Genomic DNA, 40,574 nt, shown 5'->3' on the forward strand with positions numbered 1-40,574 from the left:
AAACTGCTCCAGGGCTTTTTTCTTGATCTCCTCTAAATTGAATTCCTCTTGCTTTTTCTTTTTCATATTCTGTATCAAAGTTGGTGTTTTTTCACGCTTTGACACAGTTCACTTTACAGCCTCTTTCAAATTGGAAGTCATCGATAGGCAGGCTTTCGCTAAGCTCGCCCAGTGCTTCAGAAATTTTAGATTTAACAAGGGCGAAGTCGCGCTCCTCTACTAAAATACGCTTCTTCATTATTCCAAATTGAATAAACCTTTTCCGATCTGTTTTATAGCCGTTGATGCGTTCGCCGTCTTTCCCCGTAATCCATCTATACAACACAATAGGAATTCTGAAGATAACTTCGACCACCATTTCAGCAGCTATTTCTGCGATGAATTCAAACATAAAGATTGATAGGATTAAGCATGGGGCTTATTCAATCAGCGCGTTTTATCTGCCCAGCACGCTCTAGTAAATATCCTCATTTAGTCCACTCAACTTAATAAGATAAACGCCCGCTTCCTTATAACGATCTTCTGGCGACCATCGGTCTACAACGTGGTATTTGTTTCGAAAATGGGCCTCTATGATCCATTCAGAACCATCCAAACCCAAGACGTCCTGTGTAGGTGCCATTGTCCAGTAACCCGCGCGGCGCAATCGGCTCTCAAATTCATTCCATTCACTCATCGATAGCACCTTTGTCTGATTTACCTTAAGGTTAGCATGCCGGTCTGGGGGTTGAATTGGATAACTGTTAAGCTCCTCGATTTTTCTAGTGGTATCGTATGGTTCACCAACTTTCGGTAGCGCAAATTGTGGTATGATCCTCGTTGGCATAAAGTCCGGTTGCCTGTCGAGCTGCTTAACCGTCATCCACACCTTTCCGCCGTTTTTATACAATGTCAAAAAGACTGGCTCATGAAATGAACGTAACCAACTAAGTCTATAAATATCCCGCCCCAGATAGTAATTAAAAAGAACTGGTTCCATGGATGGGAATAGCTGACTGGAATACCATTGCAATCTGAATGTATCGAGGCCAGTTTCCAATGTACTGTCACTAAAAACTAGTTTAATAGGAAAGAAAAAGCTTAAGGAGTCGATCGGTTCTCCGTTTGATTTGGAGATTTTTTCATTATTCGGATAGCTATACTGTCCACGCTGTTTGTCGCAACAAGTAAATATCGATCCAATCGCTACCGATGTTAATAACAAAACAATTTTTCGCATAAAACCCATTTCTAAAACACCCTACTCTAAATCTCCAGTGCGTTTACTTCTTGTTTCGACTCTATTCACATACTTTACTTTAATATCGCAAATTTTTCATCAAACATCTTGCTCAACTTCATCGTCTCCTTACTCATTGTCCTCCAATCACACATTGAACTATATTCGCAAGACTGCTTCACGCTCCCACCGTATTCAATCGTCACCTTTAAATGTCCAACATAGTCAGTACAGAATTTCTCAGGTAGGAACACGTCGTTTGTCAATTTTTTCGTCCACTTATAGACACTATCAGCTTCTTCCTTCCGGATCTTTACACTTTCCGTACGGATATTAATTGGAATCCAGATTTGTCCGGTTTGCGTCACAGAATCTTTGTAGTCCCAGCGTTTTAAAACGATCGAATCCTTTTCCCCATAGATTGTGAATTGTTGTCCATCCGTTTCCAAAAGTATAACACCCCAAAATTGAGAATACCGATCGGGTAATCTATTCACTTGACAACTTATGAGAACGACGATGATAATTGCGATTAACAGAAAGATTTTTTTATCAGAAGCCATGGGGTAGTTGTCAACAATACTTAAGTAGATATTCCAAGAACGCGCGTGATTATCAAAAGTCACAAGAATTTCAGGACCTAGCGAACCGAATTTTTTTCATCCAACCAGCAGTGGTACAGCAGCCATCGAAATTTCGCGCAAAAAGTTATCTGTCAGATAACAGATATTCTACCTTATTTGAAAGTTTTCTAATTTTTGACACTGAAGATTTTCAGCGCCCTTCCAGAAATTTGTAGTCCCGACAGGAATCGAACCTGCATCAAAAGTTTAGGAAACTCCTATTCTATCCATTGAACTACGGGACCCAAAAGGAAAACATGGGAAAAATCAATGGTCGCAAAGATATAAATAATGAATAAACGGAGGCTGCCTTTTGGTTCTTTTTACGAGGCCTGGGCGGTTTTCACGGGTTCGCGGTGGCCCACCCAGGTGAATCGTTTGGTCACATAGTCGGGGTTGGTGAACGAGGCGTTGCCGGCCGGGTTGCCGCCCGTGACGTGGAAATCGGAGAAGGCGGCGTGCTGGTTCATGTAGATGCCGCCCGTGAGGTTGAACGACACGGGGGTGGCGGCCAGCGACATTTCGTCGGCAATTTTTTCGCGCACCGTTTCACTGGTGGTGTAGGCGCCGCACGAGATGGCGCCGTGCTGCAGGGCCATTTCCTGCGCCAGCGCTATAGACTGATCTGTGTTTTTGGTTTTGATGAGGAGCACAATGGGACCAAAAAGTTCTTTACCAAAAACCTCTTTCTTGCTGGCGTCCACCTCCACCACAACGGGTGTGGCCACACGCGCATTTTTGAACATGGGGTTTTCGAAGGCGCGGCTCTTCAGCCACACTTTGCCGTCGATGTTTTCGGCTTCGGTCACGCGCTCGCACGTTTTTTTGTTTTGCACGGCGCCCAGCACATACGGCCCTGCCTTGGGGTTGTCGATGAGGCCGTTGATGTTGTCGGCCAGCTTTTGCGCAAAGGCGTCGAACGAGACGGTTCCGGCCGGAGTTTGAATGCCGGATTCGGGGATGTAGAAGTTTTGGGGGGCGGTGCACATCTGGCCGCTATAAAGGTTCACGGAGAACGCGAGGTTCGCGGCCACTTTGTCGGCGTCGTCAACCGAATCGAGTATGACGGAGTTGACGCCCGTCTTTTCGGTGAACACGGTCTTGCCTGGCAGTGTTTCGAGATAACTTCCAAACACAGAGTTGCCCGTGAAATCCACCAGCTTCACCAGCGGATGTTCGGCGAGTGTTTTGGCAATCGGGTTCTCCACAGTGTCCACCGCCAGCTGGCAGCTGTTTGGGTCGATGTTGTTTTCCTGTAGCACGCGTTGAATCTCTGCCACAAAAATCGCGATGGGCAAAATGGCTCCGGGATGTGGCTTCACAATGACGGGGTTGCCCGTCATGAGGCTTGCATAGATGCCCGTCACCGAATTCCAGGTGGGAAATGTGGAGCATCCAATCACCACCGAAATTCCTTTCGGCACGGCGCGCCACTCTTTGTTCAGCTGTATGTTGAACTTGCCCATGGGCTTGTCCCACACGGCGCGCGATGGAAAGCGTTGCAGTTCTTCATAGCCTGCGGCAATGGCTTCCAGGGCGCGGTCGGCGGCGTGTGGCCCAGAGGCTTGAAAGGCCATCATGTAGCCCTGGCCGGTGGTGTGCATGGTGGCGTAGGCGATTTCAAAAAAACGCGTCTTGATCCGGGCAAGCGATTCCAGCAACACGCCGGCGCGATCGTTCACACTCACCTTGCGCCACGCGTTGAAGGCGGCCGCAGCGCGCGTGGTCAGCACATCGGGTGTGAATGCAGGATATGAAACGCCGAGGGCGTCTTGTGTGTAGGGCGATTCTTCCTGCCCTATCCATTGCGTTGGATTGGGTTGAAGCAGTTCTCCAAATTTTTTGCCCAGGGCTTGTTGAAACTTCTCTTTGCCTTCGCTGTCGGCCGATTCGCCATAGATTGCCGGTGCCGGTGTTTCGGGAAAGGCTGCATAAAAGGTGCGCGCATGCAAGGCGTCGATGGCCTGGTCGAGCATGGGCTTGTGCGTATCAAAAAGACTCATGGGCAGAAAGGGTTTTAGTTCGAACAGTGCGGGGTTACTAAAGAGAACCGGCGTGCGCAGTGTTATTGCTGCGCCGCGCCGAATACTTTCTTCAACAACTCGGTGGTACGGGCCACGGGATCCTGACGGATATTCTTTTCTTCTTTCGCAATCATGGTGAACAGGCCTTCGATGGCGCGGTCGGTTGCGTAGTCGTCGAGGTTCGGGTTCACGTCTTCGGTGAATGGAATCTTGTTGTAGGAGTTCACAATGTCGCCATAGTATTTGGTGGCGTTCACCTTGTTCAACGAGTTTTGAATGACGGGTTTAAATTTTTCTTTCAGCTGTGCCGAGGTGGTGCGCTTCAGGTATTGTGTGGCGGCGTCGGGCTGGCCTTTCAAAATGCTCCAGGCGTCCTGGATGGTCATCGACTTGATGGCCGTAATGAAAATCGGTTTTGCTTCTTTCGCGGCATCTTCGGCGCCGCGATTTAATGTCAACACAAATTTGTCGACCTCGTTGCCCAATCCCACCTGGCGAAGTTTGTCTTCCACCTTTTTCACTTCGGGCGGAAATGGAATTTTGATTTCAGGATTTTTGAAATAGCCATCCAATTGCGACACGATGTCGGAGCCGTTGGAAATGCCTTTAACAAGTGCTTCTTTCAAACCCTCGGCAACTTCGGCGGTGGTGAGTGGCTGTTGTGTTCCGATGGCTTTGTTCACTTCGCCAAGCGTTTGGCTGATCTGTGCCGAGGTGCAAGCGCCGGCGCCTACGATGATGGCTACTGCAAAAAATAATCGTTTCATACGTTCGTTAAAAAATTACATGACAAGTGATGGAAACCGCGGCCTTGTGGCTCGTCATTTTCCTGGTCTTGCAAGGTAGAAAAGTCTCTCGCTAATCAGCAAGACCGGCTGTCGCTTAAAATGCAACGACATGAGTTCCAAGGGGGTAGTTTAGGATGGGCCACCGGCCAGGCACGCCGGCGTGATCTCCGCAATGGATTTGAATCCCGACAACCCAAGGGTCAGGTCGAAGTCGGTCATGAAATTGCGCAGCACCTCGGTCACACCGCCTTCCCCGGCAAGGGCCAGGCCATACACATAGGGCCTGCCGATGCACACCGCCGTTGCGCCCAGGGCCAACGCTTTAAACACATCGGCGCCGCCGCGCACACCGCTGTCGAGCAGGATGGGAATCTTTTTGTTGACCACATTTGCGATCCCCGGCAACGCATCGAGTGTGGCGATGGCACCATCCACCTGGCGTCCGCCGTGATTGGAAACAACAACGCCGTCCACGCCATGGTCCAACGCCTTGCGCGCGTCGTCGGGATGAAGTATGCCTTTCAACAAAATCGGCAAACTGGTGATGCTGCGCAGGAATTTCAGATCATCCCATGTGGTGCACGGGTTGGAATAGGTCGACACAAATGTGCGCACGGCCTTGATGGGTTTGCCCGACAGCAGCTTGCTGAAAAAACTTCCGCCGGGATAGTGCTTCACCATCGACACCAGTCCGCGCAGGGATTGATAGGTGACACGCCGCTTCATGTCCGGCGCATCGTCGGGAAGGTCGAGCATTTTTTGAAACACGGGGTCCGATGTGTATTGCGCGATGCCTTTGCCTTCCAGAAAGGGCAAGTAGGCAATATCGAGGTCGCGCGTGCGCCAGCCGAGCAGCGTGGTGTCGAGTGTCACCACCAGGGCCGAACACCCGCAGCGTTCGGCACGCTGCACAAAACTTGCCACAAGGTCGTTCGATTTGCTCCAGTACAGCTGAAACCAACGGTGCCCCTGGTGCATGGCTGCCGCGCATTCTTCCATAGGGCGCGATGCCTGGTTCGAAAAAATATATGGCACATCCAACTTCGATGCCGCCCGTGCCACAGCCACGTCGGCTTCGGGATGCACCATTTCCAAGACGCCCACCGGCGCCAACAGAAAAGGCGAAGGAAGTTTTTTACCAAACAATTCTACGGAGGTGTCGCGCTGACCCACATCGCGAAGCATGCGGGGAACGATCTTGTGTTTTTCGAACGCCTGGCGGTTGCCACGCAGCGTATCTTCATTGCCGGCACCGCCCGCAATGTAGGCAAACGCCTTTGACGACATCGCCTGTTGTGCGGCCATTTCAAGTTTGTTGAGGTCGATGTTCACCTTCGGCAACACGCCGGCAAAACCATTCAGGTAAATTTCTTTTTGCCACATATTAACAAATCAGAAGATTAAAAACAGGAAGACACGTCTTCACGATCTTTAGTCACGCTGCAGCATGACCGTTCTGAAAAGTTAATCAATTTCTGTGGTTAGAACCTTCTACTTTCGCCGCCGCTCCCACACATAAATCAACCCGATGCCAATGCCCGGCCGGTATTGTTTTAGGGTGAAGGGCGCATCGAGCGACCCGTTTGCTTTGAGCGTGCGCCCCAGACTGGGTTGGAGCACAAACGTCAGACGCGGGCCGATTTCCAACTCCACACGGTAGAGCAGCTGATAGTTGAGGTAGTTCGAAGCTGCGTTGTTGTAGGCTTCGCCGTCGCGTTCTTTGGAAAGTCCCTGCTGGAATTGCAGCATCACGCCTACTTTGTGTGTGAGGCGATGTTCTTTGAGGGTATACAACAGGCCGGCCTGCACCCCAATGTTTTGCATGGAATAGCGAACCGATTTTTGCGCAGTCTCCGGCGTTGCCACAAAGCTGAGGTCGTCGTCTCCGCTTTCAACAATGACGTTGCCGGTTTGATAGGTATACTGCAACGTCTGCGACTGATGATAGAACGAAAGACCACCCACATATTCAAACTTCTCCGTCAACCTTCCTTGAATGCCGGCCTCAAACGAAAATCCCAACCGATCGCCCGAGAACATCGGCGGGTTCGAAAATTTCTGGATCACCACTTCATCCTGCGACAGCGGCGATACGGTTTGGAACGACACACTGGGGGTGAGCAAGGCATACACACTGATCGGCGTTCTCTTCTTTTTCTTTTTATTGTAAGGTTCTTTGTTAAGTTCTGCCGGAGCGGCGGCAGAGTCGGCCTTGCGCAGCGGCTCCACAAATTGAACACTGTCGTGCGGCGTGTCGCGAGGTGTAACTTCCGTATTAATTTTGGAAGCATTCACAACAGCGTTAGCATTTGCCGACAGAGATTCGTCTGTCGTTGAAACGAGAGCCTTTTCTTCAGCACCAGTTTGTGTCACTTCATTTTCTTTGGATGATTTCACAGGCGATGAAGACTCCGAGTATTGCCCGGAAGCAGAGGTGGCAAGCAAAGCGCCTTCCGAAGGTTTCGCACCAATCTTACCAGATGATCCAACGGAAACAGGTTCATTCCCGCGACGTCGGCTATTACCTGATGCATAATTGTCCGACACAGGCGGCGCAACCCCCGAAGCACCCGCACGTTCAGAGCTCGCGTCGGTCAACTCCTTTTGTTGCTGAGCTGAGGATGCGAATTGATCCATGTCTTTCCCCAATGTCGACGCCTTGTCTTCGGCAGCAGCATGCTTCTCTATCGCAAGTTCCTTCGCAGCATGGCCAGCACCTTGTTGTTGTGCCTCGCCCGCAAGATCATTTTCTGGCGACACACGTGCACCTTCCGGCGTAGGCATCGTCACTGCCCACCCTAAAGCCACCAGCACGGCCACTGCCGAGGCGCGGTTGAGCCACGGTGCCCATACCGGTTTTCGTGACGGCGTTTCGCCTGCAATTTTTTGCCACAGGTCGTCGTCCGGTTCTTCCGTGTAGTTGGCCAGGCGTTTCTCGAGCGCCCGGAACGCTTCGTGTTCAGGCAAATTTTTCATAGTAGTGTGTCAAGTCCTGACATTTTAATCTTTTTTTTAGCAGGTGCTTTGCGTGATGCAATTGTGATCGCGAGGTGCCCTCGGTCACGTTCATCATCGCGGCAATTTCGGCGTGGCTATAGCCCTCCACAGCATAGAGGTTAAACACCACGCGACAGCCATCGGGCAATTCATTCACGATGGCCACCAGGTATTCGTCGGAGAAATTTTGCAGATCGGTGTAGGGCTCGTTGCTTTCCTGTTCTTCGTTTTCGAAGGCCGGCGCAAAGAGCATTTCGTGTTTCCGGGTGCGGTGGTAGTGGTTGATGGCCGTGTGCACCACCGTCGACTTCATCCACGATTCCAGTTTTTCGGGCGACTCCAATTGGTTGAGGTTGGTGAATATTTTTATGAAGGCATCCTGCAGCACGTCTTGCGCCTGTTCGCGGTCGCGTGTGTAGCGACGGCACAACCCCATCAGCTTGGCGCGGAAGATGTCGTAGAGCATCTTTTGCGCCTTGGGTTCGCCGCGTTTGCAACGTTCAAAGAGATCGTAGGTTCGAATCATTCAGAATGGAGAAAGCCTCCTCTTGTGACAGAGGAGGCAGGGTGTCTTTTTTATTTTCTATCTTCTAATGGTTCACGTTCACCGTAACCTTCGCTTGCCGACACGTATTGACCAAACACAACTCATAGCGAAGGCTGTCTATTCTCGACGATCCCACCGGCAGATCCTGATCGGGCACATAGACAATGCCCGAACTCAGTATTCGTGTTGTGCCATGCGCGGGTGCTTTTGTTACGTGCACCGTATACGCTCTCCGGAGCGAATCGCAGAACTGATCGTTCAGAAACACGCGGAGCAATACCGTGTCGCCTTTCAGGGTATCAAGCTTGATGTTGAACGTGTCGGCGAAGGGCGTGAACTGACACGGCACGGGTTCCTCCGGCGCAAAACTAGCTTTGATGTATACATAGGCGTAGCTGACCTGACCTGCGCTTTGACGGGGCTGTACCTTATAGATAAGCGTGTCGCTGTCGGTATAGGTTGGTCCGGCCGTGTAGCGAATGCGATTGTTCACCACGGTGGCCGTGCCCCGGTGTGGTGCCGAATACACCGATACTTCATAGTCAAGCGTGTCGAAGCCGCAGATGTGGTCGTTGGCCAGCACATTGATGTTGACGGTTGCTCCCTTTTCAACGCCGCGCACATAGTCGTCGGCCGCATAGATGCCACAGGGCAGTTGCGTGGAGTCGGGTTCCACGATGATGATCACCGTGTCGCGTTGCAGAATCTGGTTGTTGCTCGAAAAGACGGTGAACTCAAAGGCATCGCGGCTTTTCACTTTCCGGTTGCCCGGTGTGTATTGCAACAGGCCTTTGCCCAGCGACGACAGCTTTCCTTTGGTGGGTTGCGCCGTGACCGTGAGTGTGACCGGCACGTTGCTCTGCACTTTTGAATTGAGGTCTATGATGGATGCTGTATTGCCGTTCACGACGATTTCCGTTCCTTTCACTTCGGTCACCGGGTCAATCACGTCGGGGTCTTGCTTCAGGGTGTCGCAGGCGGCAAACAGGATGGCAACGGTGATGGCGAATAAAATCCTGAAAAGAATTTCTGAGTTCAGGAATATTTTGCTTGTTTTCATGTTTGTAGGGGATTAGGGCTTTCAACGGGTAAGACCAGTGACGGGGAAATAACGTTGGACGCCGCAGAAAATTTTTTTACTAAAGATAATGAGCCAGACCACGATCACAGCAGAGCTGTTAACCATCGGAGATGAACTTCTCTATGGACAAATTACCGATACCAACGCACAATGGATGAGCGCCGAACTCAGCCTCGCCGGCATCAAAGTAGTGCGCAAAACCACAGTAGGCGACCTGGAGGACGAAATTATTGGCGCCTTTGCCGAAGCCGAGAAGCGCGTCGACATCGTGCTCATCACGGGCGGCCTGGGTCCCACCAACGACGACCTGACCAAGCCCTGTCTCGCCAAGTATTTCAACTGCGGCCTCAAGATGCACAACGAAGCCCTGGCCGAAGTGACAGCCTTCTTTACCAGCCGAGGCCGCGAGCTTACCGAAGTGAACCGCCAGCAAGCGGCCTTGCCCGAGTGCTGCGAAAAGATCACCAACAAAATGGGCACCGCCCCCGGCATGTGGTTTCAACGCAACGGAAAAGTGTTTGTGTCCATGCCCGGCGTGCCCCATGAAATGAAACGGATGATGACCGACATTGTCATTCCCAAGCTGAAGCAGTCGTTCAAAACACCCGTCATCGTGCACAAGGTGATCCGCACGGTGGGCATCGGCGAATCGTTTCTTGCCGAAAAAATTGCGGCCTGGGAAAACGCGCTTCCACCACACATCCGCCTTGCCTATCTGCCCAGCCTGGGAGAAGTGAAACTGCGACTCACGGCCATTGGCGACTCGAAAGAAAACCTGGAAAAAGAAACCGACGCCCTGGCCGAACAACTGCAGCCGCGCGTGGGAAGCTTTATCTTTGGCTATGGCGAAACACCGCTGGAGGTGGTGGTGGGTCAAATGCTGCGCGAACGCAACCTCACCCTGTCTGTGGCCGAAAGCTGCACCGGCGGTTATCTCTCACACCTCATCACCAGCGTGGCCGGTTGCTCCGACTATTACCTGGGCACCATGATTCCCTATTCCTATGAAGTGAAGATGCGGCAGCTTGGCGTGAAACCCGAAGTGCTTGAAAAATATGGTGCCGTGAGCGAGCCCACCATCATTGAAATGGCCAACATTGTGCGCGCCAAATTCAACACCAACATCGGCGTGGCCACCAGCGGCATTGCTGGCCCGGGCGGTGCAACACCCGAGAAACCCGTGGGCACCGTGTGGATTGCGTTCTCCGACAAAGACAAAACCGTGACCCGCAAACTTCAGCTTTCGCCCGACCGCGGCATCAACATCAAGATGGCCTCGGTGGCGGTGTTGAACCTGATCCGTCAGAATCTGAATCCACTTTAGGTATATACATTGACATTATTCTACGCATCTGCTCATTCGGATAGATTCGAATAGCAGATGCGTTCTTTTTTATATCACCGGTTTGTTACTCCGTTTCATGGCACCGTGTTTGCTCCCACACCACTTCATAAGGTTGTGAGCGGTGTTGCTTATTGGTCAATCCATCCGTGATTGATTTCCTGTTGAATTCAACTTTAGTCTTGTCTGTCTGCTTGCCGCGCCTCCACGTATATCGCATAGTGAAGCGTTATGGCCGACCGAATCGAACAACGTACGGGTTATTATCAATTCTGCTATTCGCATGAAGAAAAAAGAACAACGCCACGTCATTTCGTTACACAACAACTTATCTTGTGTGTTGCAAACATTCCCAACCATGCTCGAGCAGGCCAAACGAAATTCCGCCGTACTCATCCGCTGCTTCACGAGCCGTTGTGCGGCCTTGTTGTTTGTTATCGTTATTGCAGCGGCTGGGGCCCGGGCACAAAGCGTGGTGTCTGGCAAAGTGATTGATAGTCTGAGTGCGCAGCCTATCGCCTTTGTAAGTGTGACGTTGGAAGACGGACGACACGGAACCAATTCGGACATCGAGGGGAATTTCAAACTGCATGTGCCTGCGGGATATTCGGGATGGGTCTATTTCTCGCATGTGAGCTATCGAAAGATCAGGCTGCCGTTGTCGGCCCTTCACGCGCGGCAAACCATCCGGCTCAAGCAATCGTCCACGGTGCTCACGGAACTGACGTTTCTGTCGGGTGAAAACCCGGCGCACAAAATCATACGCAAAGCCATCGAACATAAAAAAGAAAACGACCCCGACGAACTGAAGTCTTACTCCTACACATCATACTCGAAGTTCCTGGTCTCTCCCACCGAGCCCGATGCCAAAACCGATTCGATCGTTAATAGTCTTCAGCACAAACCCGACTCGATCAAGCTGAACAAAGACCAGAAGTCGTTGCTGCAATTTGACAGCCTGGCAAAAAAATCGAACCTGTTCATCAGCGAGTCGGTGAGCGAACGAAAGGTGCTGAACCCCGGGCAGGTGAAAGAGAAACTGCTCGCCTTTCAAATCTCGGGCTATAAAAGTCCCATGTTCAGCAGCGCCGCCATGGACAACCAACCGTTCTCGTTCTATGACGACAACATCAAACTGTTTGGCAAGGAATATCTCAACCCGCTCACACCCGGCACCTTCAAACACTATGACTTTTATTTGATGGACACCACGTTCTATCAGGCCGACACGGTGTATGTTATTCAATTCTCGCCCCGCAACAAAAAATTCTTCAACGGCCTCGAAGGCATGCTCTCCATCGCGGTTGACGGATACGCCGTCAAAAACATCATCGCCACCTCGGCCGACTCCATTGCCCAGGTGGGCCTGCGCATTCAACAAGACTATGAAAAAATTGACAACCACTGGTTTCCCGTACAACAAAACACCGACCTCGATTTTCACGAACTGATCTTTGCGGGACGTTCGCTGAAAGCACAACAAAGCAGTTTTCTGAAAGACATCAAGATCAATCCTCCGCTAAACCCGAAAGATTTTGGCGACATCACGCTTGAGCTTGCCAACATCACCAAAGACCTGAACACACTCACGCTCGATCGCTACCGCATTCGTCCGCTGGATGAAAAGGAGCTGAACACCTACACCTTTCTCGACTCGGCGATGCGCAAAATCCGCTGGATCGATGGCGCCTTCGAAGCGCTGGTGACGGGCTATGTGCCGGTTGGTTTTGTTGACGTGGACCTCAGCAAAGTGGCATCCTTTAATCAATATGAAAACACACGACTGGGTCTGGGGCTGTACACCAACGACCGCTTTTCGAAACTGGTGCGCGTGGGAGGTTATTATGGCTATGGACTGCGCGATCGTCAATCGAAGTATGGTGGCGAGGTGAAGTTCACGTTCAACCGGAACCGGGATTTATTTTTCCGGCTTGCCTACGCACACGACATTTATGAAACAGGATCGCTGCACGAAAACAACGAGGGCCAGTACCTGAGCAATGCATCGTTTCGAAAATGGGTAGCCTCGCGGTTTGATGCCTACACATCATACCGGACGGAGGTTGGCTACCGCATTCTGCCCAGTGTGCACGCGCGCCTGTCGTTGCAGCGTCAGGAAATTCGTCCAACCTATGCCTACACCTTGGAACAAAATGGGGAACCCGTTAGCGTGTTCAACCTGACGGAAGCTCAATTGGCCGTGCGCTATGTGCGTCGCGAGAGCTACACGTTGCTTCGGGGGAAGAAGATTTTTCTTTCGCACAAGTATCCCATCATCACTGCGTCTGTCACCAAAGCCCTGAATCTTTTTGATGCACAGCATTTCAGGTATACGATTTATGATTTCACCCTGAAGTATCAGACCAACTACTGGGCCATCGGCAAAAGCATGATCACCTTCAGCGGTGGTCTTGTGGACGGTGTTGCTCCCTATGGGCGACTGCTGAACGGGCGCGGCGCACAAACGGCATCGTTCTATGTGGAAAACTATTTTCAGACCATGGGGCTCTACGAATTCACGGCGTCGAAATATGCCGCCGTTTTTTTTCGTCACAATTTTGGAAACGTGTTGCTGAACAAAAAATATTCGAAGCCCGACCTCATCCTGTTTCAACATGCCGGCATCGGCACACTCGACCACCGCGAGCTGCATGACGGTGTAGAGCTAGCGAGCCTCGACAAGGGCTATCTTGAATCGGGCATCGCGCTCGACAACCTGGTGCGCGTGCCCTACATCGGGTTGGGCTATTTCAATTTTGGTGGCTCCGTGTTCTATCGCTATGGGCCCTATGGCCTGCCCGACACACGCGACAACCTGGTGTTCCGTTTCAGCTTCACCTTCACATTCTGAACGGTCGTTCTGTAGCCTGACCAATCGTTCGTTCATGCGCGTGCCGCGCTGTGAAAACATGCTTCCAAAAGTTCGTGTGGCCCCTCGTGTTGGGTGAAGGCAAAACGCTGGCCCGGGCCGACGGTTTCAGGGTGCTGGCGGGTGTTTCCGGATGCGTGGCATGGCTTCCACTTTGTTTCTCGTTTCATTCGGAACGCCAAATAAAAATTTGATTTTCAAGTGCCGAAAACGATCTCATGGCACGTCATACTTTTAAAATACAAAAGTGCTAACTTGCGCCAAAACCACGGAAACACTCATGGCGCAAGTAGAACTCATCATGCCTAAAATGGGCGAAAGCATTATGGAGGCCACTATTTTATCCTGGCTTAAAAAGCCCGGCGATAAAATTGAACAGGACGAATCGGTGCTGGAAGTGGCCACAGACAAAGTGGACACCGAAGTGCCCTCGACGCATGCCGGCATTCTGAAAGAAATTCTTGCCAAACAAGGCGATGTGGTGAAGGTGGGAAGTCCCATTGCCATCATCGACAGCAACGGCGAATCGGTTACGGTCACCGCATCACCCGCTGGCGAATCCAAATCGGCCGCTATACCTACCGTTGCAGCGCAGGCTTCGGCTGGCGTGCACACCAATGGCAACGGAGCGCACAGTTCGCATGCCCCCGCCGATTTCAAAAGCAGCTCACGTTTCTATTCTCCGCTTGTTAAAAATATAGCCAAAGAAGAAAGCATCACCGTTGCCGAACTGGAAACCATTGCCGGCTCGGGTGCCGAAGGTCGCGTCACGAAAAAAGATGTGCTCGACTATGTGCAACACCGCAAGCTCGGCGCCACCGTGCAGGCCGTGCAACATTCCGTGAGTGTGAACACAGCGCCCACCAGAGTTCCCGTCTCCATCAGCGGTGCCGACGAGATTATCGAGATGGACCGCATGCGCAAGATGATCGCCGAACGCATGGTCGATTCAAAACGCATCGCTCCCCACGTGACATCGTTTGTGGAAGCCGATGTGACAACCGTTGTGTTCTGGAGAAACAAGATGAAGAACGAATTCCAGAAACGCGATGGCGACACGCTCACGTTCACCCCGATCTTCATCGAAGCCGTGGCCAGCGCCATCAAAGACTACCCGATGATGAACATCCAGGTAGACGGCGACAAGATCATCAAGAAAAAAGAAATCAACATCGGCATGGCCGTGGCATTGCCCAGTGGCAACCTCATCGTGCCCGTGATCCGCAATGCCGACACCTATAACATCAGCGGTCTGGCCAAGATCGTGAACGACCTGGCCAAGCGCGCACGCGACAACAAACTCAAACCCGACGAGCTCTCCGGTGGCACGTTCACCATCTCGAACGTGGGATCGTTTGGCAACGTGATGGGCACACCCATCATCATGCAACCCCAGGTGGGCATCATTGCACTGGGTGCCATCCAGAAGAAACCTTCGGTGATGGAAACGCCCTATGGCGACGTGATTGCCATCCGTCACAAAATGTTCCTCTCCCACTCCTACGACCACCGCGTGGTGGACGGCGCTTTGGGCGGAAGCTTTGTGCGACGCGTGGCCGACTACCTCGAAAAATTCGACGTGAACCGCACAGCCTGATCGGCCTTTCATAAGAAAAGGGGCAGTCAACGGGACGCAACGCAGACAATCTTGCGCGAATCCTTACGTGGCTGCCCCTTTGCCTTGTATCCTCCTTTGAATTATGGAAATTTGGATTTTACTTTAGTCCATGTCCAGCATTGTATCATTCATCAGCCGCAAAGGAGGCACCGGAAAAACCACCAACGCCATAAACCTGGCCACCACGCTGCACCACATGGGCAAGCGTGTGCTGCTGGTAGAAACCGACACCAACTACACCCTGAACACCCTCCGCAAAATGGAAGTGTTCAAAGCCAAAGAGGGCGCCACCGGCTTCGAACTGCTGGGCTCGGACGACGGCCGCGTGGCCGACGAGCTGGCCCAACTCAAAGCCAGCAAAAAAAATGACATCATCATTGTTGACAGCGCCGGCAAAACCACCGACGAAGGCATCAAAAAACTTTGCCTGGTGAGCGACGTGGTGGTGGTGCCGACCAGCCTAACCCAAAACGACCTGCTGGTGACCTACCAAACCGTGGCCGACCTGGCCCCGGCGCGACAACTGAATCCACGGCTCAAGATCGCCATATTGCCCAACCGTATCCACAGCGGCACAAACCTCTATACGGTGCGCGAAAACCTGAAGAACCTCGATGCCATTATACTGCCGGTGATCGTGCCGCAGAAAAATCTTTTCGTAAATTTCAGTACGCTGGAAGCCGAAAAAGCCTACCAGCCCATAGCCCAAGCCATTCTGAACACCCTCGCATGAGCAAGAAAAAAAACACGTTAAAGGACCTCGACGAATTTTTGAAGCAGCAGGCAGCCACCCTGGTGTCGCCCACTCCCTTGCGCGAGAAGATCGAAGAAACCACGCCGCCGGCACCCAGACCGGAACCTGTGGCAACGGCCCCCGTTCAGCATGCACCCGAAACCAGCGCGCCAGTGGCCACCGAAGTGACCAGCGCCACCATTCTGGAAGACCTGAAGACATTGTCTGACAAGGAAGGCGTTTTTTTTCGCCAGAAGTTCTACGACCTCATCATCCAGTCGCTCGAAAGCCAGAAGAAGTCGCTGCCCGAAGACAAAATGCTCATCAACACCGCCCTCTATCTGAAAAGCGGCAGCCTCTGGAAAGAAGCCATCCGCGACTACTGGAAAGAACAATAGCACGCCACCCACCGCTGGTAGTTTCGTTTATGTTGCTAAGTTTGCTTACGCAAAGCCTTCCCGGTGAAGGCTGTATCATTCACAACAGACAAAACGAACACTATGAAGTTTGGAACGAAAGCCGTGCATGCAGGAGTGGAACCGGACCCGACCACGGGCGCCATCATGACTCCCATCTATCAAACATCGACCTATGTGCAGGAGTCTCCTGCCAAACATAAAGGCTATGCCTACGCGCGTGGCGCAAATCCCACACGCAATGCCCTTCAAAAAAGTATTGCAGCCCTGGAGAACGGCAAGTTCGCCATCTGTTTCTCGTCGGGCATGGGCGCCACCGACGCCGTCATAAAATTGCTGAACCCCGGCGACGAGGTGATTACCACCAACGACCTCTATGGCGGCTCCTACCGCATGTTCAAAAGAGTGTTCGAAAAGTATGGCATCAAGTTTCACTTCATCGACCTCACCAAGTCGGCCAACATCGAGCCCCTCATCAACGACAAAACAAAACTCTTCTGGCTCGAAACGCCCACCAACCCGTTGATGAACATCATCGACATTGAGGCTTGCGTGGCGCTGGCGAAAAAGAAAAATATCATCGTAGCCGTCGACAACACTTTTGCTTCGCCCTATTTGCAAAACCCGTTGGATCTCGGTGCCGACATCGTGATGCACTCCGTGACCAAATACCTGAGCGGACATTCGGATGTGATTATGGGCGCGTTGGTGATAAACGACGAAAAGCTGTACCAGGAACTGGCGTTCATTCAAAACTCGTGTGGCGCCGTGCCAGGCCCGCAAGATTCGTTCCTGGTGCTTCGCGGCATCAAGACGTTGCACCTGCGCATGGAACGGCATTGCTTCAACGGCAAAAAAATTGCTGAGTATCTAAAGGCGCATCCCAAAGTAGGCAAAGTGTATTGGCCCGGTTTCCCGGAACACCCCAATCACACCGTCGCGAAAAAGCAGATGAAAGATTTTGGCGGCATGTTGTCGTTCACGTTGAAAGACGACAGTCAGCAAAAAGCCACGACCCTCATGGAGAGCGTGACCGTGTTTTCGCTAGCCGAGTCGTTGGGCGGTGTGGAGTCGCTCATCAATCACCCGGCCTCCATGACACACGCCAGCATTCCAAAGGAAGAACGCATCAAGAACGGCCTCCTCGATTCGCTGATCCGCCTGAGCATTGGGGTGGAAGATGTAGAGGATCTGATTGAAGATCTCGACGCAGCCCTCGCCAAAGTGTAGGCACGGCCTCCAGTGAAACGCATCGCGCGGAACCCGATCGGACAAGATTGGCGTTCCGCTTTTTTTTAATCACAAATTTTTATGTCTATTTTTAAAAACACACCACAACGCCACACACCCTTCACAACAAAACCCTAGCTTAATCAGCACCGACGGCGTTGAGCCTTTAAGCTTCATCGATATACACAAGGCTCGACACGTCAACCTAAACCTTACAACCAACGTGGTGAAAAAAAATTTCAAGCTGCTCTATAGCATCCCGGTTATCGTGGCAGCACTCGGCTATTTTGTAGACATCTATGATCTCTTGCTCTTCAGTATTGTTCGAATCCCCAGCCTCATTTCCATGGGCGTTGCCGAGGCCGATCTGCAAACCCAGGGAGAACATTTGTTGCGCTGGCAAATGGCCGGACTGCTGCTCGGTGGACTGATCTGGGGAATTCTGGGTGACAAACGCGGACGGTTGTCGGTTCTGTTTGGTTCCATTCTGCTGTATTCATTGGCCAACATAGCCAACGGCTTTGCGGCAACCGTAGAGCAATATGCATGGCTTCGCTTCATTGCCGGGATCGGATTGGCGGGCGAGCTGGGCGCCGGCATCACATTGGTTTCGGAAACTTTGCCCTCGAATCTTCGCGGCTATGGAACCACCATCATTGCCACGGTAGGGCTGATGGGCGCCGTGGTTGCCAATTACCTATCCAGGCTGTACGACTGGCAGACGTCGTATTTTATTGGCGGCGGATTAGGATTGATGCTGTTGGTGGCGCGGGTGAGTGTGTTTGAGTCGGGCATCTTTCTTCAGACAAAAGAGAAGGCCGTGCAGCGCGGCAACTTCTTTCAACTTTTCACCAACAAACGCCGCTTCACCAAATTCATGGGCAGCATTTTCATCGGCCTTCCCATCTGGTTCTCCATCGGCATCCTCCTCACCTTTGCACCCGAGTTTGCCAAGCCCGAAGGCCTAAACATCGTGGGGAAAGTGATCTCGGGCGATGCCGTGATGTTCGGATACATTGGATTGGCGATGGGCGACCTGACCAGTGGTTTGGTGAGCCAGCTCTTGGGTTCCCGCAAAAAAGTGGTGGCCGTTTTCATCAGCCTCACCTTGGCGTTCATACTGCTCTATTTGTATATGCCCGTGCGCACCGCGTCATTTTTCTATTTTACCTGTTTCGTGCTGGGCGTCGGAATCGGCTACTGGGCTTTGTTTGTTACGATCGCCGCCGAACAGTTTGGCACCAACCTGCGGTCGACCGTAGCCACCACCGTACCCAATTTTATCCGCGGAACCGTGATTCCGCTGACCATACTTTTTAAATTTTTACGCGTCGACCTGGGTTTGGGGATGATCAACGGCGCGCTCATTGTTGGCGTGGCAACCATAATCATCGCTTTTATAGCGCTACGGGCCATTGACGAGACATTTGGCCGCGATATGAATTTTGAGGAGGTGGACTAGCACTACGCGGTGCCAAAATGGTTCTTGTGAAAGATTAACTTTATTGCAATCTTTCCATGTAAAAAGAACCCGCGTGGCGAAGAAACCCCTCATCCTCTCTCTTTTTCTTCTTTCTTGGTCGACTTTCACCCTTGCCCAGAACCTTCATTTGATCGATAGCCTGTCGCGCCAACTTCGCTCGGCAGACGGCAAAGCCCGGTTTGAACTGCTGAGCGACCTGGCCTGGGAATATCGTTTCTCTTATCCCGACAGCACGGTGCACTATGCACGGCAGGCCTTTGATCTGGGCCAGAAACTGAAGCTCCCCACCGGACTGGCCGAACCGCTCAATTTTATGGGCGTGGCGCTGAACTATAAAGGCGACCGCCTGGGCGCTTTCGACAACTATACGCAGGCGCTCAAGGTGGCCATGGATCAAAAAGACTCGCTCCAAACTGCCTACTCCAACAACAACCTCGGACGACTTTTCTTTGAACAAGGACTCCTGGCGCGATCCTATGACTACTTTATCCGCGCCCTTTCCATCTTCGAAAATCTGAACGACTCATCGGGCCTTGCCTACACCTATCAAAGCCTGGCCAATCTTTATAAATCGCAGCGCGACTACCCAAAGGCAGAAAGCAACTATCTGAAGGCCATCAAAATCAGACTTGCCCTGGGCAACACACGCGACATCATGTCGGCGTTCTCGCAAACCGCTCGGTTCTATCAGGACAACAACCAGCACGACAAAGCCCTTCGCTACCTCCACCTGGCTGACTCTGCCGGACAAGTGATTCACGACGAAATCAACCTGGCCGAGGTGCACATTTCGTTGTCGGAGACTTTCCTCAACAAAGGGCATCTCGACGAAGCCGAAGCCATTTGCGCAGAAGCACTGAAGGTGATTGCCGAAAAGAAAAACATGCGCATGCTGCCGCAAGCCTACATTTCGATGGGGCAGATCATGTTTGAGAAGCGGGACTATGTGCAGGCGAAAAAACAATTCAACCTTGCGCTCGCCATCGCCATGACCACAAAAGACATCGCTTCAAAAATGGAGGCGCACTACTTCCTGTGGAAAATTTCGGAGAAGGAGAAGAACAAACTTTCGGAACTGAGCAACCTCAATGCCTACCTGCTGCTGAAAGATTCTATCAAAGACCTTGACCTGGCCCGCCAGGTAGAACGCCTGCAGTTCGAAATCGAGATCGAACGCAAAGAGCAGGAAAACGAATTGCTGAAAGTGGACCAGGTGAAAACCGACGCCATCATCAAACAGCAACGCCTTTCCAACATCATTCTGGCCATCATCATTGTGGCCGTGAGTTCGCTGGGTTTTATTCAGTGGCGCAGCAGCAAGAAACGCAGAGAGATCAACGAAAAACTGGCGCAACAAAATCAGTTCATCCAAAACCAGCGGCAGGAAATCATAGAGCAAAACGAAAAGCTTTCGCGCCGGAACCAGCAGCTCTCCGACATCAACCACGAGAAAGACACGCTGATGAGCATTGTGGCCCACGATTTAAAGTCACCCCTGAATCGCATCAAAGGCATTGCCGACCTCATGGAAATTGAAGGCGGCCTCAGCAAAGATCAACTCAGCTATGTGCGCATGACCAAAGACACCACGCAGCTGGGCCTGGCCCTCATCAAAGACTTGCTGGATGTGCACATGCTGGAAGAAAGCGTGGTGCCCAACTATTCCACGTTCGACATCAGTCATTTCTTACTGGAGAAAACCAATACGTTTCTGCCGGCTGCCGAAGCAAAGAACATACACCTTCACATTGCGCGCGTAGAAACCATCGAAGTGCAACTCGACACTGACTACCTGCACCGCATCATCGACAACCTGCTGACCAACGCCATCAAGTTTTCGAAACGGGAGACCACCGTGGCTGTTTCGGCAGGAAGAGAAAACAACGAACTTTGGATTTCGATTGCCGATCAAGGCCAAGGTTTTTCGGAAAAAGACAGGCTGCATCTGTTCCAGAAATTTAAAAAACTGAGTGCCCGTCCTACCGCCGGAGAGTCTTCTAACGGCCTGGGTCTTGCCATTGTGAAAACATTGGTGGATCGTTTGAAAGGCAGCATCGACCTGGTGTCGGAACAAGGAAAGGGCAGTGAGTTTATTATACGTTTGCCGTTGAAAAATTAATGCAAACTACGGCGACTTGTTATAGCCTTGATATGCTACATATGAAGCCTTCGTTTTCCAACGCTACTGCGGATCATTCATACCCCACATCAATCTAAAGTGTTCTTCAATGGGAATTGTGGTGCGCGACAACGCCGCCATGTTCCTGCCTTCGGCCGTCCACAAAAATGGATAGAAGCTAAACACGCGATCGCCCGCAAGGTGTTTCACTTCCTCCCGCCAGTTTTCCCAACGCAGTCCTTCATAAAATTCGGCGAGGTCGGCTTGAAAACAGAAGTTGAGAAATTCTGAATATGTTATGCTTAGTGGTTCAAACTCCAACGTGGCGGGCGACAGATAATAGACATGCCCGCGATCATCGCCAAGACGACCGCCGTTCAAAATAAAAAATCCACCAATGGCATCGTCGGCTATTAAAAGCAATCCTGGTGGCTGATCGTCGTTGTGAAGAATCGTGTTGTTGTTCCAATCGGGAAGTGTGCGCGGGAGTTGGATGCTGCCCGATCCCAGAATTCTGATCCATCCATCGTCGACCAGAAGACCGCCTGTTTTGTAAACAATGCTGCCCATGGGCGAGCGTGTGGTTACCTGAATTTTATAGAGTGCATCTTCTGCGCGCACAGGATCGGCCGGCAAAATCACAACGCTGTTTTTGGCAGACGCGATCCACTCCATCACCACCGGCCAGGCTGGATCATCGTTGTCAATCAGTTCACTTACGGAACGCATGGAGGTTAGGTTGCTTGAAAAGTTTCAAACCAAAACATACTACACTACCATCCCTGTTACCAGCGAGGTCGACAAGATTTCATGACGATATCTTTGCGCAAGAAAGTGTGATGACACAAAGTCAACGATCAACGCTATTTCCTTCCAATGGCGTAATACAGCACTGGGCCAAGCACGGGCAACAACACCACGGCGATGACCCAGAGTATTTTCTTTTCGTTGTCCTTGTTGCTTTTCACGATGTCGACTATCACAATGACGTCGAGCACAAGAATGAGAAGTGATAGTAAGCGTCCCATGTATGGTTTGATTTTAAGATTTCAGATCATCATTTATCTACCGCGTTTCGCGCTACAAAATCAAACTTTCCAACCTTTTCGTCACACAGCGTGTCGCGGTCACGTTAGAAAATTATTTCATTCTTTTTGTAACCATTTGCTTTACTCCCGCCGTATAAGCCCCTATTGTTTTCGATATGCATATCCGGAGAAAAAGCAACACACGAAAGTAAAAACAAAACCCACAAATCATAATTTTAATATGACCCTTACCCAAAAAACCCTCTCTATTTTTGCCTTCTCTGCACTCCTTGGACTGTCGGCCTGCAGCAATGACGACGACAACGTCAGCCAGCCCTCGAAGGAAGATGCCAAGACCACCCTTGCCAAATTTAACACCGATGCCAAAGCCGATCTGCAAGGTCTTTCCGACGCGCAAGGTTTCCTGGCCGTAAAAGATTTCTTCGCCCTCACGGCTTCCGATGATCCGTTTGGTCGGGCAGCAGCTCAAAACTCCAAACATTTCTTCCGCGACAAAGGAAAAGAATTCCGTTCTGTGTTCACTGCCACCAAAGCCGCCACAGGCCGCACACAAGGCGATGAACCATTCGACTTCGACGCCAACACCGGCATCTATGGTTGGGACAGCGCGTCTGAAACGTTCGCGAAAACCGGCGAGGCAAACATCATCCGAATCCAATTCCCTACCGAAGGCTCTGCCAGCAACAATGCCGAACTTCAACTGACTGCCTACAGCGAAGTGGAAGTATACGACGAAGAAAATCAGGAATACTATTACCAACCCGAAGTGCTGAAAGCAGCGCTCCTGGTAGACAACGTAAAGCAAGCCGGTCTCGACCTCAACGCCACCTGGGACGACTATGGTTTCCCCCTCACTGCCAACATCAGTGCGCTGGCCAAGCCCTTCACCGTGACCGTGAAATTTGACGTGAGCAACAGCGTGACCTCATCATTGAACATTGCCTTGCTGCGCGACCAAACCACACTGGTGTCGACTCAAGTGGTCGCTACCTACAAAGACGACAGCAAAGCCGAAGAAAGCCTGAAGAAAATCGACGGCTTTGTGCAAGTGCGCAACCTGAAGCTTGAAGGCACCATCGACGTGGAAGCTGCTAACAAAGCTGAAGTAGATTGGAACGCCATCGTGAAACTTGCGCTGAAGAGCGACAACGATAAACTGGGCGACATCATTTTTGTAGAAGAAAACGAAAAGCCCGTAGCCTACCTGCAATATGCAGACGGCACAAAAGAAAAACTCGAAACCGTGCTGAAGCCCGTGCTTGACGAAGTGGACGGCCTGCGCGACGACCTGGAAGTGAACGGCTAGTTTCAGAAATATTTACAGGTTTTAAAAAGTCATCCGGTTCGGATGACTTTTTTTGTGACCGCTTTTTTTGCGTTATGTATGGCGCGGTCGGTTCAGGTTATACAAAGAAAACTTGCTATATTTCCTTTGTCGCACACACGTTTGCCGGGTGATCGGCCGTTTGAAACTAAAGCTCTCCCTCCATGAAAACATCCATCCTCATCCTGATCGTTGTGGGTCTCACGATGGGCTGCACGGAAGACAGCGCGCCCCAATTTGAAATCGGAAGCGGCTTTGAGATCTACCTCACGGTGAAACCGTATGCCCAAAACGAGACCATCGACTACAGCAAAATCAATTTCGACACGTTGCAGCTGGAAAGCACCCCCATGCTACGCTACAACGACCTGAAACGCTACGACAGGCTCACCCACAAACTCACACTAAACATCTCGCACGACGCACTTGCCCTGAACGAAGCAGGCGTGCGCGGTCGCATGTTCGTGGTCACGCTCGACAAAATTCCGGTGTATGTTGGTTTCAAATGGCGTGTCATCTCCTCCATTCCGCCAAGCTGGGTTTACATCGAAGAACCCTATGCCGAACTCGACCATTTGAGTGACAACGAGATTGTGATCGGCGTGCCATCCAACATCGCGGACCCACGTCTCGACCAACGCATCGTTAGCCGGCTAAAGGCTGACGGAAAGATCAATTGATTCCGGCATTCAGCATACACCTCAATCCTAATCAGGCATTGTATTTTTTCCGATAGTCAACCGGTGTCATGCCCGTGATGCGCTTAAAAACATCGCGGAAGGTTTGCGTGTCGGAATATCCCACCTGAAGCATCACCTCGGTGATAGACTTGCGTCCGATCTCCAACTGCTTTTTCACGGCTTCAATTTTCACCCGCTGAATATACTCCACCACCGTGTGGCGCGTGGCTTTCTTGAACCTGCGCTCAAAGGTGCGGCGCGTCAAGTTGAAGCGGTCTGCAATTTCATCGACCGTTAACTTCTCGGCATAGTGTTGTTCCACGAATGCCTGTGCTTTTAGAATCACATCGTCGTGGTGATCTTTCAGCCCGTGAAAAATAATGAAGGGCGATTGAATGGTGCGGTCGAGGTCGATCACAAAATATTTCGCCGTGCGAATGGCCATCTCCCGGTTTGTATATTTCTCCACGAGGTGAAGCAGCAAATTCCAATAGGCATTACACCCGCCGCTGGAATACAGTCCGTTCTGATCGGTGATCACTTTCTCGTCCACCAGTTTCACCGATGGATAGAAGTGTCTGAATTCATTTGCATACAACCAGTGGGTTGTGCATTGTTTCCCTTTCAACACGCCTGAGAACGCCAGGAGAAACGCGCCCGCACAAAGGCTGGCCACTTCCACGCCGTTCTTGTATTGTTGCGCAACCCAATGTGCATAGTCACGATTCACGTGTGTGGCACTCATCATGTCGCCGGTGAGCGAGGGGATAATGATCAGATCGGTTTTTGTTACCCGGTCGAGGGTGAGGTCGGGATGAATGGAAAACAAGCCATCGTTCAACGTCACCTCGGGGCCAAGGCCAACCAGTTGAATATTAAATAGCGCCGGCTTTTGCGCCTGCGCCAGAAATGCATTCACCATCGAAAACACGTTTCGCGTGTCGGCGATGGAGGCCATCACGGAATTTCGGAGCGCGAGTATGGAAATGGTTATCATGTCACAAACGTAGGCGAAAATTTTGTCGCAATCACCCACCTAAGATTGTCGCAATTACACTTCACGTGTGTCATCGTCTGCCAATACCTTTGATCTATCAAAAAAAGAACACATGCTAAGCACTACCCCCTACCTCCATTTTATGGGCAACACCGAAGAGGCCATGACATTCTACAAGTCCGTGCTGGGCGGTGAGTTCACCATCTTTCATCGTTTCCGAGATGTGCCCGGAAGCGAAAAAATACCGGCTGAGGATCAGGAGAAAATCATTCACGCATCGCTCACGGTCAACGCAAATTTCACGCTCATGGCCACCGACTATCTGTCGTCGATGGATCAGCACCTAGTGCTGGGCAACAATTTTCACATCTGCCTGCACACCGAAAGCGAAGCCGAAACGGAACGCATTTTTGAAAGCCTGTCGCGCGGCGGCAAAGTGGAAATGCCATTGAACACAACTTTCTGGGGAGCATACTTTGGCATGTTCAGCGACCGGTTCGGTGTGCATTGGATGTTGAGCTTTAACGCTTCGTAAGCATTCGCCATCGAAATAAAATCACTGCTTCCCTACACTTCGACAAGACATACAAACTCTATAAACATTTATGATACTCAACATCATCCTCATCATCCTGGCCATCGTCGGTGGCCTTGTTGCTCTCTTCCTGCTCATCGCGGCGTTTTCAAAAAAGAAGTACACTGTGGCGCGAGAGATTTCCATTGACAAACCCCGTCAGGAAGTGTTCGACTATTTGAAGCACCTGAAGAACCAGGATCACTACAGCAAATGGGTGATGGAGCTGCCCGATAAAAAGACCACCTTCACCGGCACAGACGGCGCGCCAGGATTTGTTTACACATGGGACGATCGCAAGAGTGCTGGCGCGCAGGAAATCAAACGCATTGTACCCAACGAATCCATCGACATGGAGATCCGCTTTCTCAAACCCTTCAAAGGGGTGGCACAAGCCTCACTCTTCACCAAAGAACTTCCCGGCAATGGCCAGGGACACACGCAGGTGAAATGGACCTTCGCCAGCCAAATGCCCTTCCCCATGAATGCCATGATGGTGTTTATGAACATCGAAAATTTCCTGGGAAAAGACCTCGACCTAAGCCTGGGAAATTTGAAGGCGGTGTTGGAGCGTCGGTAGTAAAAAAAAACAGCGCCGCCGTTGCTCAAGTCGGTTGCGCTGCCTTCATACTTTTGATTAAATGTCGTGTTGAAAAAAATCAAAAGAGAGATCCCCTTGACCTCTCTTTGACCATTTGCCGAGAAAAAGTTGCAATGCCCACGCATTGCACGGCGGAATGAATTTTTTTGTCTATCCAGTTACTCAAACAACCTGGCCCCTTGGCCTTCACTAAACTTGTCTCAAAGATGTTGGATTAGGTTGACGTAAAGCTTTCCAATCGATCGATTTTCCTACTTGCGTCAGGGCATCTTTCAGAAACAAAATCCTTCGGGCAAATACCTCTCGCACAACCCAATGCCCACCCGCCAATTCCGGGAAGTCCACCCCAATTCAGCCCGAATTACCCCGGAAAGCAATTCATTTGGTTCAAAATCTTACTTGCCAGGGCTAAATGACCGGCTTTAAGTCAGGGGGATGTGGAAAAAACACCCCACCAAACAGACCGCATTCGCAATCCTTCTTCCCTATACCGATAAAAATCACTTTATTGTTCATACAAACCTTACCTACGTTTCTCCGGCTGATTTCAGGTTGAGGCATGACATTCGGCGTCATAGATTCAATGATTATCCTGTTCGCATGAAAAAGATCATACTCCTGTCGCTCACGCTTTTTGTGACGCTCGCCCTTCGCGCACAAACATTCGACTATGGCAAAATAGAATCACATCCACGGTTGCTTTTAAAAAAAGGTGAAGAAGCCGGGCTGTTGAAAAAGATCTCGGCACACCCGGAACTTCAACGCGTGCACGACCACATTCTGAAAAACTGCGACAAGTTTTTGAGCGAAGCTCCCCTCGAACGCAAGCTGGAAGGCAAGCGTCTTCTTGACGTTTCGCGCAGCGCCCTCAAACGCATTTTCTATCTGTCGTATGCCTATCGCATGACCAAAGACAAACGATATGCACAACGTGCCGAACAGGAAATGTTAACGGTGTCGGCCTTCAGCGACTGGAATCCCGCACACTTCCTCGACGTGGGTGAAATGACCATGGCCGTCGCCATCGGCTACGACTGGCTCTTTGATGTGCTCCAACCAAGTTCAAAGCAAATCATCCGGCAGGCCATCGTCGCAAAGGGTTTTGATCCCTCGCGCGACCAGCGCTACAACAGCTGGCTAAAGGCCGATCACAACTGGAACCAGGTGTGCAACGCCGGCATTGCCTATGGCGCCATGGCCGTGTTTGAAGACGAAAAAGTTGCCGCCATCGAAATGCTCGAACGGTGTATGAAAACCATCGTGCTGCCGATGCACGCCTACGCACCCGACGGCGCATACCCGGAAGGTTATAACTATTGGGGCTATGGCACCGGCTTTCAGGTGATGTTGAATGCCGGCATCGAATCGGCCTTCGGCACCGACAAAGGATTGTCGGCCATGCCCGGCTTCCTCGAATCGGCGCGCTATATGGAATACATGACCGGACCCACCGGAGCCAGCTTCAATTTTTCTGACGCGCGCGAGCCTGGCCAGGCGAACGTTATGATGTCATGGTTCGCGTTCAAACTAAAAGACCCGTCTTTGCTTTGGGTGGAACGGCAATACTTGCAACGGCCCGAATTGAGCGTGGGCGAAAATCGTCTTCTTCCCTGCATGGTCATCTTTGGCATTCACACAACGCCCAAAGCCGTTCATGCTCCGGCATCGAAGGTGTGGATCGGCAAAGGAGTGACGCCCGTCGCGCTGGTGCGCACAAACTGGAATGCCGGAGAAGGCCTCTACCTGGGCGTGAAGGGCGGCAGTGCCCACACCAACCATGCACACATGGATGCCGGCTCGTTTGTGTTCGATGCCCTCGGCGTGCGTTGGGCCATGGACCTGGGACTTCAAGAATATTATTCGCTCGAAAAAGAAGGCGTAGACCTTTGGAACAGAAGTCAACAGAGTCAACGGTGGGAGGTTTTTCGGTACAACAATTTTGCGCACAACACCCTCACCCTGAACGATAAACTTCACCGCGTCGACGGCTTCGCGCTGCTCACCAAAGCGTTTACCAAACCCGACACATTAGGGGCCGCGTTCGATCTCACCACCATCTTCAAAGACGACCTTGAAAAGTGCACACGCGAAGCGGTTATCGTGCAGGAGAAATTTCTTCTGGTGAAAGATATTTTACAAACCGGCGACGCACCCGCCACCATCCGGTGGACGCTGGTGACGGCCGCCACGCCGTCCATCCTGAACCCGAACACCATCGTGCTTACCTCGGGAGGAAAAAAACTTCACATCGTGGTGGAGTCTGCCACAAAAATTGACTTGAAGATCTGGTCGGCCGAACCCACGCATTCCTACGATGCTCCAAACCCGGGCGTGACTCGCGTTGGCTTCGAAACCCGGATGGACAGTCATCAAAAAAACACGTTGCAAGTAAAACTCATTCCGCAACCCTGAGTTTGTCAGCGAACGGCATGCTTCACCACCACTTTCATGACGACCGTTTGCTTCCCGGCGATCGTTGACAGCAGATAAAGGCCGTCGGGAAGCGTGGCCGTTTCGATACGATAAAGGTTCGGGGCAAACGCTGTGGCCGCAGCCGGAAACTCGCGCCCCATCACATCCCATAGTTTGAATGTGACGGTCGCCTCATTTGCCTGAACGATCACACCTGCATCGGCAGGGTTAGGATAGACCTTGAATGCGCCTTCCAGCGTTTCCGTTGCCGTGATGGTGACCGGTCTGATACGAACATTGTCATACATAGTCGACTGATAAATTTGCCGTGTGTCGTCGTCCTGCACAAAGGCGATCAATGTTAGGGCACCCGCATCGTCAAACCTGCGCGCATCGGGCGTCCACACTACACTCGATTGCGACGAAACGGGAAGCGTGTTCTGCAACACCACGGCTGTGCCGACAGCATCGGGCAACATCTCACGCACCACATAATAATAGCTATGGTTCTCTACATCCACTTTCTTTTCCGCCACCACAATCCGAATCATGGTGTGCCGGGAAACATGCTGATGAATGGTGTAGGGCACAACGACGTCAACGGCACCATCAACCCGCTGTTGTACCGAGATGGCACCAAACGTGACTTTCGAAAATTCCAGTGTGTGATCATCGAATTCATGCTGAGCCGGTGCCTGAAAAGGATTGGCAATCGGTCCGCCATCCAACACCAGTTGTGGCAACGCATCGGTCACGCCATAGTAGGCCGCACGCGCATGATGGACGCTTGGGTTCTTATCATTCAGGGGATCGGCGGTGGGTGCATTCAGATGATACTCGAGCCGTGTCATTCCGGGTCGCAAAGCAGCGGTTGCGCCCTGCAAAGAAAATGTGTTGAACAGGTTGTTGTCGGCGTCAAGCGAAATGTTGGTGAACCATTCCAGCATCACCACACGATCGCGTTCGGCCAACGTAAAATTGTCGAAGCTGAAGCCGTCGCGCGGAAGGTTCAGGTTGGAGTCCTGACTGCCCAAGGCCACACGAAAGCGCACGTGCCTTCGATTCCCGGGAAGCACAGGCAAATAATTTTCTAACGGTATGGCCGATGTTCGCCACCCGACTGCATCGCCGTTGCCTGACCAGCCATATTGATTCAACACCTGGCTGCCCGGGTTGCCGGGAATGCCCCGGTGATCATACCATCCCAACGCCTGGTCTGTTTGCCCGACCGTGACCCACTCCGGGTCGTTAAAGGGCTGATTGCTGGAATCCAACTGAATGACCACGCCATCGAGTTGCTCCTGCAAAAGGCTCCGGATGTTTAACCCCAGCACGGGACTCTTCATATTGCTAAGGTCGAAGCAGGGACTATGCACCCACGATTTTTCATTGAGCGCATAGTGCAGGTTTGGTACTTTCGATGCGTTTGTGAACCAGGCCTTACCAACACCCGAAGCATCGCCGTTCAACACAAACCCAACGGGCATTCCCCATTGCCACGACGACGGTGCCAACGAAGCATCCGACACTTCGGTTATCCATCCGTTGGCGCCGGCATCAAATGTTTCGGTATAGGGGATGCTGGCCGTGCTTAAGGCGTGAACCTTGTAAACGGTTTTTACTTTCTCGCTATAACAATCATTGTCGGCCGTGACTTTAAACTTCACTGGATAGTCTCCCGCAACGGGATACTGAAATTCGGTTTCCGGGTTCGCCGCCCGGTATCCGTTGCCATCGAAGTCCCACAGAATATCTTTTACGTTTGCCGTATTCAGGCCCGCGATGGCACCCTGAAAAACAGTAGGCTGATCGTTGCACACATTTTCCCATTTGAAGTCAATGACCGGGGCTTCCTTAACCACCAGCCCGCTTTCAAATGCACCGACACAGGTCTTGAACTCATCGGGGCGAAGGCGAAAACTTTTATTATAATTTAGTTTCACGGTATAATATCCCACATGGCGATAGGCATGCTTGTCTGGCTGCACTTGTGGCCATAGCACAGGGCTTTGGGCCGGCCCATCGCCAAATTCCCATGCGTATTCGTCTACGGACTGGGTTGACGGTTGAATGCTGATATTGAACCCCAGATCTTCACCAACGCACCCCTCGCGAATAGAAAATGACAGTTGGGGAATAGACAACACCGTGAGTTCGGCTTCAAGCGTGGCGCATGTACCCGTTCCAATGGTGTAGGTCACTACATTTGTGTTCCCGATGATTTGAGGATTGAGAAGAACTTTAGTGCCGACAAAACTCAGCCCGGAAAGCTGACCGTTCACACGAAAATCACCTCCGGCCGGTGATGCTTGCAACTCCAGCACGGGATCGTTGCTGCACAGCACAGACGCATCCACATGATTGGTGTCGCGAAAGTGAAACGACACCGGACTGGCCAGCACATCGAAAGGGAATTGTAAGGTTATCTGAACCGAGTTCACCACCCTTTCGCCTCCGGGGACTGAGGGATCATATTCAATCGTGTTTTTGTCGTAAGTGATGGAAATGAAGTATCTGCCGGGGCCTCCGGTTTGACTCAGTAGATTTGGATTGAGTCGGAATGTATTGCCAAGAACGGTGAACCCCTCCGACTCCCGCGACCCTGAGTAGGTTCCCCTTGCGCCCACGATCTGGATGGGGAAATTATATAGAACCTTATACGCCTCACCACGCCGCTGGAGTGGGCCCACGGCATCCCGGGGTTCCAGCATGGTGATCTCATACACACGGTCGTGTGGGCAATAGGTGGCTTGCAAAACACCAAAGAACGCGTCGGGGGTGAAGGGTACGGCCAGCACCGGTGGCGTGACGTTGGCGAACATCAGGGCCAGCAACATCGACGGGAGAATGGGGTTGCTTGGTATGTGCTTCATAGGAAAACTCTTTCCCGCGGGAAAATGCACCGTGAGAAAGCTGTTGCAGTATAGGCCGCGCCACTGCAAAAGAATTGCAGTGTAAAAAAAGTCTTTCACGGCAGAGAATCTGGTGGTCAACGAAGGTAACTGGCCGCCATCCATCCTAAACCTGCAAGCATGACACGACAATCTTTAGTATCTTACTTCATCACTCAAAAACGCCCTCACCCCTATGTCAATACGAAAAATCCTCCTGCTGCTCATTCCCATCGCGCTGTTTTCGTTTCGGCCGGAACCCGTTCGACCAGCGAAATGGACAAGCCTGTTTAATGGAAAAAACCTGGACGGCTGGAAAATGAAAATCGTGGGCCATCCACTCGGTGAAAATTTCGGCAACACGTTTCGCGTGGAGAATGGAATTCTGAGCATCCGCTACGATCAATACAAAAGTTTTGACAACACATTCGGTGCTTTGTATTACGACAAGAAACTAAGCAACTATCGGCTTAAAATGGAATATCGTTTTGTGGGAGAAACCGCGCCGGGTGCTCCTCCGTGGGGCTTCCGCGACAGCGGTGTGCAATATCACAGCCAGGCGCCAACGTCCCTGGGATTGACGCAGCCTTTTCCGGTTTGCCTGGAATACAATCTGCATGGCGGCAACGGAAAAGAGGACCGTCCAACGGGTGAGCTATGTGCCAATGGAACATACGTGCAAATTGACGGAAAACGGAACGCTTCGTTTTGCACCGAGCCTACGGTGAAACGAACCTTTCACGGCGACGAATGGATAACCCTTGAAATCGATATCCGCGACGGCAAGATCAAACACTTTGTGAACGGCGACGAAATTCTCCAATTCGAAAACCCGCGCTACGACCTGGGCAACGAAATCGCCAAAACCCTGGTGGTAGACAACGACGACCGGGTGAAAGCGGGCTACATCTCCCTGCAATCCAACAGCCATCCCATTGACTTCCGAAAAATCGAATTGCTGGAATATTAGCCTGGCCGCTAGACGCTAGCCTTCGGAAAACGCCCCGGTGAACGAATTAACACTCTGAAGCCAACGATATTTCGTTGGCGCCGACGAAATATCGTTGGCTAGTTCTTGAAAAATGTCGTTTTCAGCGCTTTTAGGCAGATTGCGTACTGGACCCGGGTTTGTTAGGGCACGACCAAAAACTGGTCATGACCTTACACAATTACCCCTTCCGCTATCAGGAAGTTGCCCGCAGACTTCGGGATGAAGTGCTCTGGGACAAAGAACGTATTCGTCAGGTGGTCGACGCCACGCTTCAGCACATGGTCGGGCGCGACGAAAAACGTGATGTGGTGCATTGGATCAGCCCAGGCCAACTGGACTTCCGGCTCTACATCATCAACGCCTTCAAGGGCCGGTTCATCTTGGGCACCTGGTTTCGCGACAACCAGGGTCTTCACTTTGCGCGAATCGACGACAACAACTGGGTGACCGTGCACCGCACGCATCTCTTCAAGCGTTTCTCCTCACGCTACTTCCATAAAAAACTGGACCCTGAAATTGCAGCTGAACAATTTTTCTTTGGCGCCTCGGGCAACGAATTCTATGTCATTGAAGAAGACACCTCCCTCACAGCAATTCCAATTGTCAAAGCCGTTCAGGGAGGCGTGGCCCTGGGGCAAACATTCATGAATCACGAGCTCAGCATCATGAACACCTATTTGCCCTATCATAATTTGTCTTGCGAAAAAATGGCAAAATACAAGCAACACGAAACCCGCGACATCCTGCTTGAACGCATACGGCTTTTATCGCCCGATGTCCTTCGCGCGCTCTTTAAAAGGGATCCGTTCTCCTAGTCACGCCATTTGCATAGCTTTTCAAAATAGCTGAACTTGCTTTGACCATACCAAACACAACACTATGGAAGGCATGTTGAAACCCGATACATTGAAAGGTAAAACCATCATCATCACCGGCGGCGGAACGGGCCTCGGAAAATCGATGGGCAAGTATTTTCTTGAGTTGGGTGCCAACCTCGTCATCACCAGCCGAAAGTTGGAAGTGTTGCAAAAAACCGCCGACGAACTGATGACTGCCACGGGTGGAAAAGTGCTGGCCGTGGCCTGCGATGTGCGCAAGTATGAAGAGATCGAAAACATGATCCGCCAAACCGAAACCACCTTCGGACAAATTCACGGCATTCTCAACAACGCCGCCGGCAACTTCATCAGTCCAACCGAACGCCTTTCGCACCGCGCCTTCGACATCGTGGTAGACATTGTGTTGAAGGGCACATACTACACCACACTTGCCGCAGGAAAACATTGGATTGCCAACAAACAACCCGGCACATTTCTGAACATCGTGACCACCTATGCCTGGACCGGCTCGGGCTATGTGGTGCCCTCGGCCTGCAGCAAAGCCGGTGTGCTGGCTCTGACCCGTTCGCTGGCGGTGGAGTGGGCCAAGTATAAGATCAGAAGCAATGCCATTGCGCCGGGGCCTTTCCCCACAGAAGGTGCGTGGAGTCGCTTGCTTCCTGGCGATCTCGTGAAAAAATTCGATCCCGTAGAACGCGTTCCCCTGAAGCGCGTGGGCGAACACCAGGAACTTGCAAACCTTGCCGCCTACCTCATGTCTGACTACTCAGCCTACATCAACGGCGAAGTGATCACCATCGACGGTGGCGAGTGGCTGCGCAGCGGTGGCGAGTTCAGTCACCTGGAGCTCATTCCCGAAGCCCTGTGGGACCAGCTGGAGAAAAGCCGCGGCAAGGGGCAATAGCATGGACGCCGTGTGTTATTTTTGAGCTATGGAATCATTGGATCCGTTGCTCGAAAAACGCCTGGCCGAACGCCGCGACAAAGGCCTGGAACGAACACTGAAGATCGCCAGACCCGGACTGGTTGATTTCACCTCGAACGACTACCTGGGACTGTCGCGATCGCCGGAACTCTTCGAATCCATTCTCGCACACACCAGTTCACCCCAACCCAACGGATCCACCGGATCACGATTGCTATCCGGAAACTCAGCAGCACACGAAGCGCTTGAAAAAAAACTGGCGACAATCTTCAAAAGCGAAACAACACTCTTGTTCGCCGCCGGCTACAACGCCAACCTTGCCGTCCTTTCTTCACTACCCCAACGTGGCGACACTATTCTCTACGATGAACTGGCACACGCCAGCATGAAAGACGGCGCACGCCTGAGCCTGGCCAAGCGATTAAACTTCAAACACAATGACCTTCACGACCTGGAGCAAAAATTAAAAAATGCCCAGGGTCAGATCTTCATTGCCGTGGAGTCTATCTATTCCATGGATGGCGATGAATGCCCGTTGCGCGAACTGACTTTACTTGCCGAAAAACACAACGCCATCATCATCCTCGACGAAGCCCACAGCACCGGTGTGATGGGACACAACGGAAACGGCCTCGCCGTTTCACTCGGACTTCAGGATAAAATAGGTGTCAGAATCTATACGTTCGGAAAAGCCATGGGCATACATGGCGCGTGTGTGGCCGGATCAAAAAGATTGCGCAACTATCTGATTAATTTCAGCAGACCCTTTATATACACCACTGCGATATCGCATCACAGCGTGGCCACCATGGCGTGCGCGTTCGACTATCTTCAGCAAAACATGCCTCTGCAAACGATGCTGCGCGAGCGGATTATGCTTTACACAAAATCTGTAGCCGATCTTCCGAACCGAACGTTCAGCAACAGCGCCATTCAAACCGTGATCTTTCCCGGCAATGAGGTGGTTCGACAGGTGGCCTTGAGTCTGCAGCAGAAAGGATTTGACGTTCGGCCCATTCTTTCGCCCACGGTTCCAACCGGAACAGAGCGCCTCCGGATTTGCCTTCATGTCTACAACACGGAAGAAGAGATAGCGCGTCTCACACACGAACTTCGAACACTGGCGTTGTCCGGTGTGATGAATAACGGCTAACTTTGACTGTATGAATTATTTTGTCACCGGCATCGACACCGACAGCGGCAAGACATTGGTCTCCGCCATTTTATGTGAAGCCCTTGAAGCAGACTACTGGAAGCCGGTGCAGGCAGGTTTGCCAAGAGACAGCGACACCGTGAAGGGGCTGATCTCCAACACGGCAACGCGCATTCACCCGGAAGCGTACCTGCTGCAAACGCCAGCTTCACCACATGCCGCGGCAAAGATCGATGGCGTTGAAATCAGTCTCGACAACTTTCGCTTGCCCGAAACCATGAACACACTCATCATTGAAGGCGCCGGCGGATGCCTGGTGCCTTTGAACGACCGCGACTTTGTGATCGACATTGCGCGCCGCCTGCATTCGCAAATCATTCTCGTGGCCGATCTGTATCTGGGCAGCATCAACCACACGCTGCTGACCTGCGAAGCATTGACCAACCGAAAGCTGCCGGTGAAAGGCATCATCTTTAACGGCGACACCAATGCCGAAAGCGAGCGCATCATCCTGCACCACACTGGCTGGCCACGACTGCTGAACATATCCAAAGAAAAAAACATCACGCGCGAAACGGTTCGGCACTATGCGCATCAATTGAAATCATCTCTGGCATGAACAACCTGCTTCAACTCGACAAAGATCATATCTGGCATCCCTTCACCCCCCTCACCGGCGGCATTGAGCCGGTGTTGATTCGTTCGGCGCAAGGCATCTATCTGCACACCGACGATGGCCGTGAAATTATGGACGCCGTTTCATCGTGGTGGGTGAACCTGCACGGGCACGCCAACAAAGACATAGCGCAAGCCATCGCAGCACAGGCGCTGACGTTGGAGCATGTGATCTTTGCCGGGTTCACACACGAGCCGGCCATTGCGCTCGCCAAAAACCTGCTGAGCATCCTGCCTTCCAATCAATCCAAAATATTTTATTCCGACAACGGCAGCACCGCCGTGGAAGTGGGACTGAAGATGGCTTTTCAGTACTGGCACAACCAGGGCATACAAAAACGAAAAGTCATTGCCCTCGATGGCGCCTATCACGGCGACACGTTTGGATCGATGTCGGTTGGTGAGCGCGGAATGTTTACAGACCCGTTCGCGCCGTTTTTATTTGATGTGATCCACATTCCCTTTCCCGATGCAGAGAATGCAGAAGCGGTTGTAACGCAATTTCAAAACCTGGTGGCCGGTGGCGATGTGGCGGCGTTCATCTTCGAACCGCTGGTGCAAGGCGCTGGCGGCATGCGCATGTATGATGCCACCATCCTGAACCAATTGATCGGCGAGGCACAACACCACAACGTGCTCTGCATTGCCGACGAAGTGTTTACCGGGTTTGGTCGCACGGGCAAACTTTTCGCTTCGCATTATCTCTCGCATGCGCCCGACATCATGGCGGTTTCAAAAGGCATCACGGGCGGTTCCATGGCGCTGGGCGTGACCAGTTGTTCCGAAAAAATTGTCGCTGCCTTTCAGTCAGCCGATTTCATGAAGACTTTTTTTCATGGACATTCCTACACCGCCAACCCCCTGGCATGCGCCGCGGCCAATGCCAGCTTCGCCTTGCTGATGAAAGATGAATGCCAGGAACAGATCAACACCATTGCGCGCGAACACGCGGCCTTCAAATCAAAAATTGCCAATCATAGGAATGTGAAAGTAGCCAGAAGCCTGGGCACGATACTCGCCATAGAAATCAAAACTCCCGAAGGCAGTTCGTATGCGAATGCTCTACGCAAAAGAATATATCCATTCTTCCTGGAACGAAATATCTTGTTGCGTCCATTGGGCAATACAATCTATGTATTGCCACCTTATGTGATTAAAGTGGAAGAACTTCGGAAGATTTACGACTGCATCGAACTATTTCTGGACGCGCATGTGAATTGAGCTTAGAGCGGTTTAATGGTGAGCGCTCGCCCTAATGCCGAGAACACAAGAACCTTGTCAAAGTCAAGCGGGCGCACGGCCACAAAGTTGCTCTCAATGGGAACGGTGGTGATGAACTTGCCCTGGCCGTCATACACAAACGACAATTCCTGACCCGTGTCGGTGACGGAAATATAGGACTTGCCGCCACCAAAGTTGAGGTAGTTGATGACGGTGTTGCTGTTGGCGATGAAATCACTCACCACGATTTCCTTCAGGTCTTCGTCAAATACCGTGAGCTGTTTGGTTTCCTGACGCACGATCAGATAGTCTTTAAAGTCTTTCTCGCGCACCAACCTGAACTGCGCATCCACCGTGTTCTTCAGCAGCGTTTCGCGGCTATGAATCTTGCCGTCGAGGGTGAACTTGATGCGGAAACCGTCGCGCGAAATAACCACAAAATAGGTGTTGTCTTTGCTGCTGCCCGACTCGAGATAGTAGTCGCCGGCGGGTCTTGCATTCAGATTAAGCGGGAAACCTTTCTGCACTTCTCCACGACGATTCAGGATGTATACATTGCCATCCTCGCGAATGGCTACGATGTAGTCTTTGCCGCGGATACGGTGATGGTTGGCCGACGCGAATAACGTTTCGCCCAGGCTCTTCGGTTGCCATCCTTCCAGGTTTTTACCATCCTTGTCGAACATCCACAAGTTGCCCGAACGCCCGGTTACCAGGAATCTGTATTTCTTGCTGTGATCGTAGTCAACAATGCTGACAAACTCGATGTCGCGTTCCTTGATCTTCACCGGGAACGGCTGAACATATTTGCCCAGGCGGTCCACCACGTGAAGCATGCCCGGTGTGGCAAAGAAGTATTGCAGCTTGCCGTTGTTGAAATAATCAACCTGCAAAACATCGCCTGAAATAGGACCATCGACTGGTAGCGCCCAAAGAACTTTTCCTTCCGGAGAAACCAGGCTCACTTGTCGCGACGAATCCTGCACCAGCACTTCATCGCTCTTGTTTACGTGGCTCTTCACCACAAACGCACGCGCCACCGCGTGATTGAAGTTGGTGATATACTTATCGGTCGACACGGGCGCTTCCGGACGCTCTGCAGTGCCACCCGGTGCTTTCTTGTAGGACCACGACACGTTTGTATAATAGCTGTCGTTCAAATGACTGAACTGAACGGCGCCCATCTGAAGAGACTTCAGCAGCGTTTTGTTTTGCTGAATAAATTTTTTCCACCGGGGTTGCAACGAATTTTCGAGCACGTTCCAAACCCGCGGCGTGTTCACATATAAGCTAACATTCGATTCAAGCAATGTCGATTCCAGGAATTTGTTTTGCGCAACCGACTTGCCCCAGGTATCTTCCTTGTCGATGTCTTCCAGGAAAAGTTTCAACTCTTCCAGGTCTTCGCCGATGAAGATGGCATTGCCCAGGCTGGTGTAGTAGCTCGTGTTGAATCCGGAAACCAGAGGCCAGAATATTTTCTCCGGGAATCTATACAAGGGCAGCTCGCGGATTTCATAGTCCGAATACTTTTCATAAAAAACAGTATCGACGCTGAGTTGCTGCGACAGCGAGTTGAACGCGTTCATCCATTCGTCGGCACCTTTCTTTGTGTTGATGATCAGGATCTTCGACGTGGTTTGGCCCTTCGACTCCATCCAGCAAACCCCCAGTTCGCCCGACAGATTGCTCCGGAGTTTGCTGACGTCAACTTTCAACGATCGGGCTATCTGCTGAAGTGTGTCGCGAATGAAGGTGTTCTTTTTCGTAAACGCTTCCAGGTCGCGGGTGAAGCTGGCGCCGTCGCTGATGCCATAGCTGGCAAACATGAGCGAGCGATTCGACACATATTGCTTCAGCGTAAACGGCACAGGTGTCTGGCTGCTGAACGACGACAAAATGTAGTTGGGATGACTGGCACTATCGACACTGAAGCCGTTCAGAACAAAATCGTTGTTGTCGTTGATCTTCACATCCAGCAACGCCGAATGTCCGAATTGCTGCACCATGGCCGAGGGAGTGTCGTTGGTGAAGAGCGAAAACCATTGGGTGAAGTTTTTAAGATTCAGGTAGATGTTGCCTCCGTCGCTTTTCACCTTGGGAAGTTGATAGATCGTGCCCAGGTTTGTTTTAAAATTCTGATCGGAGTTGTAGGTACGGATCACGTCTTCGATAAGCATGGGTGCAAAGCTGCTCACCCAAACATGATCTAGTTTTATCCAGGAGAACGTGCGGTCCTTCATAGAGAGCTCATAGATGCGAATGCCGCTATACTCGTGATCGGAAAGATCGACAGCTCCCTTATATTTCTTGAGCCTGTCGAGCATGGCGTTGAATTCATGATCGACCGTGGGTGTGGCCGGGATGTAAAACACAAAATCGAAATCGTCTTTCTTGGTCACGTGCAGCGACACGAGGGAGCCGGGTGTGATGTGGCCCAGCACAAAGTCTGTGACCTTGCGCAGTGAGTCGGTTTCGGATGGAAGAACGGCTTTATTGATGATGTTAAGAACCGGCGAATGCGTTAGTTGATCCACACAGGTTTCGCAGGGGCTGCCTTCATAGACGAGGATGGTTTCGGTGGGAACGAGGTCCCACGAACTTGGCGCCGGTTTTCGAAGAAACGTATCGTACAGAAAGTAGCCTCCGGCCAAGAGCAGGGTTACTCCGATAGTGATCAGTAATGGAAGTCTTTTCACGGGTTGCTGAAGCGTTTCAAAAGTTGAATATAGGCGTCAAAAAATCAATCACCAAGACGCCGACCCTATCCTACGGTTTGGGCAACCACGCGGGATGCTGGTTCCGTAAGCACTGGGACATAATCCTTTAACACTAAAAACCTTGTCGAGGTTATCGACTTTCAAAGATAGACATTTCACGCGAAGGAAGCAGAATGGGATTTTTGCCGTTTGGGATGGGCTACTGAGATGGAAGTGGTTAGTCCAAGATCGTCGTGAAAGTTTCCATGCAACCGTTGTTCTGAGCTTGTCTCAAAACAAAAAAGCCTTGTTGATTACTCAACAAGGCTTTTGATAAAAGATAGGCAACGACTTACTCTCCCGGGTGTTATCCAAGTACCATCAGCGCTGGCGGGCTTAACTGCTCTGTTCGGAATGGGAAGAGGTGATCCCCGCCGCTATAGTCACCTTAAGG

33 protein-coding genes, 1 tRNA gene and 1 rRNA gene are annotated in these 40,574 nt (G+C 51.5%); 19 read left to right on the plus strand and 16 right to left on the minus strand.

The features are described from left to right. Positions 1-91: 91 nt before the first annotated feature. From JI741_RS31920 to JI741_RS31965, 10 genes are all read right to left on the minus strand, one after another. The gene (locus JI741_RS31920) at positions 92-391 is read right to left on the minus strand and encodes a hypothetical protein (RefSeq protein ID WP_202016589.1); all 300 of its coding nucleotides are present in this window, start codon (positions 389-391) and stop codon (positions 92-94) included. Positions 392-454: 63 nt separating this feature from the next. Beyond that, entirely contained in the window at positions 455-1,219 is a 765-nt protein-coding gene (locus tag JI741_RS31925) for a hypothetical protein (protein ID WP_202016590.1), read from the minus strand. Positions 1,220-1,293: 74 nt separating this feature from the next. After that, complete coding sequence (locus JI741_RS31930; RefSeq protein WP_202016591.1) at positions 1,294-1,782, minus strand: hypothetical protein; 489 nt, start codon at positions 1,780-1,782, stop codon at positions 1,294-1,296. A gap of 233 nt (positions 1,783-2,015) precedes the next feature. Beyond that, positions 2,016-2,087 (minus strand) — tRNA-Arg (locus tag JI741_RS31935). Between the two features lie 78 nt (positions 2,088-2,165). Continuing rightward, the gene (paaN, locus tag JI741_RS31940) at positions 2,166-3,845 is read right to left on the minus strand and encodes a phenylacetic acid degradation protein PaaN (protein ID WP_202016597.1); all 1,680 of its coding nucleotides are present in this window, start codon (positions 3,843-3,845) and stop codon (positions 2,166-2,168) included. Positions 3,846-3,907: 62 nt separating this feature from the next. Continuing rightward, entirely contained in the window at positions 3,908-4,633 is a 726-nt protein-coding gene (locus JI741_RS31945; RefSeq protein ID WP_202016599.1) for a DUF4197 domain-containing protein, read from the minus strand. 150 nt (positions 4,634-4,783) lie between these two features. Continuing rightward, positions 4,784-6,037, minus strand: coding sequence for a lactate 2-monooxygenase (locus tag JI741_RS31950; RefSeq protein WP_202016601.1), 1,254 nt, complete (start codon positions 6,035-6,037; stop codon positions 4,784-4,786). Positions 6,038-6,145: 108 nt separating this feature from the next. Continuing rightward, a complete protein-coding gene (locus tag JI741_RS31955) occupies positions 6,146-7,630 on the minus strand; it encodes a hypothetical protein (protein ID WP_202016603.1) in 1,485 nt (494 codons plus the stop codon). Further along, the gene (locus JI741_RS31960) at positions 7,614-8,177 is read right to left on the minus strand and encodes an RNA polymerase sigma factor (protein ID WP_202016605.1); all 564 of its coding nucleotides are present in this window, start codon (positions 8,175-8,177) and stop codon (positions 7,614-7,616) included. The genes JI741_RS31955 and JI741_RS31960 overlap by 17 nt, the downstream gene beginning before the upstream one ends. 64 nt (positions 8,178-8,241) lie before the next feature. Further along, positions 8,242-9,258, minus strand: a complete 1,017-nt coding sequence (locus tag JI741_RS31965; protein WP_202016607.1) for an Ig-like domain-containing protein — start codon at positions 9,256-9,258, stop codon at positions 8,242-8,244. Between the two features lie 88 nt (positions 9,259-9,346). Here JI741_RS31965 and JI741_RS31970 point away from each other — a divergent pair, with 88 nt between their 5' ends. The 8 genes from JI741_RS31970 (at position 9,347) to JI741_RS32005 (ending at position 21,089) form a co-directional block, all read left to right on the plus strand. After that, a complete protein-coding gene (locus JI741_RS31970; protein WP_202016608.1) occupies positions 9,347-10,603 on the plus strand; it encodes a competence/damage-inducible protein A in 1,257 nt (418 codons plus the stop codon). A 301-nt stretch (positions 10,604-10,904) separates the two neighbouring features. After that, on the plus strand, positions 10,905-13,472 hold the full coding sequence (locus JI741_RS31975) for a DUF5686 family protein (RefSeq protein ID WP_202016609.1): 2,568 nt from the start codon (positions 10,905-10,907) through the stop codon (positions 13,470-13,472). Between the two features lie 298 nt (positions 13,473-13,770). Further along, positions 13,771-15,087, plus strand: a complete 1,317-nt coding sequence (locus JI741_RS31980) for a dihydrolipoamide acetyltransferase family protein (protein WP_202016610.1) — start codon at positions 13,771-13,773, stop codon at positions 15,085-15,087. A 130-nt stretch (positions 15,088-15,217) separates the two neighbouring features. Further along, complete coding sequence (locus tag JI741_RS31985; protein WP_202016611.1) at positions 15,218-15,841, plus strand: AAA family ATPase; 624 nt, start codon at positions 15,218-15,220, stop codon at positions 15,839-15,841. Then, positions 15,838-16,239 (plus strand): hypothetical protein, encoded by a 402-nt coding sequence (locus JI741_RS31990; protein ID WP_202016612.1) that lies wholly within the window; start codon positions 15,838-15,840, stop codon positions 16,237-16,239. The genes JI741_RS31985 and JI741_RS31990 overlap by 4 nt, the downstream gene beginning before the upstream one ends. 63 nt (positions 16,240-16,302) lie before the next feature. Further along, on the plus strand, positions 16,303-17,487 hold the full coding sequence (locus tag JI741_RS31995) for a cystathionine gamma-synthase (RefSeq protein ID WP_369411899.1): 1,185 nt from the start codon (positions 16,303-16,305) through the stop codon (positions 17,485-17,487). Between the two features lie 226 nt (positions 17,488-17,713). Further along, positions 17,714-18,949: an MFS transporter gene (locus tag JI741_RS32000; protein WP_369411900.1), complete on the plus strand. Its 1,236-nt coding sequence runs from the start codon at positions 17,714-17,716 to the stop codon at positions 18,947-18,949. 73 nt (positions 18,950-19,022) lie between these two features. Next, on the plus strand, positions 19,023-21,089 hold the full coding sequence (locus JI741_RS32005) for a tetratricopeptide repeat-containing sensor histidine kinase (RefSeq protein WP_202016616.1): 2,067 nt from the start codon (positions 19,023-19,025) through the stop codon (positions 21,087-21,089). 63 nt (positions 21,090-21,152) lie between these two features. On the opposite strand, the gene JI741_RS32010 is transcribed toward JI741_RS32005, so the two are convergent. After that, positions 21,153-21,818: a DUF2625 domain-containing protein gene (locus tag JI741_RS32010; protein ID WP_202016618.1), complete on the minus strand. Its 666-nt coding sequence runs from the start codon at positions 21,816-21,818 to the stop codon at positions 21,153-21,155. Positions 21,819-21,952: 134 nt separating this feature from the next. Next, a complete protein-coding gene (locus JI741_RS32015) occupies positions 21,953-22,117 on the minus strand; it encodes a PLD nuclease N-terminal domain-containing protein (protein ID WP_202016619.1) in 165 nt (54 codons plus the stop codon). Between the two features lie 241 nt (positions 22,118-22,358). Between JI741_RS32015 and JI741_RS32020 the strand changes: the two genes are divergently transcribed. Together JI741_RS32020 and JI741_RS32025 are read left to right on the plus strand one after the other, a co-directional pair. Beyond that, positions 22,359-23,444, plus strand: coding sequence for a hypothetical protein (locus JI741_RS32020; protein ID WP_202016620.1), 1,086 nt, complete (start codon positions 22,359-22,361; stop codon positions 23,442-23,444). A gap of 182 nt (positions 23,445-23,626) precedes the next feature. After that, positions 23,627-24,142, plus strand: a complete 516-nt coding sequence (locus tag JI741_RS32025) for a hypothetical protein (RefSeq protein WP_202016621.1) — start codon at positions 23,627-23,629, stop codon at positions 24,140-24,142. A gap of 31 nt (positions 24,143-24,173) precedes the next feature. Here the strand turns inward: JI741_RS32025 and JI741_RS32030 are convergent, their stop codons facing one another. Then, positions 24,174-25,139 carry a GlxA family transcriptional regulator gene (locus tag JI741_RS32030; protein WP_202016622.1) on the minus strand — a complete coding sequence of 322 codons (966 nt, stop codon included), beginning with the start codon at positions 25,137-25,139 and terminating at the stop codon, positions 24,174-24,176. A 112-nt stretch (positions 25,140-25,251) separates the two neighbouring features. Between JI741_RS32030 and JI741_RS32035 the strand changes: the two genes are divergently transcribed. The 3 genes from JI741_RS32035 to JI741_RS32045 all read left to right on the plus strand — a co-directional run bounded on the left by JI741_RS32035 (position 25,252) and on the right by JI741_RS32045 (position 28,726). Continuing rightward, on the plus strand, positions 25,252-25,674 hold the full coding sequence (locus JI741_RS32035; RefSeq protein WP_202016623.1) for a VOC family protein: 423 nt from the start codon (positions 25,252-25,254) through the stop codon (positions 25,672-25,674). Between the two features lie 70 nt (positions 25,675-25,744). Then, complete coding sequence (locus JI741_RS32040) at positions 25,745-26,293, plus strand: SRPBCC family protein (protein WP_202016625.1); 549 nt, start codon at positions 25,745-25,747, stop codon at positions 26,291-26,293. 621 nt (positions 26,294-26,914) lie between these two features. Continuing rightward, positions 26,915-28,726, plus strand: a complete 1,812-nt coding sequence (locus JI741_RS32045; RefSeq protein ID WP_202016626.1) for a heparinase II/III domain-containing protein — start codon at positions 26,915-26,917, stop codon at positions 28,724-28,726. 5 nt (positions 28,727-28,731) lie between these two features. On the opposite strand, the gene JI741_RS32050 is transcribed toward JI741_RS32045, so the two are convergent. Then, a complete protein-coding gene (locus JI741_RS32050) occupies positions 28,732-31,599 on the minus strand; it encodes a T9SS type A sorting domain-containing protein (RefSeq protein ID WP_202016627.1) in 2,868 nt (955 codons plus the stop codon). A 214-nt stretch (positions 31,600-31,813) separates the two neighbouring features. On the opposite strand from JI741_RS32050, the gene JI741_RS32055 reads away from it, so the two are divergent. From JI741_RS32055 to bioA, 6 genes are all read left to right on the plus strand, one after another. Next, positions 31,814-32,587: a 3-keto-disaccharide hydrolase gene (locus JI741_RS32055; protein WP_202016628.1), complete on the plus strand. Its 774-nt coding sequence runs from the start codon at positions 31,814-31,816 to the stop codon at positions 32,585-32,587. 185 nt (positions 32,588-32,772) lie between these two features. Continuing rightward, complete coding sequence (locus JI741_RS32060; protein WP_202016630.1) at positions 32,773-33,423, plus strand: hypothetical protein; 651 nt, start codon at positions 32,773-32,775, stop codon at positions 33,421-33,423. 64 nt (positions 33,424-33,487) lie between these two features. After that, entirely contained in the window at positions 33,488-34,351 is an 864-nt protein-coding gene (locus JI741_RS32065) for an SDR family oxidoreductase (protein ID WP_202016633.1), read from the plus strand. A gap of 28 nt (positions 34,352-34,379) precedes the next feature. Next, complete coding sequence (locus tag JI741_RS32070; protein ID WP_202016634.1) at positions 34,380-35,525, plus strand: aminotransferase class I/II-fold pyridoxal phosphate-dependent enzyme; 1,146 nt, start codon at positions 34,380-34,382, stop codon at positions 35,523-35,525. A 10-nt stretch (positions 35,526-35,535) separates the two neighbouring features. Next, the gene (gene bioD / locus JI741_RS32075) at positions 35,536-36,144 is read left to right on the plus strand and encodes a dethiobiotin synthase (RefSeq protein WP_202016635.1); all 609 of its coding nucleotides are present in this window, start codon (positions 35,536-35,538) and stop codon (positions 36,142-36,144) included. After that, positions 36,141-37,421, plus strand: a complete 1,281-nt coding sequence (gene bioA, locus JI741_RS32080) for an adenosylmethionine--8-amino-7-oxononanoate transaminase (RefSeq protein WP_202016639.1) — start codon at positions 36,141-36,143, stop codon at positions 37,419-37,421. The genes bioD and bioA overlap by 4 nt, the downstream gene beginning before the upstream one ends. 2 nt (positions 37,422-37,423) lie before the next feature. On the opposite strand, the gene JI741_RS32085 is transcribed toward bioA, so the two are convergent. Together JI741_RS32085 and rrf are read right to left on the minus strand one after the other, a co-directional pair. Further along, entirely contained in the window at positions 37,424-40,120 is a 2,697-nt protein-coding gene (locus JI741_RS32085) for a DUF3352 domain-containing protein (RefSeq protein ID WP_202016646.1), read from the minus strand. A 339-nt stretch (positions 40,121-40,459) separates the two neighbouring features. Then, positions 40,460-40,571 (minus strand): 5S ribosomal RNA (gene rrf / locus JI741_RS32090). Between the last annotated feature and the right edge of the window lie 3 nt (positions 40,572-40,574).

Origin of the sequence: Chryseolinea lacunae, assembly GCF_016735595.1 — a bacterium.
GTDB lineage: Bacteria > Bacteroidota > Bacteroidia > Cytophagales > Cyclobacteriaceae > Chryseolinea > Chryseolinea lacunae.

What these genes read in the sequence shown, in the direction of transcription:
- JI741_RS32050 (WP_202016627.1), bottom strand. Translation starts at nt 31,599, where the DNA reads ATGAAGCACATACCAAGCAACCCCATTCTCCCGTCGATGTTGCTGGCC.
- JI741_RS32045 (WP_202016626.1), top strand. Translation starts at nt 26,915, where the DNA reads ATGAAAAAGATCATACTCCTGTCGCTCACGCTTTTTGTGACGCTCGCC.
- JI741_RS32070 (WP_202016634.1), top strand. Translation starts at nt 34,380, where the DNA reads ATGGAATCATTGGATCCGTTGCTCGAAAAACGCCTGGCCGAACGCCGC.
- JI741_RS32015 (WP_202016619.1), bottom strand. Translation starts at nt 22,117, where the DNA reads ATGGGACGCTTACTATCACTTCTCATTCTTGTGCTCGACGTCATTGTG.
- JI741_RS31955 (WP_202016603.1), bottom strand. Translation starts at nt 7,630, where the DNA reads ATGAAAAATTTGCCTGAACACGAAGCGTTCCGGGCGCTCGAGAAACGC.
- bioA (WP_202016639.1), top strand. Translation starts at nt 36,141, where the DNA reads ATGAACAACCTGCTTCAACTCGACAAAGATCATATCTGGCATCCCTTC.
- JI741_RS31925 (WP_202016590.1), bottom strand. Translation starts at nt 1,219, where the DNA reads ATGCGAAAAATTGTTTTGTTATTAACATCGGTAGCGATTGGATCGATA.
- JI741_RS32035 (WP_202016623.1), top strand. Translation starts at nt 25,252, where the DNA reads ATGCTAAGCACTACCCCCTACCTCCATTTTATGGGCAACACCGAAGAG.
- JI741_RS31980 (WP_202016610.1), top strand. Translation starts at nt 13,771, where the DNA reads ATGGCGCAAGTAGAACTCATCATGCCTAAAATGGGCGAAAGCATTATG.
- JI741_RS31920 (WP_202016589.1), bottom strand. Translation starts at nt 391, where the DNA reads ATGTTTGAATTCATCGCAGAAATAGCTGCTGAAATGGTGGTCGAAGTT.
- JI741_RS31975 (WP_202016609.1), top strand. Translation starts at nt 10,905, where the DNA reads ATGAAGAAAAAAGAACAACGCCACGTCATTTCGTTACACAACAACTTA.
- JI741_RS32055 (WP_202016628.1), top strand. Translation starts at nt 31,814, where the DNA reads ATGTCAATACGAAAAATCCTCCTGCTGCTCATTCCCATCGCGCTGTTT.
- JI741_RS31990 (WP_202016612.1), top strand. Translation starts at nt 15,838, where the DNA reads ATGAGCAAGAAAAAAAACACGTTAAAGGACCTCGACGAATTTTTGAAG.
- JI741_RS31970 (WP_202016608.1), top strand. Translation starts at nt 9,347, where the DNA reads ATGAGCCAGACCACGATCACAGCAGAGCTGTTAACCATCGGAGATGAA.
- JI741_RS31985 (WP_202016611.1), top strand. Translation starts at nt 15,218, where the DNA reads ATGTCCAGCATTGTATCATTCATCAGCCGCAAAGGAGGCACCGGAAAA.
- JI741_RS32065 (WP_202016633.1), top strand. Translation starts at nt 33,488, where the DNA reads ATGGAAGGCATGTTGAAACCCGATACATTGAAAGGTAAAACCATCATC.
- JI741_RS31965 (WP_202016607.1), bottom strand. Translation starts at nt 9,258, where the DNA reads ATGAAAACAAGCAAAATATTCCTGAACTCAGAAATTCTTTTCAGGATT.
- JI741_RS32025 (WP_202016621.1), top strand. Translation starts at nt 23,627, where the DNA reads ATGAAAACATCCATCCTCATCCTGATCGTTGTGGGTCTCACGATGGGC.
- JI741_RS32030 (WP_202016622.1), bottom strand. Translation starts at nt 25,139, where the DNA reads ATGATAACCATTTCCATACTCGCGCTCCGAAATTCCGTGATGGCCTCC.
- JI741_RS32040 (WP_202016625.1), top strand. Translation starts at nt 25,745, where the DNA reads ATGATACTCAACATCATCCTCATCATCCTGGCCATCGTCGGTGGCCTT.
- JI741_RS32010 (WP_202016618.1), bottom strand. Translation starts at nt 21,818, where the DNA reads ATGCGTTCCGTAAGTGAACTGATTGACAACGATGATCCAGCCTGGCCG.
- paaN (WP_202016597.1), bottom strand. Translation starts at nt 3,845, where the DNA reads ATGAGTCTTTTTGATACGCACAAGCCCATGCTCGACCAGGCCATCGAC.
- JI741_RS32060 (WP_202016630.1), top strand. Translation starts at nt 32,773, where the DNA reads ATGACCTTACACAATTACCCCTTCCGCTATCAGGAAGTTGCCCGCAGA.
- JI741_RS31950 (WP_202016601.1), bottom strand. Translation starts at nt 6,037, where the DNA reads ATGTGGCAAAAAGAAATTTACCTGAATGGTTTTGCCGGCGTGTTGCCG.
- bioD (WP_202016635.1), top strand. Translation starts at nt 35,536, where the DNA reads ATGAATTATTTTGTCACCGGCATCGACACCGACAGCGGCAAGACATTG.
- JI741_RS31960 (WP_202016605.1), bottom strand. Translation starts at nt 8,177, where the DNA reads ATGATTCGAACCTACGATCTCTTTGAACGTTGCAAACGCGGCGAACCC.
- JI741_RS31945 (WP_202016599.1), bottom strand. Translation starts at nt 4,633, where the DNA reads ATGAAACGATTATTTTTTGCAGTAGCCATCATCGTAGGCGCCGGCGCT.
- JI741_RS32020 (WP_202016620.1), top strand. Translation starts at nt 22,359, where the DNA reads ATGACCCTTACCCAAAAAACCCTCTCTATTTTTGCCTTCTCTGCACTC.
- JI741_RS31930 (WP_202016591.1), bottom strand. Translation starts at nt 1,782, where the DNA reads ATGGCTTCTGATAAAAAAATCTTTCTGTTAATCGCAATTATCATCGTC.